At 68.4% G+C, this 55274-nt stretch carries 59 protein-coding genes and 1 riboswitch (1 of these 60 running past the window's edge); of the genes, 32 read left to right on the top strand and 27 right to left on the bottom strand.

Annotated features, from left to right (window positions below; all coding sequences use genetic code 11):
* The 6 genes from BR47_RS0117815 to BR47_RS0117790 all read right to left on the bottom strand — a co-directional run.
* Positions 1–315: the 5' portion of a MarR family winged helix-turn-helix transcriptional regulator gene (locus BR47_RS0117815; protein ID WP_029120344.1), read on the bottom strand. 285 nt of this gene lie to the left of the window's left edge; 315 of the gene's 600 nt are visible here — the first part of the coding sequence; it begins with the start codon at positions 313–315; the stop codon falls past the left edge of the window.
* 195 nt (positions 316–510) lie between these two features.
* A complete protein-coding gene (locus BR47_RS0117810) occupies positions 511–948 on the bottom strand; it encodes a TIGR03618 family F420-dependent PPOX class oxidoreductase (protein WP_029120343.1) in 438 nt (145 codons plus the stop codon).
* 7 nt (positions 949–955) lie between these two features.
* Entirely contained in the window at positions 956–1378 is a 423-nt protein-coding gene (locus BR47_RS0117805; RefSeq protein WP_029120342.1) for a PPOX class F420-dependent oxidoreductase, read from the bottom strand.
* A 147-nt stretch (positions 1379–1525) separates the two neighbouring features.
* Positions 1526–2137, bottom strand: coding sequence for a class I SAM-dependent methyltransferase (locus BR47_RS0117800; RefSeq protein WP_029120341.1), 612 nt, complete (start codon positions 2135–2137; stop codon positions 1526–1528).
* A gap of 4 nt (positions 2138–2141) precedes the next feature.
* Complete coding sequence (locus BR47_RS0117795; protein WP_029120340.1) at positions 2142–2567, bottom strand: pyridoxamine 5'-phosphate oxidase family protein; 426 nt, start codon at positions 2565–2567, stop codon at positions 2142–2144.
* A 58-nt stretch (positions 2568–2625) separates the two neighbouring features.
* Complete coding sequence (locus tag BR47_RS0117790; RefSeq protein WP_029120339.1) at positions 2626–3813, bottom strand: FAD-dependent monooxygenase; 1188 nt, start codon at positions 3811–3813, stop codon at positions 2626–2628.
* Between the two features lie 81 nt (positions 3814–3894).
* Here BR47_RS0117790 and BR47_RS0117785 point away from each other — a divergent pair, with 81 nt between their 5' ends.
* Both BR47_RS0117785 and BR47_RS0117780 read left to right on the top strand, forming a co-directional pair.
* Positions 3895–4446, top strand: a complete 552-nt coding sequence (locus BR47_RS0117785; RefSeq protein ID WP_020098870.1) for a TetR/AcrR family transcriptional regulator — start codon at positions 3895–3897, stop codon at positions 4444–4446.
* A 121-nt stretch (positions 4447–4567) separates the two neighbouring features.
* The gene (locus tag BR47_RS0117780; RefSeq protein WP_020098871.1) at positions 4568–5584 is read left to right on the top strand and encodes a VWA domain-containing protein; all 1017 of its coding nucleotides are present in this window, start codon (positions 4568–4570) and stop codon (positions 5582–5584) included.
* On the opposite strand, the gene BR47_RS0117775 is transcribed toward BR47_RS0117780, so the two are convergent.
* Positions 5585–5890, bottom strand: a complete 306-nt coding sequence (locus BR47_RS0117775; protein ID WP_029120338.1) for a type VII secretion target — start codon at positions 5888–5890, stop codon at positions 5585–5587.
* 92 nt (positions 5891–5982) lie between these two features.
* On the opposite strand from BR47_RS0117775, the gene BR47_RS0117770 reads away from it, so the two are divergent.
* The 4 genes from BR47_RS0117770 (at position 5983) to BR47_RS0117755 (ending at position 8559) form a co-directional block, all read left to right on the top strand.
* The gene (locus tag BR47_RS0117770) at positions 5983–6975 is read left to right on the top strand and encodes an LLM class F420-dependent oxidoreductase (protein WP_029120337.1); all 993 of its coding nucleotides are present in this window, start codon (positions 5983–5985) and stop codon (positions 6973–6975) included.
* 5 nt (positions 6976–6980) lie between these two features.
* Positions 6981–7703, top strand: coding sequence for a YqjF family protein (locus tag BR47_RS0117765; RefSeq protein ID WP_029120336.1), 723 nt, complete (start codon positions 6981–6983; stop codon positions 7701–7703).
* An 83-nt stretch (positions 7704–7786) separates the two neighbouring features.
* Positions 7787–8173 (top strand): hypothetical protein, encoded by a 387-nt coding sequence (locus tag BR47_RS0117760; RefSeq protein WP_029120335.1) that lies wholly within the window; start codon positions 7787–7789, stop codon positions 8171–8173.
* Between the two features lie 47 nt (positions 8174–8220).
* Positions 8221–8559, top strand: coding sequence for a cupin domain-containing protein (locus BR47_RS0117755; RefSeq protein ID WP_020098876.1), 339 nt, complete (start codon positions 8221–8223; stop codon positions 8557–8559).
* On the opposite strand, the gene BR47_RS0117750 is transcribed toward BR47_RS0117755, so the two are convergent.
* The 3 genes from BR47_RS0117750 to BR47_RS0117740 form a co-directional block, all read right to left on the bottom strand.
* Positions 8540–10135 (bottom strand): GMC family oxidoreductase, encoded by a 1596-nt coding sequence (locus BR47_RS0117750; protein WP_029120334.1) that lies wholly within the window; start codon positions 10133–10135, stop codon positions 8540–8542. The genes BR47_RS0117755 and BR47_RS0117750 overlap by 20 nt on opposite strands.
* 79 nt (positions 10136–10214) lie before the next feature.
* The gene (locus tag BR47_RS0117745; protein ID WP_020098878.1) at positions 10215–11864 is read right to left on the bottom strand and encodes a DNA repair helicase XPB; all 1650 of its coding nucleotides are present in this window, start codon (positions 11862–11864) and stop codon (positions 10215–10217) included.
* 156 nt (positions 11865–12020) lie between these two features.
* The gene (locus BR47_RS0117740) at positions 12021–14258 is read right to left on the bottom strand and encodes a helicase-associated domain-containing protein (protein WP_029120333.1); all 2238 of its coding nucleotides are present in this window, start codon (positions 14256–14258) and stop codon (positions 12021–12023) included.
* An 84-nt stretch (positions 14259–14342) separates the two neighbouring features.
* On the opposite strand from BR47_RS0117740, the gene BR47_RS0117735 reads away from it, so the two are divergent.
* Genes BR47_RS0117735 through BR47_RS0117720 form a run of 4 tightly spaced genes read left to right on the top strand, consistent with a single transcriptional unit; the run spans position 14343 to position 15908 of the window.
* Positions 14343–14537, top strand: a complete 195-nt coding sequence (locus BR47_RS0117735) for a hypothetical protein (protein ID WP_020098880.1) — start codon at positions 14343–14345, stop codon at positions 14535–14537.
* 41 nt (positions 14538–14578) lie between these two features.
* Complete coding sequence (gene moaC / locus BR47_RS0117730) at positions 14579–15013, top strand: cyclic pyranopterin monophosphate synthase MoaC (RefSeq protein ID WP_051128370.1); 435 nt, start codon at positions 14579–14581, stop codon at positions 15011–15013.
* A complete protein-coding gene (locus BR47_RS0117725; RefSeq protein WP_020098882.1) occupies positions 15010–15489 on the top strand; it encodes a MogA/MoaB family molybdenum cofactor biosynthesis protein in 480 nt (159 codons plus the stop codon). The genes moaC and BR47_RS0117725 overlap by 4 nt, the downstream gene beginning before the upstream one ends.
* Positions 15486–15908 (top strand): molybdenum cofactor biosynthesis protein MoaE, encoded by a 423-nt coding sequence (locus tag BR47_RS0117720; RefSeq protein ID WP_029120332.1) that lies wholly within the window; start codon positions 15486–15488, stop codon positions 15906–15908. Before BR47_RS0117725 ends, BR47_RS0117720 begins: the two co-directional genes overlap by 4 nt.
* 201 nt (positions 15909–16109) lie before the next feature.
* On the opposite strand, the gene BR47_RS0117715 is transcribed toward BR47_RS0117720, so the two are convergent.
* The 4 genes from BR47_RS0117715 to BR47_RS0117700 form a co-directional block, all read right to left on the bottom strand.
* Complete coding sequence (locus BR47_RS0117715) at positions 16110–17210, bottom strand: transglycosylase family protein (RefSeq protein WP_029120331.1); 1101 nt, start codon at positions 17208–17210, stop codon at positions 16110–16112.
* Positions 17211–17217: 7 nt separating this feature from the next.
* Positions 17218–17390: riboswitch (cyclic di-AMP (ydaO/yuaA leader) on the bottom strand.
* A gap of 234 nt (positions 17391–17624) precedes the next feature.
* Positions 17625–17882 (bottom strand): MoaD/ThiS family protein, encoded by a 258-nt coding sequence (locus BR47_RS0117710; protein WP_020098885.1) that lies wholly within the window; start codon positions 17880–17882, stop codon positions 17625–17627.
* Positions 17883–17884: 2 nt separating this feature from the next.
* Positions 17885–18946: a GTP 3',8-cyclase MoaA gene (gene moaA / locus BR47_RS0117705; protein ID WP_029120330.1), complete on the bottom strand. Its 1062-nt coding sequence runs from the start codon at positions 18944–18946 to the stop codon at positions 17885–17887.
* Positions 18943–19347 (bottom strand): YccF domain-containing protein, encoded by a 405-nt coding sequence (locus BR47_RS0117700; RefSeq protein WP_029120329.1) that lies wholly within the window; start codon positions 19345–19347, stop codon positions 18943–18945. Before BR47_RS0117700 ends, moaA begins: the two co-directional genes overlap by 4 nt.
* A gap of 149 nt (positions 19348–19496) precedes the next feature.
* Between BR47_RS0117700 and BR47_RS0117695 the strand changes: the two genes are divergently transcribed.
* Together BR47_RS0117695 and BR47_RS0117690 are read left to right on the top strand one after the other, a co-directional pair.
* Positions 19497–19907: a cold-shock protein gene (locus BR47_RS0117695; protein WP_020098888.1), complete on the top strand. Its 411-nt coding sequence runs from the start codon at positions 19497–19499 to the stop codon at positions 19905–19907.
* An 83-nt stretch (positions 19908–19990) separates the two neighbouring features.
* On the top strand, positions 19991–20995 hold the full coding sequence (locus BR47_RS0117690; protein ID WP_029120328.1) for a glutathione S-transferase family protein: 1005 nt from the start codon (positions 19991–19993) through the stop codon (positions 20993–20995).
* A gap of 9 nt (positions 20996–21004) precedes the next feature.
* On the opposite strand, the gene BR47_RS0117685 is transcribed toward BR47_RS0117690, so the two are convergent.
* A complete protein-coding gene (locus tag BR47_RS0117685) occupies positions 21005–21487 on the bottom strand; it encodes a DUF2771 domain-containing protein (protein WP_029104640.1) in 483 nt (160 codons plus the stop codon).
* Positions 21484–23202, bottom strand: coding sequence for an MFS transporter (locus BR47_RS0117680; RefSeq protein WP_029120327.1), 1719 nt, complete (start codon positions 23200–23202; stop codon positions 21484–21486). Before BR47_RS0117680 ends, BR47_RS0117685 begins: the two co-directional genes overlap by 4 nt.
* A 429-nt stretch (positions 23203–23631) precedes the next feature.
* On the opposite strand from BR47_RS0117680, the gene BR47_RS0117675 reads away from it, so the two are divergent.
* Positions 23632–24330, top strand: coding sequence for a DUF3027 domain-containing protein (locus tag BR47_RS0117675; RefSeq protein WP_051634883.1), 699 nt, complete (start codon positions 23632–23634; stop codon positions 24328–24330).
* Here the strand turns inward: BR47_RS0117675 and BR47_RS0117670 are convergent.
* Together BR47_RS0117670 and BR47_RS0117665 are read right to left on the bottom strand one after the other, a co-directional pair.
* Positions 24327–24785, bottom strand: coding sequence for an SRPBCC family protein (locus tag BR47_RS0117670; RefSeq protein ID WP_029120325.1), 459 nt, complete (start codon positions 24783–24785; stop codon positions 24327–24329). The two genes, BR47_RS0117675 and BR47_RS0117670, sit on opposite strands and share 4 nt — an antisense overlap.
* A gap of 28 nt (positions 24786–24813) precedes the next feature.
* Positions 24814–25080 (bottom strand): DUF2530 domain-containing protein, encoded by a 267-nt coding sequence (locus tag BR47_RS0117665; protein WP_020098894.1) that lies wholly within the window; start codon positions 25078–25080, stop codon positions 24814–24816.
* 41 nt (positions 25081–25121) lie between these two features.
* On the opposite strand from BR47_RS0117665, the gene BR47_RS0117660 reads away from it, so the two are divergent.
* From BR47_RS0117660 to BR47_RS0117650, 3 genes are read left to right on the top strand one after another with little or no spacing between them, the layout of a single operon-like run.
* Positions 25122–25553, top strand: coding sequence for an Rv0880 family HTH-type transcriptional regulator (locus BR47_RS0117660; protein WP_029120324.1), 432 nt, complete (start codon positions 25122–25124; stop codon positions 25551–25553).
* Between the two features lie 23 nt (positions 25554–25576).
* A complete protein-coding gene (locus BR47_RS0117655) occupies positions 25577–26398 on the top strand; it encodes a TrmH family RNA methyltransferase (protein ID WP_051634882.1) in 822 nt (273 codons plus the stop codon).
* 10 nt (positions 26399–26408) lie between these two features.
* Entirely contained in the window at positions 26409–26684 is a 276-nt protein-coding gene (locus tag BR47_RS0117650) for a DUF2537 domain-containing protein (RefSeq protein WP_029120322.1), read from the top strand.
* 81 nt (positions 26685–26765) lie between these two features.
* Here BR47_RS0117650 and sepH read toward each other — a convergent pair whose 3' ends face one another.
* On the bottom strand, positions 26766–27695 hold the full coding sequence (gene sepH, locus BR47_RS0117645; RefSeq protein WP_029120321.1) for a septation protein SepH: 930 nt from the start codon (positions 27693–27695) through the stop codon (positions 26766–26768).
* A gap of 125 nt (positions 27696–27820) precedes the next feature.
* Positions 27821–28927 carry a phosphoserine transaminase gene (gene serC / locus BR47_RS0117640; RefSeq protein ID WP_029120320.1) on the bottom strand — a complete coding sequence of 369 codons (1107 nt, stop codon included), beginning with the start codon at positions 28925–28927 and terminating at the stop codon, positions 27821–27823.
* Positions 28928–29132: 205 nt separating this feature from the next.
* Here serC and BR47_RS0117635 point away from each other — a divergent pair, with 205 nt between their 5' ends.
* A complete protein-coding gene (locus BR47_RS0117635; RefSeq protein WP_029120319.1) occupies positions 29133–30149 on the top strand; it encodes an AurF N-oxygenase family protein in 1017 nt (338 codons plus the stop codon).
* 15 nt (positions 30150–30164) lie between these two features.
* Complete coding sequence (locus tag BR47_RS0117630; protein ID WP_029120318.1) at positions 30165–31847, top strand: FAD-dependent oxidoreductase; 1683 nt, start codon at positions 30165–30167, stop codon at positions 31845–31847.
* A gap of 55 nt (positions 31848–31902) precedes the next feature.
* On the opposite strand, the gene BR47_RS0117625 is transcribed toward BR47_RS0117630, so the two are convergent.
* The 3 genes from BR47_RS0117625 to BR47_RS0117615 form a co-directional block, all read right to left on the bottom strand.
* Positions 31903–32355 carry a VOC family protein gene (locus BR47_RS0117625; protein ID WP_020098902.1) on the bottom strand — a complete coding sequence of 151 codons (453 nt, stop codon included), beginning with the start codon at positions 32353–32355 and terminating at the stop codon, positions 31903–31905.
* Positions 32356–32464: 109 nt separating this feature from the next.
* Positions 32465–33607 carry a citrate synthase 2 gene (locus BR47_RS0117620; protein WP_036427554.1) on the bottom strand — a complete coding sequence of 381 codons (1143 nt, stop codon included), beginning with the start codon at positions 33605–33607 and terminating at the stop codon, positions 32465–32467.
* Positions 33608–33662: 55 nt separating this feature from the next.
* Positions 33663–34283: a maleylpyruvate isomerase N-terminal domain-containing protein gene (locus BR47_RS0117615; protein ID WP_029120316.1), complete on the bottom strand. Its 621-nt coding sequence runs from the start codon at positions 34281–34283 to the stop codon at positions 33663–33665.
* A 40-nt stretch (positions 34284–34323) separates the two neighbouring features.
* Between BR47_RS0117615 and pdxH the strand changes: the two genes are divergently transcribed.
* The 7 genes from pdxH (at position 34324) to arfA (ending at position 41347) form a co-directional block, all read left to right on the top strand.
* Positions 34324–34998, top strand: a complete 675-nt coding sequence (pdxH, locus tag BR47_RS0117610; protein WP_036427574.1) for a pyridoxamine 5'-phosphate oxidase — start codon at positions 34324–34326, stop codon at positions 34996–34998.
* Positions 34995–36266, top strand: coding sequence for an MFS transporter (locus BR47_RS0117605; protein WP_029104646.1), 1272 nt, complete (start codon positions 34995–34997; stop codon positions 36264–36266). The genes pdxH and BR47_RS0117605 overlap by 4 nt, the downstream gene beginning before the upstream one ends.
* A gap of 118 nt (positions 36267–36384) precedes the next feature.
* Positions 36385–37680 (top strand): citrate synthase, encoded by a 1296-nt coding sequence (locus BR47_RS0117600; RefSeq protein WP_020098907.1) that lies wholly within the window; start codon positions 36385–36387, stop codon positions 37678–37680.
* Positions 37681–37944: 264 nt separating this feature from the next.
* On the top strand, positions 37945–39399 hold the full coding sequence (locus BR47_RS0117595) for an MFS transporter (RefSeq protein WP_029120314.1): 1455 nt from the start codon (positions 37945–37947) through the stop codon (positions 39397–39399).
* The gene (locus tag BR47_RS0117590) at positions 39389–39808 is read left to right on the top strand and encodes a MarR family winged helix-turn-helix transcriptional regulator (protein ID WP_029104647.1); all 420 of its coding nucleotides are present in this window, start codon (positions 39389–39391) and stop codon (positions 39806–39808) included. The genes BR47_RS0117595 and BR47_RS0117590 overlap by 11 nt, the downstream gene beginning before the upstream one ends.
* Before the next feature lie 49 nt (positions 39809–39857).
* Entirely contained in the window at positions 39858–40223 is a 366-nt protein-coding gene (locus tag BR47_RS0117585; protein ID WP_036427573.1) for an FKBP-type peptidyl-prolyl cis-trans isomerase, read from the top strand.
* A gap of 119 nt (positions 40224–40342) precedes the next feature.
* Complete coding sequence (gene arfA, locus BR47_RS0117580; protein ID WP_051634872.1) at positions 40343–41347, top strand: channel-forming protein ArfA/OmpATb; 1005 nt, start codon at positions 40343–40345, stop codon at positions 41345–41347.
* A gap of 164 nt (positions 41348–41511) precedes the next feature.
* Here the strand turns inward: arfA and BR47_RS0117575 are convergent, their stop codons facing one another.
* Together BR47_RS0117575 and BR47_RS0117570 are read right to left on the bottom strand one after the other, a co-directional pair.
* Complete coding sequence (locus tag BR47_RS0117575) at positions 41512–42852, bottom strand: sensor histidine kinase (RefSeq protein ID WP_029120311.1); 1341 nt, start codon at positions 42850–42852, stop codon at positions 41512–41514.
* Positions 42853–42919: 67 nt separating this feature from the next.
* Entirely contained in the window at positions 42920–43630 is a 711-nt protein-coding gene (locus tag BR47_RS0117570) for a response regulator transcription factor (protein WP_029104649.1), read from the bottom strand.
* A gap of 73 nt (positions 43631–43703) precedes the next feature.
* Between BR47_RS0117570 and BR47_RS0117565 the strand changes: the two genes are divergently transcribed.
* From BR47_RS0117565 to BR47_RS0117545, 5 genes are read left to right on the top strand one after another with little or no spacing between them, the layout of a single operon-like run.
* Complete coding sequence (locus BR47_RS0117565) at positions 43704–44693, top strand: phospholipase D-like domain-containing protein (protein WP_029120310.1); 990 nt, start codon at positions 43704–43706, stop codon at positions 44691–44693.
* The gene (locus BR47_RS0117560; protein ID WP_029120309.1) at positions 44686–45285 is read left to right on the top strand and encodes a chromate transporter; all 600 of its coding nucleotides are present in this window, start codon (positions 44686–44688) and stop codon (positions 45283–45285) included. Before BR47_RS0117565 ends, BR47_RS0117560 begins: the two co-directional genes overlap by 8 nt.
* A gap of 10 nt (positions 45286–45295) precedes the next feature.
* Positions 45296–45856, top strand: a complete 561-nt coding sequence (locus BR47_RS0117555) for a chromate transporter (protein ID WP_020098916.1) — start codon at positions 45296–45298, stop codon at positions 45854–45856.
* Positions 45857–45915: 59 nt separating this feature from the next.
* The gene (locus BR47_RS0117550; RefSeq protein WP_231506733.1) at positions 45916–47823 is read left to right on the top strand and encodes an ABC transporter ATP-binding protein; all 1908 of its coding nucleotides are present in this window, start codon (positions 45916–45918) and stop codon (positions 47821–47823) included.
* Entirely contained in the window at positions 47820–49637 is a 1818-nt protein-coding gene (locus BR47_RS0117545; protein WP_029120307.1) for an ABC transporter ATP-binding protein, read from the top strand. The genes BR47_RS0117550 and BR47_RS0117545 overlap by 4 nt, the downstream gene beginning before the upstream one ends.
* A gap of 4 nt (positions 49638–49641) precedes the next feature.
* On the opposite strand, the gene BR47_RS0117540 is transcribed toward BR47_RS0117545, so the two are convergent.
* Positions 49642–50481: a LuxR C-terminal-related transcriptional regulator gene (locus BR47_RS0117540; RefSeq protein ID WP_029120306.1), complete on the bottom strand. Its 840-nt coding sequence runs from the start codon at positions 50479–50481 to the stop codon at positions 49642–49644.
* A gap of 76 nt (positions 50482–50557) precedes the next feature.
* On the opposite strand from BR47_RS0117540, the gene BR47_RS0117535 reads away from it, so the two are divergent.
* Positions 50558–52258 (top strand): AMP-binding protein, encoded by a 1701-nt coding sequence (locus tag BR47_RS0117535; RefSeq protein WP_029120305.1) that lies wholly within the window; start codon positions 50558–50560, stop codon positions 52256–52258.
* Positions 52258–53907, top strand: a complete 1650-nt coding sequence (locus BR47_RS0117530; RefSeq protein WP_029120304.1) for an AMP-binding protein — start codon at positions 52258–52260, stop codon at positions 53905–53907. Before BR47_RS0117535 ends, BR47_RS0117530 begins: the two co-directional genes overlap by 1 nt.
* 54 nt (positions 53908–53961) lie before the next feature.
* On the opposite strand, the gene BR47_RS0117525 is transcribed toward BR47_RS0117530, so the two are convergent.
* On the bottom strand, positions 53962–55197 hold the full coding sequence (locus BR47_RS0117525) for an IS30 family transposase (protein WP_051634881.1): 1236 nt from the start codon (positions 55195–55197) through the stop codon (positions 53962–53964).
* Positions 55198–55274: the final 77 nt, after the last annotated feature.

The raw sequence follows: 55274 nt of genomic DNA, 5'->3' as shown, positions 1-55274 counted from the left end.
GGCGATCCCGCTGGGGGTCTGACGCACCGTCCATTCGTCTTCTGGTTGGGCGAGCTGTGCCGCGAAGATCATCAGGACATCGAGTTTGGCTTCCGAGATGTTGACGCGTTCGAGTTTCCGATTCACCGCGGCCATGACGTCGTCGGCCAACCACAGCAGGGACAACCCCAGCCGGGCCGCACTGACGTCCTTCGCCGGATCGGCACCCTTCCAGAGGTTGAGCACAGGCCGCATGGCCGCCGGCGCCGTGAGTTTGACCCGGGCGGCCGAGAGGCCGCGACGAACGGTAGCGGTGCTGATCTGTGGCCGGCCCATGCCGGCAGTTTAGAAACCTGACAGTAAGGCAACCGAACCGAGTCTTGTCGTGCCATCCCGACAGCGGGTCAGCGAAGTCTCCACCCAGGGCGGATGTCGCACGGGCACAACAAGTTTGGCTGGATACGGGAAACCTGTGCGTCTGTCGCCGGGCGGCCGTCGCCGACCGCTTCCGGTGCGCGGCGGGTTTCGAGGTCAGCGCGCGGGGTTCGAGTACACCCGCGTCGGTGAGATGAGCACCGCGGCACGGCCCTCGTCTCGCATGACGCGGTCGTAGGTGTCCCAGTCGTCATGGGTGCCGCCCGCGGCGGTAAAGACGTTGCGCAACAACACCCTCAGGGTCTCGGCGTCGGTGTCGTCAGGCCCGATGACCTCCGCCGTTCCCTCGACCGTCAGCCACTGCCACCCCGCGTGCGCGACGACCGAGGTGCGCGGATCGGCGCGCAGATTGCGCAGCTTGCGGGTGGACCCGATGGCGACGAGCGCGACGACCGGTGCCCCGGTCGTCGGATGCGGCAGCACGCCGGCATTGACCACCGAGGACTGGATGCTGCCGTCACCGCGCAGGGTGTTCAGCACCACCAGCCCGTGATCACGCGCGGACAGCTCGGCGAATTCAGTCAGGTCGGTCATGGTGTCCTCACTCCGCCACGTCAAATGCGGCAATGACTTTCGTCGGTTTGACCCGGACCACGAGTTCACCGGGGACGGCGTTGCGGCGGCCGTATTCCTCGGCGCGGTCGGCGCCCATATAGCGGGCGCCAGTACGGGTGGCGATGTCGAGAAGCTCGTCGGGCTCCTCGCTGATCGCCGCGACGCCCTGTATTTGGACGAACGCATAGGGCGGGGACGTGTCGTCGACGCACAGCACCACGCGCGGGTCGCGGGCCAGCGCCCGCCCCTTGGCGGTGTCCTTGCCGGTGTTGAACACCAGCTCGCCGCCATCCACCACGAACCACACGGGTGCGGCCAGCGGCCGGCCGTCAGCCGCCACCCAGCCGAGCACCGCGGTACGTGTGCCCTCGGACAGAAACGCGATCACATCGTCGGAAAGTTCGCCCATGTGGCCACGCTACGCCCGGCGGCGGAGCGCCGACCTTCTGACCGCGAGCAGACTTAAAACTGTCGTTTTCGCCCGGAAAACGACAGTTTTACGTCTGCTCGCGCGGGGGTGGTGACCACAGCCCACAAGGGGAACGCCGGCGAAACTTCAGGTGCGCCGCCGCTGGAACAGGTAGTAGCGCGCCGGGTTCTTGCCGTTGTGGTCCAAGCCGGGTTCGTCACCGCTGTCGAGCAGCGTCCACCCGAGCGCGAAGCGCCGCTCCACTTCGGCCGGATCGATTCCGGGCACCCCGAACGAGGCGCCCGGCACGAACGCGACGATCAGCAGGCGCGCGTCCGCCGCCGCGACCGCCGTCACCTCGCCGACGTAGGCGTCGCGGTCGTCGGCGCTCATGCCGTGCAGGCACCCGTTGTCGACGATCAGCGCGAAGTCGGCGCCGATGCCCTGGCCCGTCAGCCGGGTGGCGTCGGCCTGGTCGAACCGCACCGCGCCCGGCGCCGAGGTGTCCCGCTTCGCGGCTTTCGCGCGCGCCTTCTGGACTGCGGTCGCGACGTAGTCGATGCCGGTGACGTCCCAGCCGAGTCCGGCCAGATACAACGCGTTGTCGCCGGTGCCGCAACCGATGTCGAGCGCGGTGCCCGGCGTCAGGGCATTGTCACCCTCGACCAGCTCACGCAGGCTGTTGGCTAGTGGATGCCCGTCCCACGGGGTAAATCCGAGCCGGTAGAAGACCCGGAACAGACGCTGTCGGGACGACATGGCATCACAGCGCCCCGAGGTCGGCCGACAGCCAGTGCTTCGGGTCGACGGTGACGGTCACGCTGGGGCCGTGCTCGCGCCGGGCGATCTCGAGGTAGGCCGGGGCCTTCTCCTTGCCGAGGTACCGCTCGGCCATCTCGACCAGCTGCTCATCGGTGCCGGTCTCGATGCTGAGCACCGGGCCGTCGACCGCGACGTAGCGGACCGTCGGCTCGAGCCGCTCGGCCATCAGCGACACGTGCCCGGCCGCCTCGATCAGCTTGTGCTTGCGGGAGTCGAGACCGGTGAGCAGCCACAACTTGCCGCCGGGGCTGTACTGGTACCAGATCGGCACCGTCAGGGGACCGCGGTCCGGGCCGGCGTTGACCGACAGCGCCCCGATGTGTGGTTCGGCCAGAAATTCTTCGCGTTCATCCTTGGAAAGGGCCATGAACCCAACGTAGCGAAAAAGGGTGACACCGCAGCGGCTTCGGCCACACGCGTAGACGTCAGTCCGGCAGCGGCATGGTGTCGTACAGCCGGACGCCCTTCTCGTTGAGCCGCGCCAGCCGTTGCGCCAGGCCCCTGGGCAACACCGATATGGTCCGCGCGGCGCCGAGGAGTGCCCTTGCGCCCCAAGCAGATCCCGGCACGACGGTTCTGGCGTTGACCCGCGCCATGGTGCGGCTGCCGGCCACCGGCGCGGCCATGGTCCGTTCGTAGGCGGCGAACGCGGCAGTGTGATCGCCGCGGGCCGCAGCCAAGGCGTGCGCCAGGACGTACGCGCCGTACACCGCGAGGCTGGTGCTGCCGCCGACTCCCGGACCGGGGCAGTACCCCGCGTCCCCGACCAGCGTGACGCGTCCCCGCGACCAGGTACTCATCTCCAGTTGGGTGATGGCGTCGAAGTAGAACGCCGGCGTATGGTCCATCTCCCGCAGCCAGTGGTCGACTTCGGGGACCAGGCCGGCGAACGCCGCGTGCAAGTGGCGCTGCTGCGCGGCGACGTCTCGGTAGTGGTAGTCGAGCGGCGCATCGGTGCGGAACATGAACACCGCCCGGGCGTCCTCGAGATGGTCGGCGCTGTACACCATGGCGATCTTCCGCGGCGCCAGGTAGCCGCTCATCTCACCTTTGGGCGCAAGCATTTTCGGCACCGACACCACCGCCAGATAGCCGCCGAGAAACCGTTCTCTGGCCACATCACCGAAGGTCAGCTGCCGGACCCCCGAGTGCAGACCGTCGGCACCGATCACCAGGTCGAACCGCTCGGGTGCGCCATGCTCGAACGTCACCTCGCCGGCGTCGGTGATGGACGTGATCTGGTCCCCGAAGCGGAACTCGGCATCGTCGCGGACGGCGTCGTAGTACGCCTGGCTGAGGTCGTCGCGCATGATCTCGACGTGCCGGTCGGACATGGCCGCGATGAGTTTGACGTAGTCGATGCTGTTCCACCGGTTCTTGGGCGGACGGTTGAGCGAGAGGATCGTGGTCCCGGTGGCGCGGGCCTCGATCCGGTCCAGAACGCCCATGCGTTCGGAGATTTCCATGGCCGGCCGGAAGAGGTCGACGGCATGACCACCGGTCTTGCGCAGGGCCGGCGCGCGTTCGACCACCGTCACGTCGAATCCGTTGCGGGACAGCCAGTAGGCCAGGACCGGTCCGGCGATGCTGGCGCCAGAGATGAGCACCTTCATGGATTCCTCCGCATTTACTTAACGGTCGGTAAGTGGATGTCGGGTCAGCTTACCGCCCGTTAAGTAAGTTAGGGTGGCCACGTGGCGAGAACCCCGTCCGAGACCCGCACGCGCATCCAGGATGTGGCGCGCGAGCTATTCAGTCAGAAGGGCGTGCAGCGCACCAGCCTGCAGGACATCGCCGATCAGCTCGGCATCAGTAAACCCGCGCTCTACTACCACTTCAGCTCGCGTGAGGACCTCGTGCGCAGCATCCTGCAGCCGCTGGTCGACGAGGGCGAGGAATTCGTGGCCGCCCAGGAACGCCTGCGCGGTTCGGCCCGGGCCACCCCGCGCGAGCTGTTGCAGGGCTACTTCGACTTCCACTACCGACACCGGGCCGACCTCATGCTCATCGTCACCGAGCTGACGACGCTCGCCGACCTGGGGCTGATCGACAGCATGCTGGCGTGGCGCGAGCGGCTGGGCAAGCTGGTCTTCGGGCGGCGACCCACCCTCGAACAGGCCACGCGGGCCGTCATCGCGTTCGGCGGTCTGCAGGACTGCTGCCTGCAGTTCCCGGACGTGCCGGCCGACCAGCTGAGGCGGGCGACGGTTGACGGCGCGATGGCCGCGCTCGGGCTGCCGGACTGAGGGCATTCGCGCCGACCACACCTGGTCAGGATGTCGCGCGCAGTGCCCCACACGGCGGCGTCGGTACGATTGCCCCATATCGGTCTGAGCGATCGACGCCGAACGCAACGGAGAGTGCCTGTTGGAGATCCCCTTTATCGGGCCACTGACGCTGTCCGGGTTCTCGAGCGGTTGGTTCTTCCTGTACCTGATTGCCGTCGTCGGCGCCGTCGCGATCTATCTGCTGCTGCGCAAGGCCCGTCGCAAGCGGGTGCTGCGGTTCGCCAACACCGAGCTCCTGGAGCAGGTCGTCGCGGCACGGCCGAAGACCCGGTCGCGGTGGCGGCACCTACCGGCGGTCCTGCTCGTGGTCTCGCTGGTCTTTCTCACCACCGCCATGGCCGGACCGACGCACGACATCCGGATTCCGCGTAACCGCGCCGTCGTCATGCTCGTCATCGACGTCTCCGAATCGATGATCGCGACCGACGTCAAGCCCAGCCGCATCGAGGCGGCCAAGAGCGCCGGTAAGACGTTCGTCAAAGGCCTGACCAACGGGATCAGCGTCGGCCTCGTCCAATTCTCGTCCAGCGCAACGATGCTGGTGGCCCCGACCAGCGACCACGACGTCGTGGCGCGGACCATCGACACCCTGGAGCCGTCCCCGCGCACCGCGACCGGCGAAGGCATCTTCACGGCGCTGCAGGCCATCGCCACCCTCGACGCCGTCATGGGCGGCGGTGACGGTCCGCCGCCCGCGCACATCGTGCTGATGTCGGACGGTAAGGAAACCGTGCCGGCCGACCCGAACGACCCGCGCGGCGCACTGACGGCGGCGCGCGCGGCCAAAGACCAGGACGTCGTGATCTCGACCATCTCGTTCGGTACGCCGTCCGGTGTCATCACCTACGAGGGGCAGGAAGTGCCGGTCCCGACCGACGACCTGTCACTGCAGAAGATCGCGAAGGTGACCGGCGGTGAGTCATACCGCGCCGAGACCCTCGATCAGCTGACCCGCGTGTACGCCAACCTGCAGCAGCAGATCGGCTACCAGACCATCCGTGGCGACGCCAGCGGCAGCTGGACGCGCGTCGGATTCTTCGTGCTGGTCCTGGCGCTGTTCGCGGGCCTGAAGATCAACAACCGCCTGCCGGGCTGATCAGCGTCCCGGCATCGTCTTGCCGATGGCGGTGCCCGCCGCGGCGTCGGTGCTCTGGTACTTCGTGGCCGCCGTGCGCAGTGAGTCGGCGAAGCCGGTGACGGCCTTGCCCAGGTTCTGGCAGTCGGTGTTCAGCAGCGGGCCGACGCGCTGGCAGGCGCCGCCGGACGCGAGCCCGGACATGCCGGCCGCGGCCGCGTTGAGCGGTTCTCCCGGCTTGACCTCGCCGACGGCGGAGCCGCACGACGCCATGGTGCTCGCCGCGGCCGTCAGAACCTGCGGATCGACGCGCAAATCGGGTGCCATGGTTGTCAGCCTAAGCCTGCGACGTGGGGGTTCCCGACGCTGTTTCGTGGAGCGGAGCTGCCCGGGGGCGCAGACCGCCTAAAGTCGGGATCATGCGCTTCGGATTGTTCATCCCGCAAGGTTGGCGACTCGATCTGGTGGGGATCGCCCCGCAGGACCAATGGCAGGTGATGCGCGACCTCGCCGCGTACGCCGACGCCGGACCCTGGGATTCGCTGTGGGTCTACGACCATTTCCACACCGTGCCGATGCCGACCTCGGAGGCCACACACGAGGCGTGGACGCTGATGGCGGCATACGCCGCGACGACCTCGCGGATCAAGCTCGGCCAGATGTGTACCGCGATCAGCTATCGCAACCCGGCGTATCTGGCGAAGGTCGCGGCGACCACCGACATCATCTCCGGCGGCCGGGTGCAGATGGGCATCGGTGGCGGCTGGTACGAACACGAATGGCGCGCTTACGGTTACGGTTTCCCGTCGGCCGGTGTGCGGCTGGCCCGGCTCGATGAGGGCGTGCAGATCATGCGCACCGCCTGGCGTGACGGTGTGGTGAGCTTCGACGGCAAGCACTACCAGGTCGACGGCGCCATCGTGCAGCCCAAACCGTTGCAGGACAAAGGTATTCCGCTGTGGATCGCGGGCGGCGGTGAGAAGGTGACACTCAAGATCGCCGCAAAGTACGCGCAGTACACCAACTTCACCTCCGAGCCTGCCGGCTTCGCGCACAAATCCGAAGTGCTGCAACAGCATTGCCGCGAGGTTGGTACCGACTACGACGGCATCGTCCGCTCGGCCAACTTCAACGTGGTGATCGGGGAGTCCGAGGCGGACGTTGCCGCGCGCATCGCGCGCATCCGGGAGCGTCAGGTCGCCGTCGCGCACGAGGGTGCGGTCGACGCGATGGTCAAGAACCTGACATCACCCGATTCCGCTTGCGGCACAACCGAACAGGTCATCGAGACGTTGCGGAAGATCAAGGATCTCGGCAGCGAGTACGCGATCTTGTACTTCCCGGAGGCCGCCTACGACAGGTCGAGCATCGAGGCGTTCGAGCGGGACGTCATCCCCGCGCTCAGTGACTAGCCGCCATGGACGGGTTTCTGGTCGACGCACCGCCGCTGCGGCCGCCGGTGTGGGTCGAACAGTTCTGGGCTGACCTCACGTTCCTGCACTGGCCCGTCGACCCGGCGAGCGTCGCGCACCTGTATCCGCCCGGCACCGCGCCGGACGTCTTCTCCGACGGGCTGACGTACGTCGGCCTGGTGCCGTTCGTCATGCACCGCTCGGCGGTGGCCGGCCGTGTGCCGTTGCCCTACTTCGGGGCCTTCGCCGAAACCAACGTGCGACTGTATTCGGTGGACGCCGCGGGCCGGCACGGCGTGCTGTTCCGGTCGCTGGAGACGATGCGGCTGGCCGTCGTCGGGGCGACCCGCCTCGGCATGGGGGTGCCCTACACCTGGGCCAAACTGCGCGTCACCCGCACCGGTGACCGGATCACCTACGTGGGCACGCGCCGCTGGCCCGAGCGGGGTCTGCGGACCCTGGTGGAGCTCGCGATCGGTGCGCCTGTCGACCCCACACCCTTGGAGGTGTGGCTGACGGCCCGCTGGGGTGCGCACACCCGCAAGGCCGGCCGGACGTGGTGGGTGCCCAACGAGCACCCGACCTGGCCGCTGCGACGGGCCGAGGTGGTCGAGCTGACCGACGATCTGGTGCCCGCCAGTGGAGTGGTGCCGGTGGGGCCGCCGTTGCGCGCGTTGTTCTCGCCGGGGGTGCAGGCCCGCTTCGGGCGGCCCACCGCGCTCCGTTGAGCCTTTCCTCGAAGGTGTCCGGTTCTGGTCCGGAAGATGAACGGCTGGTAGCGCAAAGGTGCAGTCTCGGTGATCATTGCGCCATGTTGCCGACGATGCGCGAAACCGGACGCCGAGCCGTCCCGGTGCCGATCCCTTCCAATGCCACGGCCACCCGGCGCACGGTGCGCCCCGGTGCCGTGGGTGGGCGGTCGCGGTTCGAGGCCGAGTCCAGGCCCGCCCACCGCGCAGACCTGGCGCAATCGCGGCTGTTCGCGGCACTGCTGCTCGACGAGATCGCCGATCTGGAAGACCAGATGACGGTGTTGGAGCGGCGAACCCGGCGCGCTCAGGCCACCGCGCAGACGGGGGTGGAGTCCCCGACGGACGCTCTGCTCGCACTGCGCCGGAGGGTCCTGGAAGTGCAGCGGATGCTCGATGCACTGCGTCGTCGCTTCCCCGGCGAGGGGGATTCGCTGCGCGTGATTTAAACCGCCAAACGGTTCCGGCGGGCATTGCTGAAGCGGATATTTGAGGCATGGAGAAAATCTCGCTGACCGCGCTGGCCCGCCAGCATCTGGACATCGCGCGCGATGGAAACGGCGGGCGCAGCGCTCACACGGTCTTCGGCGGCCACGAGCATGCATTGCGGCAGACGCTGATCGCTCTCGCCGACGGCAACGAGTTGGGCGAGCATGAGAGCCCCGGCGAGGCCACGCTTCAGGTACTGCAGGGCCGGGTGCGCCTCGTCGCCGAACAGGCCAGCTGGGACGGTATGGCCGGCGACCATCTCATCATCCCGTCCACCCGGCACAGCCTGAAGGCGCTCGCCGACTCGGTGGTGCTGCTGACCGTCGTCAAACAGCCGGCGCGTTAGCCGGAATGAACGTCATCGCGCGCTCGGCGAGCGCGGTGATCGTCAGGCTCGGATTGGCGCCCACATTGGCCGGGACGGCCGCACCGTCGGTGACCAGAAGATTCTCGTAGCCGAAGACGTGGTTGCGGCTGTCGACGACACCGGTCTCGGGGGAGGCGCCGATCACCGCGCCGCCGAGGATGTGCGCCGTCGACGGGATCGCAAAAATGCCTTCTGTCACACCGGAATACGCGACGCCACCCATGCGGCGGGCGAACCATTTCGCCGCGTCGTAGGCGGCCGGTACGAAATCGGGATTGGGGTTGTTCGGATCCTGCTCGGTCGTGAGGGCGACGTTGCCGTTGGGGAGCCGCATCTTCACCTTCAGACGCATCGCGTTGTCGATGGACTGCATGACCAGCAGGATGATGACGCGCCGCGAGGTGTCCTTGATCTTCCAGGCCGCCAGCGCCGCCTTCGGGTTTTTCGCGGCCGCGGCCAGGAAATGCAGCGGCCGGGTGCCCCGCTTGCCCGCCTCGATCATCAGGTTGAACAGCAGCGACTGGCTGTCGCCGCCCTTGCCGTAGGTGACGACCTCGATGTGCGTGGACGGGTCGGTGTAGATGCTCGAGGTGATGGCGATCGAGTGCGTGAAGTCGTCGGGGTAGTCCTTGGGTGCCATCACCGCCATGATCGACTCGCTGTTGGTGCGCACCACATAGCCGAGCCGGTCGGAGATGTTGGGCAGTGAACCGCTGAGCTTGCAGCGCTGCAGGAGGCGGTTGGTGCCGAGCGCGCCGGCCGCGACGACGACGCCACGGGCCCGCAGCTTCTCGGTGGTGCGCTTGCCCCACGCGCCGCTCTTCTGGTGTGTCACTTCGTATCCCGCGGAACCGTCGGCGTCGAGCGGCTTGATGTCGGTGGCCGCGCGCTCGCTGAAAATCTGCACGCCGAGCTTCTCGGCGAACCACAGGTAGTTCTTGCGCAACGTGTTCTTGGCGCCGTGGCGACAGCCGACCATGCACGAACCGCACTTGATGCAGCCGGTCCGGTCCGGGCCGTCGCCGCCGAAGTACGGGTCCGGCACGGTCCGGCCCGGCTTGCCGAGGAACACGCCCACGCGTGTGCGTCGGTAGGTGTCGCCCACGCCGATCGATTCGCCGTACTCCTTCAACAGCAGGTCCGCCGGTCCGTCGTCGTCATATTCGGTGACGCCGAGCATCCGCTCCGCCTCGTCGTAGTGCGGCGCGAGTTCGGTTTCCCAGTCGGCCAGGCCCTTCCACTGCGGGCTCTCGTAGAAATTCGGGAATGCCCGGTAGAGCGTGTTCGCGTAACCCAGGCTGCCGCCGCCGACGCCGCAGCCCGAGCCGATGAAGATGTCCTTGAACAGCGTCAGCCGCAGGATGCCGCGCATGCCGACCTGCGGGGCCCAGTAGTAGTTCTTGGCGTCCTTGGTCTCGTCCGCGAAGTCGGCATCCTCGAATCGGCGGCCGCATTCGAGAATCGCTACGCGATAACCCTTTTCGGCCAGCCGCAGCGCCGAGACGCTACCGCCGAAACCGGATCCGATGACCAGCCAGTCGTAGTCGTACGTCATCCGTGACCTCCGCGGGTGGGGCGAACTGCGACGAGCGTAGTCCCCGGCGGTCACGGCCGCACCTGATTGCTGGGACTCGCTAGATAGCGGGTCCCAGCAGGTCGTCGGCGTCCTTGATGACGTAGCCGTAGCCCTGTTCGGCGAGGAAGCGCTGGCGGTGCGCGGCGTACTCGGCATCGAGGCTGTCACGCGAGACCACCGAGTAGAACACCGCGCCGCCGCCGTCGGCCTTGGGGCGCAGCAGCCGGCCCAGGCGCTGGGCCTCTTCCTGGCGTGACCCGAACGTGCCCGAAACCTGAACGGCGACAGAGGCTTCCGGCAGGTCGATGGAGAAGTTGGCGACCTTCGACACCACCAGGGTGCGAATCTCGCCCGACCGGAACTGGTCGAACAGGGCCTCGCGCTCGGCGTTCTTGGTCGAACCCTGGATCACCGGGGCGTCCAGCTCCTGGCCGAGTTCCTCCAACTGGTCCAGATAGGCGCCGATCACCAGGGTCGGTTCGTCGGGATGCCGGGCCAGGATCGACTTCACCACCGCGATCTTGGTGTGCGCCGTCGAGCACAGCTTGTAGCGCTCCTCGGGCTCGGCCGTCGCATACGTCATGCGTTCGTTCTCGGTCATGGTGACCCGGACCTCGACGCACTCGGCGGGCGCGATCCAGCCCTGCGCCTCGATGTCCTTCCACGGCGCGTCGTACCGCTTCGGCCCGATCAGCGAGAACACGTCGCCCTCGCGGCCGTCCTCGCGAATCAGCGTGGCGGTCAAGCCGAGTCGACGGCGGGACTGCAGATCGGCCGTCATCCGGAACACCGGCGCGGGCAGCAGGTGCACCTCGTCGTAGATGATCAGGCCCCAGTCGCGGCTGTCGAACAATTCGAGGTGCTTGTACTCGCCCTTGGTGCGGCGCGTGATGACCTGGTACGTCGCGATGGTGACGGGCCGAATCTCCTTGCGCTCGCCGGAGTATTCGCCGATCTCCTCCTCGGTCAGCGACGTGCGCGCGATCAGCTCGCGCTTCCACTGCCGGCCGGCGACGGTGTTGGTGACCAGGATCAGCGTCGTCGCGCCGGCCTTGGCCATGGCCGCCGCACCGACCATCGTCTTGCCCGCGCCACACGGCAGGACCACGACGCCGGAGCCGCCCGACCAGAACGAATCCGCGGCCAGCTCCTGGTAGTCACGCAGTTTCCAGCCGTCCTGCTCCAGCGCGATCGGGTGTGCCTCGCCGTTGACGTAACCCGCCAAATCCTCTGCGGGCCAGCCGATCTTGAGCAGCATCTGCTTGACGCGGCCGCGCTCGGACGGGTGGACGATGACGGTGTCGTCGTCGATCTGGGCCCCGAGCATCGGGGTGATCTTCTTGTTCCGCAGCACCTCGGCGAGCACCGCGCGGTCCAGGCTGACCAGCGTCAGCCCGTGCGCCGGGTGCTTGACCAGCTGCAGCCGCCCGTAGCGGCCCATGGTGTCGACGATGTCGACCAGCAGCGGCTGCGGCACTGCGTAGCGGGAGAAGCTGACCAGCGCGTCGACGACCTGCTCGGCATCGTGACCCGCGGCGCGCGCGTTCCACAGTGCCAGCGGCGTGATCCGGTAGGTGTGCACGTGCTCGGGCGCACGCTCCAGCTCGGCGAACGGCGCGATCGCCGCCCGCGCCGCCCCGGCCTGCTCGTGGTCGACCTCGAGCAGCACGGTCTTGTCCGACTGGACGATGAGCGGGCCGTCAGTCATCCGCGATCCACTTCGTTGCTCGCTGCCCAGTCATGCGCCATCCACTCCATTACTCGCTCGCAGGCCATCCGATCCATTATCCAGACGCGCGCGAGTTGTCCATTTTCCCGCGTGCCGGGCCTCCCACCCGCGAGGGGAACGGGACCACGGCACGCGTTATTCCGGGGCAACCACCGAGGTCACCCGGTGGATCGCGAATTCGCGGACCCGCCCGGCGGCCGGGTCGTAGGCGGTCAGCTGGCCGCCACGGACGTTGACGGGCGCCACCACGCGCTGCGTGGCCACCCCGGCGGCGTCGACGTACCCGATGACCACCGACGATTGCGTCAGTGCGGCGTCGGTCAGCAGTGAGATAGCGGCCGCCGGGTCGAGCCGTTCCCCGTTGCCGCCGCGGCCGGTCTGCCGCAGGACGGCGACGATGGCGCCGAGCGTCTTCTCGTTCGGCGCCTGCGGGTGCCGGAAGGTGCGACGGTGGATGGGCGTGGAGACGCGCGCGCCGAGCGGGCGCAGGTCGACGATGGTGCCCGACCAATCCTCGGCGGCCGGCGCGAAGCCCGCGGTGCGCAGGCCGGCCAGCACGTCGGCGATCGGTGCCGGTGACACCGCGACGGTGGGGGCCAGGGCTCGCAGGCTCAACTGCTCGAGCGTGGGGGAGGCCAGCGCCTGCGCCAGCAGTGCCGGGTCCTCGCACCGGATGAACGACGATGCCATGCCGACCCGCAGCTGCCCGTGTCGTCGGGCCACGTCGTCGATGAGGTAGGTGAGGCCCTGCGGCACCGGCGTTTTGGAGTGCCGGGCGAACAGGGTGTGGATTTCGCTGGCGGTCCGGCCGGTGTCGAGGGCGCGGCGGATGGACTGCTCGCTGATGCGGTAAACGGTTGCCGCACCGGCAGATTCGATGTCGGCGACGGTCGCCAGCTGGTCGGCGAGGTCGCGTTCCAGCGGCCCGGGGACGACGACCGTCAGGTCGGCCTGCAGCAGGAAATGGTCGATGGGGTCGGGCAGTGCCGCCGCCATCGCGGCGACGACCTCTTCCTCGGGTGCGCCGGCCAGCAGCAGCCGGATGGGTCCGGCGATGGCGCCACGGCCGACGATGCCCAAAGCGTGTGCCTCGGTGAGCAATTCGTCGGTGGGCTCGGGTTGCAGCCGGGCGGTCCAGCGCGGCCGGCGCCACAGCATCGCCGCCGAGGCGGTGGCGGTGTCCATGGTGCCGCCCGGCGGCAGCTCGGCGAGCACCGTCAGCAGCAGCCGGCGGTCCAGCGGCGCGGCCGACGAATACAGCGCATTGGTCAGGGCGGCATAGGGTTTGCCGTCGGGCCCACGCCTGCCCACCAGGCCGGGACGGCACGGCAGGTCCAGCCAGGTGGTGGCCAGCAGGTGCCAGCGCGTCGCGGCGCTCGATTCGATGAACCGGTCCGCGGCCACGGTCGGCGCCCAGTAGGGGCCGTCGTCGTAGTCGTCGGAGTCCGGGATGCCCGATGCGATCAGCGTCGCCGCCGCGCAGAGCTCCAGGATCAATGACAGCCGGCCTTCTTCGATGCCGGTGACCTTGGTCAGCCGCTTGGCGTCGCGGACCCCGAGGCCGCCGCTGCGCAGCTCGGGAACCGGTGTCGCCGAAAGGGTTTCGAGGATCAGCTCGACTTCGCGCAGCAGGTCGATCGCCGAACCGGCCGCGGCCGCGTCGACGTCCTGCTCCGCGAGTACGGGTGTCGACGGTGCCGGTGGTGTCAGCGTCGTCGGCCCCGGTGCCTGGCCCCGCAGCACCTGGCCGACGAGTCGCGGCAGGATCACCGTCTCGTCGTCGATCGGGCGCAGCAGTCCGGCCGCGATCAGCTGCGGCACCGGACGGTCGGGTGCGGTTCCGGGAGCCGCGTCTTTCGTCCGGCCGATCGGGGATCCGTCTGCCAGCCGCTCCAGCAGCTCCCGCTGCGGCGTGTCGATGGCGGCCAGTTTCGCGGCGATGCCGTCGGCGTCGGGGTTCTCGACGGTGACCTGTCCGGGATACCAGGGCAGCACCGACGCCGCCTCCGAGACCACCCGCACCGTGTCGCCGCCCCACACCAGCCCGCGGGTGCGCAGCTCGTCGAGCGCCGACGTGACGACCTTCTTGTTGGCGCGCCCGGCCAGCAGTTTGAACAGCGCCCCGGTCGGCACCGCGATGGTCGTGGCCTGCAGCGTCAGCAGCGCATCCAGCACAGCCAGCTGCAGAAAATCGAGATCGTCGGTCGCGGCCTTGACCGACTGCCGCGACTGGGCGCGGGCCGCCAGCGCCGACAGGGTTGCCGGCGGCGGTTGGGTGAGGTCGGGCCGGACGCTGAGCAGCTGCACCAGCTGCGCGTCCGACATGTCGGCCAGCCAGGAGCCCAGCGGCACACCCGGGGATTCGTCGATCATTGCTGACCAGCGTAAAGCAGGTGACTTCGTCGTCCGCGCGTCCTCCGGCGCCCGGCCTCGCCAGCGGGCGCAGCGCCTGCCACAATGTCATCCGTGGCTGACAAGAAGAAGAACCAGTACGTCGACAATGGCTGGCCCGAGGTTTCCGGTGACGACCACGCCGTGAGCGAGCTGGCAACCGACCGTACCGGCGCACTCTCGCCTTTCGGCGACCTGGAGTTCCCGCTGCCGGCCGAGAAGCTGCCGTACATGCACCCGGTCACCGTCGTCAACAAGTAGCCGTGGAGCTCTCGCACCTGGACGAAACGGGTGCGGCCCACATGGTCGACGTGTCCGCCAAGGACGCCACCCGGCGTACCGCCGTCGCGGCGGGCGTCCTGCACACCCGCGCTGACGTCGTCGACCTCATCACCAGCGGTGGACTGCCCAAAGGTGACGCGCTCGCGACCGCCCGCGTCGCAGGCATCATGGCGGCCAAGCGCACCAGCGACCTGATCCCGCTGTGCCACCAGCTGGCGCTCACCAAGGTCGAGGTGGCGTTCGAGACGAGCGCGAGCGGCGACGCCGTCGGCATCACCGCCACCGTGCGCACCACCGACCGCACGGGCGTCGAGATGGAAGCCCTCACCGCCGTCAGCGTCGCGGCGCTGACGCTCTACGACATGATCAAGGCCGTCGACCCGGCCGCGCGCATCGACGACATCCGGGTGCTGCGCAAGGAGGGCGGCAAGACCGGCCTCTGGGAACGAGCATGAGGCGCACCGCCCGCGTCGTCATCGCCTCCACCCGCGCCGCCGCCGGCGTCTACGAGGACCGCACCGGCCCGCTCATCGTCGCCTGGCTCGCTGAGCGCGGGTTCGACGTGCCCGCGCCCGTCGTCGTCACCGACGGCGCCCCGGTGGGCGCCGAACTGCGCCGCGCGATCGCCGACGACGTGGACGTCGTCCTCACCTCCGGCGGCACGGGAATCTCCCCGACCGACGCCACCCCGCAGGCCACCGTCGAGGTCCTCGACTACCAGATTCCCGGGCTGGCCGACGCGATCCGGCAGTCCGGGCTGCCTCACGTCCCGACCTCGGTGCTGTCCCGTGGTGTGTGCGGCGTCGCCGGCCGGACGCTGATCGTGAACCTGCCGGGTTCGTCCGGGGGAGTGAAGGACGGGCTGGGCGTGCTGGCCGGGGTGCTCGACCACGCGCTCGACCAGCTCAGTGGAAAGGACCATGCCGGGTGATCGTGCTGCGCGCCGACCTCAGTGAATCGCCGATCGATGTCGCGTCCCACGAGGCGCTGGTCGACCACAGCGCCGCCGGAGCCGTCGTGAGCTTCGCCGGTGTCGTACGCAACCACGACGGAGGCCGCGGGGTGACACGGCTGGAGTACTCGGCGCACCCGTCGGCCGCGGAGGTCCTGGCCGAGGTCGCCGCCGACGTCGCCGCCGCTTCCGAAGGTGTGCGGGCCATCGCGGTCAGCCACCGGATCGGGGTGCTGCAGATCGGCGACGCGGCGTTGGTGGCTGCGGTATCGGCCGACCACCGCGCCGCGGCATTCCGCACGTGTGCGCTGCTGGTCGACACCGTCAAGGAGCGGCTGCCGGTCTGGAAGCACCAGTTCTTCACCGACGGCACCGACGAATGGGTCGGCTCGGCCTGAGCGTCTCCGTCGAGCCTGCGCTGAGGGCGCAAGCTATTCGAGCTTCTGCACCGTGAATACAGAGTCAACGGCAGTGGAGGTCTGCGTTGTGTTGATCCTGCACTGAGGGCGCAAGCTGCTCGAGCTGCTGCGCCCTGAATACAGAGTCAACGGAAAGAGAATCGCCCCGGTCGATGACCGGGGCGATTCTCTTTGTATGTATTACGGAGCCGGAGGGGCGTCGACGATCGGAGCCGGGCCGGGCGCCGGGGCGTTCGGCGGGGCCGGGATGCTGCCGCCGGGGGCGCCGGTGCGCGTCGAGGCAACCGCGAGCAGAGCGTCACGACCGGAGATGTCGTTGTTCTGGACCGCGTGCCACAGCTGCTTGAGGTAGCTCATGTTGGCGCTGTCGCCCGTGTCGGGTGCCTCCATGGTCGAACCCGGGGGCAGGTTGGTCGGGCTGGCGAGGTGCGGCGTGCCGTTCGGCGGGGTCTGGAGCGCGACCGGGGCGGCCGGCGCGGGAGCGGCGGCGTCGGCAACAGGGGCCGGAGCCGGGGCCGGGGCGTCGACGACTGGGGCCGGCTCGACTGGCAGGTCCTGCTTGGCGTGCAGGGCCCAGACGCCGGGCTCGGCGGGCGCGTCGGTGGTGTCCCAGTTGGCGGCCTGGATCACGGGCGCCGGGGCCTCGACCGGGGCTTCCGGGGCGGGCGCTTCGACGACGGGCGCCTCGGGGGCGGGAGCGGGAGCCTCGGGCACGTCCAGGACGGGGGCCTCAGGGGCGGGGATCTCATTCGCGACGTTGACGATCGCGGGGCCCTCGGGGGCCTCAGGGGCGGGCGCGTCCAGCGGAGCGGCGGCCTCGTGCGCCGGGGCCGGGTCGGCCGCGGCATTGAGCTCGGGGTTGTCCAGCGGGGCGGCCGGGGCCGGCGCCGGGTTGTTCTTCACGACGTTGCGCGGGGTGGAACCGGAGAGGCCCGTGCCGCAGACCGGCCACGCGCCGCGGCCCTGGCTGGCCAGGACGCGCTCGGCGACGGCGATCTGCTGGTCCTTGCTGGCCATGTTCGCGGCGGGCGCGTACTCGCCACCGCCGTGGGCGCTCCAGGTGCTGGGCGAGAACTGCAGCCCGCCCTGGTAGCCGTTGCCGGTGTTGATGGCCCAGTTCCCGCCGGATTCGCAGCGGGCTACCTTGTCCCATTCGCCGTCGGTCGCGGCGGAAGCCTGCGCGGCGAGGGCGATGGTGCCGCCACCAAGAACCGCGCCGGTAAAGGCGATCTTGGCGACAGAGACGCTGGACGTGGTCGGTTTGCGGTGGCGTCCACTCATGAAAAAGCAGTCCTCTCGTCAACGCCTGCGAGGTCAGCTGTCGGGTTCGGGCTGGAGAGGTTGCCCGGCCTGCAGAGCAGGCTTCACCCCAAGGAGCCGAGGCTCCTGGTCCTGATTTCCTCGGTGGACCGGTTGGGTCCCCCGCCTCCATCCACGGGTTGTCGTCGGCCGCACCTGATGGATGGAGCTAGGCGTTTCAGGTGCGGGTGCCAAAGGGTCGCTCTGGCTTGAGAGACGACGGTATCGGGTCAGGTGGGTTCCGTCACCTCGACGGATTTTGGGCGTTTCGGGCCCGAGCAAATTATGAGAGGACTTTAAAGCCGCTGGCTGATTCGGCGTTTTCGCAGGTGTTGTTGCGGGTCAGGGGCGCCACAGCCAGGTCGTTACCGATTCGTTATGTGAGGCATTTCACAATTAGCCGCCGGCGAAGGGGGGTAGGACATCGAGCGTCTCGGCCGTCGCGAGCGCGGTGTCCAGATCGCGGACGGCGACGCCGTCGCGCAGAAATGAGCAGCGTGAGAGCACTTTTGCCACATCTGCCCCACGGGTACCAATGGAGTTCACCAGATCGCGGACGGTTACACCCTCATTGAGCTGCAACGTTTCGGTCTCGATTCCGGTTGCGGCCTTCGCGGCGGCGAAATAGCGCACCGTCACCACCAGTTCAGCCACCGTCAGCCGCCGATCGCGCTCATCGGGCGGTCCGGCTGGACGAAACCCGGATCGTTTATTCCATGACCCGCCGGCTTGGCCCACATCGCGGCCCGCCAGGCCGCCTCGAGCGCATCGTCGTCGGCGCCGCCTCGCAGCAACGCCCGCAGATCCGTCTCCTGCTGCGAGAACAGGCAGCTGCGCACCTGGCCGTCGGCCGTCAGCCTGGTGCGGTCACACGTGCCGCAGAACGCGGCGGAGACGGACGCGATGACGCCGACGGTGCCCAGCACCGCGCCGTCCTCGTGGACCTGCCAGAGCTCGGCGGGTGCGGAACCCCGCGGCGCCGGGTCCGGGCGCAAGCTGAATTCGCGCCGCAGCGCCGCGAGAATCTGGTCGGCCTGCAGGACCGAACCGCGCTGCCAGTGGTGCCCGGCATCCAGCGGCATCTGCTCGATGATCCGCAACTGGTATCCGTGCTCGAGACAGAAGCGCAACAGCGCCGGGGCGTCTTCCAGCCCAGTCACCGGGTCGAGCACCGCATTGACTTTGACGGGACTCAGCCCCGCGGCCTTGGCGGCAGCCAGGCCGTCGAGGACATCGGGGAGCCGCCGGCGCCGGGTGATGGCGGCGAACCGGTCCGGGTCCAGGGTGTCGAGCGAGACGTTGACGCGGTTGAGGCCGGCCTCCTTGAGCGCGGCCGCGCGCTTGGCCAATCCGATGCCGTTGGTGGTCACGGCGATGGCCGGACGTGGTTGCAACGCGGCCGCCGCCGCGACGACGTCCTCCAGATGCGGAACCAGCAGCGGCTCGCCGCCGGTGAACCGCACGCCCGTGATACCCAGCCGCGTCACGGCCACCCGGATCAGCCGGGTGAGCTCTTCGAGAGTGAGAAGGTCGGCGCCGGGCAGCCAGTCCAGGCCCTCGGCCGGCATGCAATAGGTACAGCGCAGATTGCAGCGGTCGGTGAGTGACACCCGCAGATCGGCGGCGACACGGCCGTACGTGTCGATCAGCGGCCCCGTCGCCGGGGCCGGACCGACAGGCCGCGCGATGGTCGGGAGGCCGAGTGGCGTGAGCGTCATTGCTGCCAGGCTGGTGCGGGGTGGGTCTGGTCAACCGGGACGATCTGCTTGCCGAGGGGCAGCAGCGACACCGGGATCAGTTTGAGGTTGGCCAGCGCGAGCGGGATACCCACGATGGTCAGCGCCTGGGCGATGGCGGTGGCGATGTGGCCGAGCACCAGCCACCAGCCGCACAGCACCAGCCAGATCACATTGCCGACCAGGGCACCCGGACGCGGGCCGGGCTTGTCGACGACCGTCTGGCCGAACGGCCACAGCGCGTACACGCCGATGCGGGCCGCGGCGACGCCGAACGGAATGGTGACGATCAGAATGAAGCAGATCAGTGCGGCGAGGAAGTAGCCGAGCGCCAGCCAGAGGCCACCGAAAACCAGCCAGATGACGTTCAGGATCAGGCGCATGTCACCTCCTATAAATAGAGGCTTCAGCCTACCGAGTAATGGGGATGCTGCGATCGGAGGTGGCCGAGTAGAATCAACGCCAACGCGTCCTGCGGAGGTGGGGCGCTTTCGTTATGTAACCGTATGTTGAGAACGAGCAGGTGAGACCAGTGCCAAGCGGCCGGGTTAAGTGGTACGACACGGAGAAGGGCTTCGGCTTCCTCTCTCAGGAAGAGGGCGAGGACGTCTACGTCCGCTCTTCGGCGCTGCCCGCCGGGGTTGAAGGTCTCAAGGCCGGTCAGCGCGTCGAGTTCGGCGTCGCTGCCGGACGCCGCGGTCCGCAGGCGCTGAGCCTCAAGCTGATCGACCCGCCGCCGAGCCTGTCGCGCACCCGTCGTGAGGCGGCTGCGCCCGAGCACAAGCACACGCCCGACGAGCTGCACGGCATGGTGTCGGACATGATCACCCTCCTCGAGGACGCCGTGCAGTCCGAGTTGCGCCGGGGCCGTTACCCCGACCGCAAGACCGCCCGCAAGGTGTCCGAGGTGGTCAAGGCCGTCGCGCGCGAACTCGACGCCTGATCTATCCGCGGAACGTTGGCTTGTGTCCGAGAGTCGGCTGATTTCTCGCACACAAGCCAACTGTTCGCGGGCAGACTGGGGACGTGTCCTACGTCAACCCAGGTTCTGAATACACCCGCGACACCAACTACATCAGCACCCGGATCACGGCCGACGGTCGTGACGGGTACCCCGTGGAACCCGGCCGGTACCGGCTGATCGTCGCCAGGGCCTGTCCCTGGGCCAACCGCGCCATCATCGTCCGCCGGCTGCTGGGCCTGGAAGATGTTCTCTCCATTGGCTTTTGCGGTCCGACGCACGATCAGCGCAGCTGGACGTTCGACCTGGACCCCGGTGGCGTCGACCCGGTGCTGAAAATCCCGCGGCTGCAGGACGCGTACTTCAAGCGCGTCCCGAACTACCCGAAGGGCATCACGGTGCCGGCGATCGTCGACGTGCCCACCGGCGCGGTCGCGACCAACGACTTCGCGCAGCTGACGCTCGACCTGTCCACCGAATGGACGGCGTATCACCGCGACGGCGCGCCGCAGTTGTACCCGGAGCACCTGCGCGACGAGATCGACACCGTCGCCAAGCGCGTCTACACCGAGGTCAACAACGGCGTCTACCGCTGCGGGTTCTCGGGGTCACAGGAGTCGTACGACGCCGCCTATGACCGGCTGTTCACCGCGCTGGACTGGCTGACCGAAAGGCTCAGCAGCCAAAGGTATTTGGTGGGGGACACCATCACCGAGGCCGACGTGCGCCTGTTCACCACGCTGGCCCGGTTCGACCCGGTCTATCACGGGCACTTCAAGTGCAACCGGTCCAAGCTCACCGAGATGCCGGTGCTGTGGGCGTACGCCCGGGACCTGTTCCAGACACCCGGCTTCGGCGACACCGTCGATTTCGTGCAGATCAAGCAGCACTATTACATCGTGCACGCCGACATCAATCCGACGCAGATCGTGCCGAAGGGTCCCGAGTTGGCCAACTGGCTGACGCCGCACGGCCGGGAAGCGTTGGGCGGCAGGCCTTTCGGTGATGGGACACCGCCCGGCCCGGTCCGCGACGGTGAGCAGGTGCGCGCCGGTCACGGGGCTGTGTAGGCCTGGCGGCTACGGCCAGACGGTCCGCACGGCCCATTCGGCGTGCGGCAGCGGGAACTCGTTGCCGTCGGAATCCCTTGCCAGAGTGGGCAACTGGACGGCGAGCCCGAGCAGCTTGCCGTGATGCGGGTCGACGGTCGGGATGGTCACGGCCAGCCGCTGGTTCGGCCGGAACTCGCTGACGGTGGAACCGCCGTCCTCGTACGCGCGCAGCAGCACCCACGGTGCGCGCGCGACCGGCTGCGGCACCGACAGCTGAATGGGGTGCCGCGCCGTGACGTGCAGTTCGCCCGTCGTGGCGGGTACGTCGCACGCTTTCAGGTGCACATCGCAGTAGCGGTACGGCCCGACGCGGGTCAGCTGGCCGTCGGTGAAGGCGCTGATCTCGGGGAAGCCCGGGCCCTGGTGCCGCGTCAACCGCCAGACCAGGACGCCCGTGGCCGTCGCCGACAGCACCGCGACCACTGCCAACAGCGCGAGAACTCGTTTCATATCCATCCTTGGCGCGCCCCGGGCATTGCCGCGGGATCGGGCCGTGGTCCTTCCTGCTCGGCTAGTACGGGCCGGTTGCCGCCGAAGCCCGGGATCAGTGAGCCACCGTTGTAGCTCACGAGGGTCTGGGCCAGCCCGGGGATCAGCAGGGCACTGACCGCGGTGAACCCGACCCAGAGGTCGGTATAGATCAGCACACCGACGGCACCGCCGATCACCCAGGCCAACTGCAGCACCGACTCGGACCGGCCGAAGGCCGATGCCCGCGACGCCTCCGGCAGGTCGTGCTGCAGCGAGGCGTCGAGCGATGCCTTGGAGATCGCCGTGGCGGCCGAGGTGATCAGCGCGGCGGCCGCGGCCACCATCAGATTGCCGGCCACCGCGGCGGCGATCGCCGCCGCGGTGACGATGACCGTTGCGCGTACCACCACCTGCGCGGGGTGTCCCAGTTTGAGCCGGGCGCTGGCGATGTTGCCGGCGAAGTTTCCGATACCCGCGGCGGCGCCGATGAGCCCGAGGATCTTCAGCTGCTCCCACGCACCGGCGTCATGCGACTTGGCGACGAACGCGGGGTACAGGAACAGGAACCCGACTAGCACCTTGATGGTGCAGTTGCCCCACAGCGACGTGATGATGTTGCGGCCCAACGGCTGTCGCGGGGACTTGTCGTGATGCGGATGCCGCAATTGCTCGGTCGGCGCGTGATACGACAGCGTCGCCGGCACCTCACCCTCGGTGACCTCGACCCACTTGGGGATGCGCATCGTCAGCACGGCACCCGCGACAGCGACGACGGCGACGACGTAGAGCGCGCCCGGCAGGTGTATCAGGCCGAAGGTGTACTCGAACGCCGCGGCAAGACCGCCGCCCAGCCCGGTGCCGCCCAGCAACCCGAACATGGTGAGCCGGGAATTGACCCGGACGAGGTCGATCGTCGGTGGCAGCACCCGCGGCGTCACGGCGCTGCGCAGCACGCTGAACGACTTGGACAGCACCATCATGCCCAGCGCGCACGGGTACAGCACCCACGGTGGATAACTGCCCGTGGCGCCGTCGTAGTTGCCGATCAACACCAGCGCGAGCACGACACGCAGCGCGAACGACACGGCCAGCGCGACCCGCCGGCCGTGCTGCACGCGGTCCAGCGCCGGCCCGATCAGCGGGGCGATCACCGCGAACGGCGCGATGGTGATGAGCAGGTACAGGGCCACCTTGCTCTTGGACTCGCCCGAGGCCGCCGCGAAGAACAGGGTGTTGGCCAGCGCGATGCCCATCGCCGCGTCGAGAGCGTTGTTCGCGACGACGGGCCAGGTCAGGGCCGTCAGGCCGGATTTGTCGGCGCCGTCGGCGGTCGCGGCGCGGTGCACCAGCCCGTACACCTTGGTGCCCATCTCGCGGCTGCGCTGGGCGGCGGCACGGGTGACGGTGATCTTCTCGCCGCCCGCGGGACCGCGGCGCCGGTCGTCGTCACCGCGGCGCCGGTCGTCGTAGTCGTCGTCGTACCCGTGACCGTTGTGGTGATCGTCGTCGAGCGGCGGCAACCAGCGGTTGTCGCTGTGCGACGACGACCCCCGCGGCGGCGGCCGGCGGCGGGAATGACCAGGATCGCTCGGGTAGTTGGCCATGCCCGGATGCTCTTCGTCATCGCGGCGCGGTGGGCGCGGCGGGTAGTAGCGGGGATCCCCCGACCTCCCGGCATCCCGCGGTCCACTCATGAGCACGATTGTTCCCCATGCAGCCGACGGCGGCGCGCAGGCAGGCGGTGTGGCCTTGTCCTGGGTGGTCAGGCAGTATTGATCACGATGGACATGCCCAATGACACCGAATCGGCAGCCGTGACGCCGGACGAGTCGACGCCGACCGAGGCGCCGGTCGAGGTGCCGACGCCTGAAGCCGCCGCGGAATCCGCCGACGCCGGCGAAGCTCCTGCCGACGCACCGGACGCCGCCGAGGCGCCCGAGACCGTGGACGAGCCGCAGCCGCAGGCCGCCGACGAGTCCCCGGCTGCCGAGGCCGCCGTCGATGAGGTCCCGGCCGTCGCGACCGACGACGCGCCCGCAACCGAGGCGACCCCTGAGGAAGCCCCGGAAGCCGAGGCGGTTGTCGAAGAAGAAGCCGACCTACCCGACCTGACCCCGATCCTGATGGGCGCGGTCGACCAGGCCCGCGCCGCGATCGTCGAGTTCAGTGGCGAGGGCGTCGTCGGCGAGTACCTGGGCGCCAGCTTCGACGACCCGGCGTCGGTGACGCATCGTTTCCTCGCTTCGATGTCCGGTTACCACGGCTGGCAGTGGGCCGTGGTGCTGGCGACCTACCCGGGCGCCGACCACACGACCGTCAGCGAAGTGGTCCTGGTGCCGGGACCGGACGCGCTGCTGGCCCCGCAGTGGGTGCCGTGGCACGAGCGCGTGCAGCCGGGTGATCTGAGCCCGGGTGATCTGCTGGCGCCGCCGCCCGACGATCCCCGGCTGGTGCCCGGTTATCTGGCCTCCGGTGATCCCGAGTGGGACGAGGTGGCTGCCGAGGTCGGGTTCGGCCGCAAGCAGGTGCTCAGCGACTGGGGCCGCACGGATGCCGCACAGCGCTGGCAGGACGGCGACTTCGGCCCGAATGCCGCCATGGCCCGCGCCACCCGCCGGACCTGTCGTGGCTGTGGCTTCTACGTGCCGCTGTCCGGGTCGCTCGGCCTGGTGTTCGGCGTGTGCGCCAACGAGTTGTCCGCCGACGGCCGTGTGGTGTCGGCGGAGTACGGCTGTGGCGCCCACTCGGACACGCCGCCGCCGGAGCCCATCGGCTCACCGGCCTTCGAGCCTTTCGACGACGGCGTACTCGACCTCGGCTAAGCGCCTTCGGCCGCGGCCTTGATCCGGCTGAGCGAGGTGTTCATGCCCTCGACCAGCTCCACCTCGAAGCTCGGCACTCCGCCCATGAAGCGGTTGATCAGCGTGCTGGAGATCGGCTTCACGGCTTCCGCGCGCCGGCTCACGGTCAGCTTGGTGCCGGTGCCTGAGGGCTCGAGGTCGTAGGTCCACTGGGTGTTGTTGGTGTTGACCCGGAACGACAGCTTCTTCTGCGGGTCGACCGCGGTGATCGTCGAGGTCGTCGGCCAGAAGAGCGCGCCACGACGGTTGAGGTTGACGGTCTTGGTGCCGACCTTGACGGCGCCGACCGCCTTCATCACCCGACACTGCGGGCTCCACTTGGGCATGTTGTCGAGATCGGAGACCAACGCCCAGACCTTGGCCACCGGCGCGTTGATGGTGATGTCTGCCTGCAGCAGAGGTGTTTCTCCAGCCATCGGACTCTCCCTATCGAGATGTGAATGGTCAGCGCAGGCCGCGTTGGGCACCTCGTGCGCCGCGCCGGGCCGCGCTGCGTTGCCACAGAAATATAGAGGTGCCCAGGACACCGACTCCGAGGCCCGCGACGGTCACCGGCCGCCAGCCGTGCAGGGCCGCGACGGTGAAGGCCAGCACCACTGCCACCAGCCAGCCGACCGCTATCACCACGATCACCGGAACCGGGTCGAGGAGGCGGTCGGGGAGGGCCGGCGGAACGGGTGCCGCCGGATGTTCGTGCGCGGGCGTGGCCATCTCCTCTAACGCTAGTCGATCGATCGGTACGCTATCTGCTCGTGACGGACGCCGATGACCGCTTGGCCAATGACCTGTCGCTGGCCGTCGTGCGGCTGGCGCGGCAGTTGCGATTCCGTCGTCCCGATTCCCCGGTGTCCCTGACGCAGTTGTCGGCCCTGGCCACGCTCGCGAAGGACGGCCCGATGACGCCGGGCGCACTGGCCACCCGGGAGCGGGTGCGGCCGCCGTCGATGACGCGCGTCATCGCGTCGCTCGTCGAGCTGGGGCTGGTGGAGCGCAGTTCGCATCCGGATGACCGGCGCCAGGTGCTGGTGGTGGTGTCCAAGGCCGGCGAGGAGCTGTTCGAGGCCGAGCGCCGGGCCGGCATGGAGTGGCTGCAGGGCCGGCTCGAGAAGCTCAAGCAGGAGGACCGCGCGACCTTGCTGGCCGCGGCGGACCTGATGTTCGCGATCATCGACGAAGCCCGGTGAGTGCCGCGACGGACCTCGACGCGATGGACGACGTCATCGTCATCGACGTCACCGATCCCGCCGACCCGCGGCTCGACGATTTTCGCGATCTCAACAGCGTCGACCGTCGGCCTGACCTGCCGTCGGGCAAGGGACTGGTGATCGCCGAAGGCGTGTTGGTCGCGCAGCGGATGCTGGCCTCGCGGTTCAGTCCGCGCGCGTTCCTCGGTACCGATCGCCGGCTGCGCGAATTGTCCGACGACCTGGCCGGCTGCGGCGTGCCCTATTACCGCGCCAGCGCCGAGGTGATGGCCGAGGTCGTCGGCTTCCACCTCAACCGCGGCGTACTCGCCGCGGCGCCCCGGCCCGTCGAACTGACGGTGCCCGAGGTGCTGCAGGGCGCGCGGACCGTCGCGGTGCTCGAAGGTGTGAACGACCACGAGAACCTGGGCTCGATCTTCCGCAACGCCGCCGGCCTCGACGTCGACGCGGTGGTGTTCGGCGCCGGGTGCGCCGATCCGCTCTACCGCCGCGCGGTCCGGGTGTCGATGGGCCACGCCCTGCTGGTGCCCTATGCGCGTGCGGAGTCCTGGCCAGGTGATCTGAAGTTGATGCAGGACAACGGCTTTCACCTGATTGCCATGACGCCGGGGGAGGGGTCGGTGCCGCTGGCCGAGGCCATCGCGCCACTGGCCGGCGAGAAGGTCGGGGTGCTCGTCGGAGCCGAAGGCCCGGGTCTGACCGAACACACCATGCGGGCCTGCGAGGTGCGGGCGCGCATTCCGATGTCGCGCGGCACCGATTCGCTGAACGTCGCCACGGCCGCCGCGCTGGCGTTCTACGAACGCGCCCGATCGGCGGGCTAGATTGGCTCAGATGACGACACCGTCGCAGACGCCCTGGGGCACCGGACTGACGGTGTCGGCGTTCGTCGCTGCCGTGACGGCCGCCGCCATCATCGTCCTGTCCCTCGGGCTGCTGCGCGTGCATCCGCTGCTGGCGGTCGGGTTGAACGCCGTCGCGGTCGGTGGTCTGGCCCCGACGGTGTGGGCCTGGCGGGTGCGCCCGGTGTGGCGCTGGTTCGTCTGGGGCGCCGGTGTCGGTGTGGCGCTGGGCTGGATCGCGACGCTCGCGATTGCCCTGGGCCGCTAGCCCCGTCTGCCGTTGACTCTGTAGCTATGGCGCAGAAGTGCGAGTAGGTCAGACCCTCAGTACAGGGTCAACGCAACAAGATCAGCGCTGGCCGTTGGCCCGCACGCCGAGCAGGACGTCTTCCCACGCCGGAATCTCGGGCTTCTTCTTGCGCGGACGCGGTGCGGGAGCGGCCGGCTCGGGGGTCTCGACGACTGCTGCCGGCTCCGGCACCGGGATGGGCTCGGGTGCCGGCGGGGCCACCGGCGCGGCGGGCACCGGGGGAGCGGCCGGGGCCGGCGTCATGACGACGACCGGGGCAGGCGCGGGCTCCGGAGCGGGGGCGGGTTCCGGCTGGCGGACGGGCATCGGGATCTCAGCGACCGATTCCTCGAAGTGCAGCTGCGCGAGCGGCGCGACCGACCGCAGTGCCGGGCGGGTGTAGTTCGGGTCGATCAGCTCGGTCGCGGCGTCGTCGAACGCCGTGGTGGTGCCGCCGTGGGCGCCGGGGCTGAACCGGAAGTGCGCGACGTTGTCCGAACGTCCGGCCTTCCAGCCGAACTGCACGGTCCAGCGGCTGTCCTCGTTGCGCCAGGCGTCCCACTTGGTGGCTTCGGGGTCGAGGCCACGGGAGATCAGGGCGCCGGTCACGGTCTCGAGCAGGGTCAGCACCGAAGGGCCGTCGGGCAGGATCGGGTGCGACGCGCTGGCGAGTTCGGCGGCGCGGGAGCGCTCCAGCAGCACCGGGTGGGCGAAGCGCATGATGCGCTCCGGGGTCACGCCCGCGGCTGCGGCGAGCTGCTCGACGGAAGCGCCGGCCCGGATGCGGGATTGGATGTCACGGGGACGCAGGGAGTTCGGCACCTCGACCTCGACTTCGATCTCCGTCTGGTTGATGGCGGCCCGGTCGCCGCGGACGGCGGCCTTCAGTCGATTGTCGACGCGCACCACGAATTTTTCGGCGGTGTCGGCGGTTTCGCAGATGATGCGCTTGCCGTCGGCGTCGAGTCCGACGACCTTGAGTTCCCTCATTGGTGACCTCCTAGGACGCGGCTTAACGGCTCACCCTAGCGCGTTATCGACTCGTAACCGTGCTGACACACCGAGGCGCGCAGCCCTTCATGGACTGCGCGCCTCGGTTAGGTGTCAAGTGGCGCTCAGAGGCGTTCCACGACCCAGTCGACGCACGCCGTCAGCGCGCTGATGTCGTCGGGGTCGACGGCCGGGAACATGGCCACGCGCAGCTGGTTGCGGCCCAGCTTGCGGTACGGCTCGGTGTCGACGATCCCGTTGGCGCGCAACACCTTTGCGACCGCGGCGGCGTCGACGTCGTCGTTGAAGTCGATGGTGCCGACGACCTGCGACCGCAGCGCCGGATCGGCGACGAACGGCGTGGTGAACGGACGCGATTCGGCCCACGAGTACAGCCGCTGCGACGAGTCGGCGGTGCGCTTCACGGCCCAGTCCAGGCCGCCGTTGCCGTTGAGCCAATCCAGTTGCTCGGCGAGCAGGATCAGCGTCGCGATCGCCGGGGTGTTGTAGGTCTGGTTCTTGAGGCTGTTCTCCACCGCGATGGGCAGCGACAGGAAGTCGGGCACCCAGCGGTCGGTGGCGGCGATCTGCTCGACGCGGGCCAGCGCGGCCGGGCTCATCACGGCGATCCAGAGGCCACCGTCGGAGGCGAAGTTCTTCTGCGGCGCGAAGTAGTAGGCGTCGGTGTCGGCGATGTTGACCGGCAGGCCGCCGGCGGCCGAGGTGGCGTCGATCGCGACGAGGGCGTCACCGGCGGGACGCTGGATCGGCACCGCGACACCCGTGGAGGTCTCGTTGTGGGCCCAGGCCACGACGTCGACGTCGGGGTCCGACTGCACGGCGGGCGCGCTGCCGGCGTCGGCTTTGATGATGATCGGGTCGCCGACGAACGGATTCTTGGCGACGCACGACGCGAACTTACTGCTGAACTCGCCGTAGGTGAGGTGCAGCGACTGCTTGTCGATGAGGCCGAACGCGGCGGCATCCCAGAACGCGGTCGAACCGCCGTTGCCGAGGATGACCTCGTAGCCGTCGGGAGTGGAGAACAGTTGCTTGATGCCGTCGCGCACGCGCCCGACCAGGTTCTTGACCGGGGCCTGACGGTGCGAGGTGCCGAACAGGTCGCCGGCGGCGGCCAGCGCGGTCAGCTGCTCGGGGCGAACCTTGGACGGGCCGCAGCCGAAGCGTCCGTCGGCGGGCTTGATGTCGGCGGGGATGGTGAGCTCAGCCATGGCCCTCAGCGTAGTTGCAGGTCGACGGCCGGTGACGTGGGGATCCGGCTGCTTGCCCGACGGTTCAGCACGCAGGTGTGATGACCGTCACATTAGGTGTCCAGATGTGTGACGGCGGGCACTAGTTTTTAGGTGGTACCTCCGGTACCGTTCGACACAAGACAGCCGATTGTAAAGCTGACACAACAGCCTTGGGAGGCTCGAAATGGCTCGTACCCGGATGATCCGTCGTTGGCGCCGGAACATGGACGTGCTGGATGACACTGTCTACGTGGAGAAGCTTGCCACGCTGTCCGAGGGGTCGGTGCGGCGCAACTTCAACCCGTACCAGGACATCGCCTGGGACTCTCCCGAGTTTGCCGTCGTGCCCAACGACCCGCGCTGGATCCTCCCGGACACCGACCCGCTCGGTGGCCACCCGTGGTACCAGTCGCAGTCGCAGGAACGCCAGATCGAGATCGGCATGTGGCGCCAGGCCAACGTCGCCAAGGTCGGCCTGCACTTCGAGAACATCCTCATCCGCGGCCTGATGGAGTACGCGTTCTGGGTTCCCAACGGGTCGCCGGAGTTCCGCTACTGCACCCACGAGGCCATCGAAGAGGGCAACCACACCCTGATGTTCCAGGAGATGGTCAACCACATGGGGGTTGACGTCCCGGGCATGCCCAAGCTGCTCAAGTGGATTCAGCCGCTGATCCCGCTGGCCGCCGGCCCGGCGCCCATCCCGTTCTTCTTCGGCGTGCTCGCCGGCGAGGAGCCCATCGACCACACCCAGAAGAACATCCTGCGTGAGGGCACCGAGCTGCACCCGATCATGGAGCGGGTCATGGCCATCCACGTGGCCGAGGAGGCCCGGCACATCTCGTTCGCGCACGAGTACCTGCACAAGCGCGTGCCGGAGCTGACCCGCTGGAAGAAGTTCTGGCTGTCGCTGTTCGTCCCGGTCACCATGCGCATCCTGTGCTCGGCGATCGTCGTGCCGCCGCGCGCCTTCTGGAAGAAGTTCGACATCCCGAAGTCGGTCCGCAGCGAGCTGTTCTTCGACGCCCCCGAGTCGCGCATGTTCCTGCGCAACATGTTCTCCGACGTCCGCATGCTGTCGTACGACACCGGCCTGATGAACCCGCTGGCCAAGCTCATGTGGAAGATCTGCAAGATCGACGGCCCGCCGAGCCGGTACCGCAGCGAGCCGCAGCGTCAGCACGTCGTGGTCGCCGCCTGAGCATTTAGATAACTCATGCCGCACGTCATTACCCAGTCGTGCTGTAGCGATGGTTCATGCGTCTTCGCATGCCCGGTGAACTGTATTCACCCGTCCCCGGACGAGCCGGGTTTCGCTACCGCCGAAATGCTGTTCATCGATCCCGCCGCCTGCGTGGACTGTGGTGCCTGCATCACGGCCTGCCCGGTCGGCGCGATCAAGCCGGACACCAAGCTGACCGAAGCTCAGCTGCCGTTCATCGAGCTCAACGCGTCCTTCTACCCGAAGTACGAGGGCAAGCTGCCGCCGACGTCCAAGCTGGCGCCGGTGCCCGACGCCCCGGCGGTCGACCAGCGGCCGCACGGCCCGCTGCGCGTCGCGATCGTCGGCTCCGGGCCGGCCGCCATGTACGCCGCTGACGAGTTGCTGACCCAGCGCGGGGTCCGGGTCAACATCTTCGAGAAGCTGCCGACGCCCTACGGACTGGTGCGCGCCGGGGTCGCCCCCGACCACCAGAGCACCAAGGGCGTGACGCGGTTGTTCGACCAGATCACGAAGCGCCGCGGGCTCGACTTCTACCTCAATGTCGAGGTGGGGCGGGACATCACGCATGCCGAGCTGCTGGAGCACCACCACGCCGTGCTGTACGCGGTCGGTGCGCCGAACGACAAACGCCTCGACATCGAGGGCATGGGGCTGCCCGGAACCGGAACCGCCACCGAGGTGGTGGCCTGGTACAACGGGCACCCCGAGTTCTCGCATCTGCCGGTCGACCTGAGTCACGAGCGGGCGGTGATCATCGGAAACGGCAACGTCGCGTTCGACGTCGCCCGCATCCTGACCACCGATCCGGATGCGTTGGCGCGCACCGACATTTCCGATCACGCTCTCGCCGCGCTGCGGGACTCGAAGGTGCGTGAGGTGGTCATCGTGGCCCGGCGCGGCCCCATCCACTCGGCGTTCACCCTGCCCGAGCTGATCGGCCTGACGTCGACGTGTGACGTGGTGCTCGACGCCGCCGACCACGAGCTGGTTCGCCGGGATCTGGAAGCCGAGACGGACGCACTGACGCGTCACAAGCTCGAGATCCTCACCAAGCTGCCCGAGAATTCGGAACCGGCGCGTTTGCAGAATTCGAAGCCGCGGATCCGGTTGGCCTATGAGCTGACGCCCGCCCGCGTGCTCGGCTCGGACAAGGTCACCGGCATCGAGTTCACCGTCACCGGCACCGATGAGGTCCGTCAGCTCGACGCGGGCCTGGTGCTGACGTCAATCGGTTACCACGGCAAGGCAATTCGCAGCCTGCCGTTCGACGATGCCGCCGGTGTGGTCCCCAATGACGAGGGCCGTGTCATCGATCCGGCCACCGGTGAGCCCGTTCGTGGCAGCTATGTCGCGGGCTGGATCAAGCGTGGTCCGACGGGCTTCATCGGCACCAACAAGTCGTGCGCGGCGCACACCGTCGACCGGCTGGTCGCCGACTACAACGCCAGCCGCCTCAGTGAGCCGACTGCGAAAAGTGGTGCGCTGCAACAGCTCATCCGCAACCGGCGGCCCGATGTGGTCGACATGGCCGGGTGGCGGGCCATCGACGCGGCCGAGATCGCGCGCGGCGGTGCCGACCGGCCGAGGGACAAGTTCATCGACGTGTCCGACATGGTGGCCGCGGCCGCCGGCGCGCCGAAGCCGACGCTGCGTCAGCGGCTCTTTTCCTGGTGATTTGTGCACGATTTTCCGCGGTCACCGCGGAAAATCGTGCACAAATCGCTGATCGCTAGCCCTGCTGGGCTGCCATCGCCTCGGCGATCTCCTCCGGGCTGACCACGCGCACGGTCTGCGCCAGCGACCAGTGGTGCCCGAACGGGTCCTCCACCTGGCTGTAGCGGTCACCCCAGAACATGTCCTGCGGGGCCATCAGTTCGCGTGCGCCGGCGTCGATGGCGCGCTGGTAGGCCGCGTCGACGTCGGGCACCTGCAGGTGGATGGTGACGGGCGTGCCACCGAAGGCCGTCGGGGTCTGCGACTTGCCGCCACACATCTCCGGGAAGTCGTCGTTGAGGTAGACGTTCGACCCGTTGATGGTCAGTGCGGCGTGCATGAGCTTGCCGTCGGGCCCGGGCACCCGGCCGAGCTCGGTGGCGCCAAAAGCCTTGACGTAGAAGTCGATTGCAGCGGCGCCGTCGCCGACGACGAGGTGCGGGGCGAGGAAGGTCTGGGACTCGGTCATCGTGTTCTCCTCAGAGCGGTACTGCGCGGATTGGGGTCATTTGTTATGACCATCTCCAACGCTACTTCTCATCGGTGACAAGAAATCGAGCCCGAAATGCCTCGCGGTGTCAGCTGTGCGCGATGCTGTCCCAGCCGGCCACCGAGTCCGCGGGACGGGGCTGTGGGCCGACGTAGATGGCCGCCGGGCGGACCAGCTTGCCGAGGCGTTTCTGCTCCAGGATGTGCGCGCACCAGCCCGCGGTGCGGCCGCAGGTGAACATGGCGGGCATCATCGCGCTGGGCACCTGGGCGAAGTCCAGGATCACCGCGGCCCAGAACTCGACGTTGGTCTCGATGGCCCGGTCGGGACGGCGCTCGCGCAGCTCGGCGAGGGCGGCCTGCTCCAGCGCGGCGGCGGCCTCGAAGCGCGGGGCGTCCAGGCGCTTGGCCGTGGCGCGCAGCACGCGGGCCCGCGGGTCCTCGGCGCGGTACACGCGGTGCCCGAAGCCCATCAGCTTTTCCTTGCGGTCCAGGATGCCCTTGACCACGGCCCGGGCATCGCCGGTGCGCTCGGTCTCCTCGATCATCGGCAGCACACGGGCGGGGGCACCGCCGTGCAGCGGGCCGCTCATGGCGCCGATCGCGCCGGACAGTGACGCGGGCACGTCGGCCCCGGTGGACGCGATGACGCGCGCGGTGAAGGTGGACGCATTCATGCCGTGCTCGGCGGCGCTGACCCAGTAGGCGTCGATGGCCTCGATGTGCCGCGGGTCCGGCTCACCCTGCCAGCGAGTCATGAAACGTGCTGTCACAGTGGGGCATTCGTCGACGATGCGCTGCGGCACGGCGGGCCGGTAGATGCCGCGGGCCGACTGGGCGACGAACGACAGCGCCGTCACCGACGTCTGGGCCAGCTGATCGCGCGCGGTGTCGTCGTCGATATCCAGCAGCGGCTTGAAGCCCCACAGCGGGGCGAGGGTGGGCAGTGCGGCCTGGACGTCGACGCGGACGTCGCCCGAGTGCACGTGCAGCGGGAAGGGTTCGGCGGCCGGTAGGCCCCGGCCGAACTCGCCGTCCACCAGCAGCGCCCAGACGTCGCCGAACGTGACGCGGTGGCTCACCAGGTCCTCGATGTCGACGCCGCGGTAGCGCAGGGCGCCGCCGTCCTTGTCCGGTTCGGCGATCTCGGTCGTGAAGGCCACGACGCCTTCCAAGCCGGCGACGAAGTTCTCGGGGATCTGCGGCGTCGACACTGACGTTGCCTCTGTCATGCCGAAATTGTTCCACTAGCGGGTGGGCCGAGGGCTACCGGCCGGTAACAAACGGTCAGACGACGGAGAAACCAGCAGGTAGACCACCGCGTCCGGTGAGCGCCGGCAGCACTTCCGCGGCCTGACCCGTCAGCGCCGCGATCTGCGCTGCCAGCACGGTGGCGTCGTGCAGCGCCGCGTCGGGCAACCCGGCGTCCATTCCGGTGGCCCGCGCGATGTCGAGGCTGTGCACCGTCAGCTCGAACACCCGCGTCGGCAGGTAGTTGCTCAGCCGGATGCCCAGACCGCCGATCACGGTGATCAGGGGGTCGCCAGCCCCGTCCAGGTCGGTCCGGACCTGGCGCAGCAGGTCGGTGACCTTGGCGGCGGGGTCGGTCCCCAGGTTGCGCCCGGCCTCCCGGCCGCGTTCGACGATGTCGGGGCTGCCGGTGGCGTAGCCGCGCATCAGCGCGTAGTAGTGCGCCGGTCCGGTCACGTCCTCCCGGTCGGCGGGCGTGCGCAGGTAGGCGCTGACGGTGATCAGCGACCGCGAGGTGTGCCCCACCAACGCCCGCAGATCCCAGTCGCCCAGTCCGGGACCGTCCCAGGCCGTGGCCGGAATTCGTGCCACCAGGTCCGCGAAAGCTGTTGCCGCCGAGACGAATACTGAATGGTCCCGGGGTGCGTCTGACGCCATGTCTGCATTGTGTCACCGCATGGGCGTACCGTCGCCGATCATGGCATCCGATCACGTGGAGCAGTCGGCGGATCATCTGGCCCGGATGCGGGTCGAATACGGGTCGACAGAGAAGGACGGCAGCGTCGACCTCGACGCCGACTGGCTGGACCGGGGCTGGTTGGCGTTGTTCCGCGACTGGATGGCCGACGCCGTGCAGGCCGGGGTCTCCGAACCCAACGCGATGGTGCTGGGCACCGTCGATGCGCAGGGCCACCCCGTCACCCGGTCGGTGCTGTGCAAGTCGATCGAGGAGACGGGCATCTCCTTCTACACCAACTACGACTCCGACAAGGGCGACCAGCTGGCGGCGGTGCCCTACGCGTCGGCGACGTTCCCCTGGTACCTGCTGGGCCGTCAGATCCACATCCGTGGTCCGGTGACGAAGGTCGACGCGGCGCACACCGCCGAGTACTGGTCGAAGCGGCCGCGTGGTTCGCAGCTGGGGGCGTGGGCGTCACACCAGTCAAAATCGATTGCCTCGCGGGCGGCGCTGCTGGAACAGTTGCGTGACGTGACCGAGCGATTCGCCGACGTGCCGGACGTGCCGGTGCCGCCGAACTGGGGCGGCTACCTCATCGCCCCGGAAGTGATCGAGTTCTGGCAGGGCCGAGAGAACCGGGTACACAACAGGATTCGCATCACCGGCGACCGCATCGAACGGCTCCAGCCCTGAGAGGTCTGATCGCCGACACCACACCGCTGCGCAACCCCGACTACCGCCGCCTGTGGGGGTCCAGCGTCGTCACGGTGATCGGCGCCAACCTGACGATCTTCGCGGTGCCCGTCCAGCTGTACGCGCTGACGCAGAACTCGGCGTACGTCGGGCTGGCGGGCGTGTTCAGCGTGGTGCCGCTCATCGTGTTCGGCCTGTGGGGCGGCGCCTGGGCCGACGCGATGGACCGTCGGCGGCTGCTGATCATCGCGTCGTGCGGGCTGGCGGTCGCGTCGGTGCTGCTGTGGGTGCAGGCCGCCGCCGGGCTGAACAACGTCTGGCTGGTGCTGTGTCTGCTGTCGGTGCAGCAGGCGTTCTACGCGATCAACTCACCGACCCGCTCGGCTGCCATCCCACGGATGCTGCCGGCCGAGCAGTTGCCTGCCGCCAACTCGCTCAACATGACGGTGTTCCAGGCCGGCGCGATCATCGGCCCACTGCTGGCCGGCGTCCTGCTGCGGTGGGTGGATCTGTCGACGCTGTATTTCATCGACGCCCTCACCACGATCGCGCCGATCTGGGCCACGTTCCGGCTCACCCCGATGCCACCCGAGCACTCGCCCGACGACGACACCTCACGCTGGGGCTTCGCGGCCGTGCTGGACGGTTTCCGCTACCTGTCGGGCAACCGCGTCGTCCTCATGTCTTTCGTGGTCGACCTCATCGCGATGATCCTCGGCATGCCGCGGGCGCTGTTCCCGCAGATGGCCCACGAGAACTTCGGCGGGCCGGTCGCGGGCGGGACGGCGATGGCGCTGTTGTCGGCGGCGATGGCCGTCGGCGCGGTCGCGGGCGGGGTGTTCTCGGGATGGCTGCCCCGGGTTCGCAGACAGGGTCTGGCGGTCGTGGTCTCGATTGTCGTGTGGGGCGCGGCCATGGCCGGTTTCGGGCTGGCGGTTGGCCACGCCACCGGCCGGCCCGACGGATTCCTCTGGATCGCCCTGGTGCTCTTGGCTGTCGGCGGCGCCGCCGACATGGTCTCGGCGGTGTTCCGGAGCACGATCCTGCAGGAAGCCGCATCCGACGAGCTGCGGGGCCGTTTGCAAGGCGTGTTCACCGTGGTGGTCGCGGGCGGTCCGCGGATTGCTGACGCGGCGCACGGCGCGGCGGCCGCGGTGGTGGGGACCACGGTGGCCGCGACGGGCGGTGGCGTCCTGGTGGTGGTCGGCGTCGTCGTCTCGGTCCTGGTGGTACCCGCGTTCGTGCGCTATCGGGTGGCTCGCAACTGATGCTTGACAGCGGGGTTATGGCGACCCGAGCAAGCACATAGTTCTCTTAACGACTACCGTCTAGTCCCGGACGTTTCACCTGCCGACACTGCAAGTCGACACCGCAAAAGGGGTTCAAGTGGCCGACACCTCCAGCTCTGACGACGTAGCCAACCTCCGGTATCCCGGGGGCGAGGTCGATCTCAAGATCGTGCGCGCCACCGAGGGATCGGACGGCATCGAGCTCGGCTCGCTGCTGGCCAAGACTGGTTACACCACGTACGACGGTGGTTTCGTCAATACCTCGGCCACCAAGAGCGCCATCACCTACATCGACGGTGACGCCGGCATCCTGCGCTACCGCGGGTACCCGATCGAGCAGCTCGCCGAGAAGTCGAACTTCATCGAGGTCAGCTACCTGCTGATCTACGGGGAGCTGCCGACGGCCGCCGAACTCGAGGCGTTCACCACCAAGATTCAGCGGCACACCCTGCTGCACGAGGACCTCAAGCGGTTCTTCGACGGCTTCCCGCGCAACGCGCACCCGATGCCGGTGCTGTCGTCGGCGGCCAACGCGCTGAGCGCCTACTACCAGGACTCGCTCGATCCGAAGGATCCCGAGCAGGTCGAGCTGTCGACCATCCGCCTGCTGGCCAAGCTGCCCACCATCGCGGCCTACGCCTACAAGAAGTCGGTCGGTCAGCCGTTCCTGTACCCGGACAACTCGCTGAACCTGGTCGAGAACTTCCTGCGCATGACGTTCGGCCTGCCGGCCGAGCCGTACCAGGTGGACCCGGAGCTGGTCCGCGCCCTGGACATGCTGTTCATCCTGCACGCCGACCACGAGCAGAACTGCTCGACGTCGACGGTGCGTCTGGTCGGCTCGTCGCAGGCCAACCTGTTCACCTCGATCTCCGGCGGCATCAACGCGCTGTGGGGCCCGCTGCACGGCGGCGCCAACCAGGCCGTGCTGGAGATGCTGGAGAAGATCCGCACCGAGCACAGCGATGTCCGCGACTTCGTCAAGAAGGTCAAGAACCGCGAAGACGGCGTGAAGCTCATGGGCTTCGGCCACCGGGTCTACAAGAACTACGACCCGCGGGCGCGCATCGTCAAGGAGCAGGCCGACAAGATCCTCGGCAAGCTGGGCGGCGACGACGAGCTGCTGGACATCGCCAAGTCGCTGGAGGAGATCGCCCTCACCGACGACTTCTTCGTCGAGCGCAAGCTGTACCCGAACGTCGACTACTACACCGGCGTGATCTACCGGGCCATGGGCTTCCCGACCCGCATGTTCACGGTGCTGTTCGCCCTCGGCCGCCTGCCGGGCTGGATCGCGCACTGGCGCGAGATGAGCGCCGACCCGAGCACCAAGATCGGCCGTCCGCGCCAGATCTACACCGGCTACACCGAGCGGGATTACCCCAACCACTGAGTTTCACCGAGACGGCCCCTTGCGCACTGTGCGTGAGGGGCTTTCTCTTTTCCCATTTCCCGCGAGCTTGCCGCGTTCTCTTTTCCCCCGAGCTTGCCGCGTTTTCTTTTCCCGCGAGCGGCCGTGTTTGTACGGCAACATGCCGCCTTTTGCGTTCCATTCGAGGCCGCTCGCGGGCGCCGAGCGCGCGCGTCCTGCCCGTGTCGCCAATGTCACGCCGAAACTCCGTTGCCTCAGCAACGGTTGTAGTTTCACAATGGTTGTGTGAATACAACTATCGACGCGCTCACCTCACGGCGCAAGACGATCATCCTGATCTCCTGCTGCCTGAGTCTGCTGATCGTGTCGATGGACTCCACCATCGTGAACGTCGCCATCCCGTCGATCCGCCGCGACCTCGGCGCGAGCGCCGCCGAGATGCAGTGGGTCGTCGACGTCTACACGCTGGTGCTGGCGTCGCTGCTGATGCTCTCGGGCGCCGCCGGTGACCGGTTCGGCCGTCGGCGGGTATTCCAGATCGGCCTGACGATCTTCGCGTTCGGTTCCCTGCTGTGCAGCCTCGCGCCGACCGCGGACGCGTTGATCGCCGCCCGCCTGGTTCAGGGCATCGGCGGCTCGATGCTCAATCCTGTTGCCCTGTCGATCATTTCGCAGGTCTTCACCGGTCGGGTGGAGCGGGCCCGGGCACTCGGTTTCTGGGGCGCGGTCGTCGGTATCTCGATGGCGCTGGGCCCGACCGTCGGTGGCCTGCTGATCCACGCCGTCGGCTGGCGGTCGGTGTTCTGGATCAACCTGCCGATCTGTCTGGCCGCCATCGTGCTGACCGCGATCTTCGTCCCCGAGAACAAGTCGGGCACCATGCGCGACGTCGACCCGATCGGCCAGGGGCTCGCGGTGGTGTTCCTGTTCAGCCTGGTCTTCACCCTCATCGAGGGGCCGGGGATGGGCTGGAGCCACCCCCGCACCGTGGCCATCGCGGTGCTGGCGGCCGTCGCCCTCGTCGGCTTCCTGCGCTACGAGCGCCGGCGCCACGACCCGTTCATCGATCTGCGCTTCTTCCGCAGCATCCCGTTCGCCGGCGCCACCGTGACGGCTGTGTTGGCACTGACCGGCTGGGGCGCGTTCCTGTTCATGATGTCGTTCTACCTGCAGAACGAGCGGCACTACTCGGCGATGCACACCGGCATCATCTATCTGCCCATCGCCATTGGTGCCCTGGTCTTTTCACCGTTGTCCGGACGGATCGTCGGCCGCTACGGTGCCCGGCCGTCACTGATGGTCGCCGGTGTCCTGATGGCCTCGGCCGCCCTCATGCTGACGACGCTGACCGCGACGACGCCCATGTGGCGAGTGGTCGTCATTTTCGCGGTGTACGGCATAGGGTTCGCGATGATGAATGCGCCAGTGACCAACGCCGCCGTGAGCGGCATGCCGGTGGAGCGCGCCGGCGCCGCGGCGGCGGTGACGTCTACCAGCCGCCAGGTGGGCGTGAGTATCGGTGTGGCACTGTGCGGTTCTATCGCCGGCTCGGCCCTGGCCGGCAGCGGCGTCGACTTCGCGACGCAGGCCCGGCCGCTGTGGTGGATGTGCGTCGCGATCGGCGTCGCGGTCGCCGTCCTCGGCTTCGCCTCGACCTCGCCGCGTGCACTGCGCTCCGCGGAGCGGCTGGCGCCACTGATCGAGGGATCGCGTGAGCCGGAGCCGGCCGGTGTCCACTGATCCGCTGGCCGACGAGGTCTGGCAGACCATGGCCGCCGTCGTGGTCGAGAACCGCGACAGCTGGAAACGTGCGGTGGTCGAGCAGACCGGATTGCCCTTCAGTCGGGCCCGGATTCTGCGCCGGCTGGATGCCAAGGCCATGACGGCCAAAGAGATCGCCGCCGCGACCGGCATGGACGCGCCGGCCACCACCGTCGCGATCAACGACCTCGAAGAACGCGGACTGGTTGTGCGCCAACCGGATCCGGAGAACCGGCGCTGCAAACTGGTGTCACTGACGGACGCCGGGGGCGCGGTGCTGCGCGGCATCGGCCAGATCGATGACCCGGCCCCGCCGGTGTTCGCCACGCTGGACGCCGACGAGCTCACCACACTCCGCGACCTGCTGAGCCGGCTGCGCCGCCACTAGGGGTGCGGTTCCCGTCCACCCGCGGCAGGTGCCCGACTACGGTGGTCCCGTGGCAAACACCAAACCTGAGATCGAATTCCCGGACGGCCCGGCACCTGACACGCTGGTGATCGAGGACGTCATCGTCGGCGACGGTGCCGAGGCGGTGCCCGGCGGCAACGTCACGGTCCACTACGTGGGCGTCGAGTACGACACCGGTGAGGAGTTCGACAGCTCCTGGAACCGCGGCGAGACCATCGAATTCCCCCTGCGCGGCCTGATCCAGGGCTGGCAGGACGGCATCCCCGGGATGCGCGTGGGCGGCCGGCGCAAGCTGACCATCCCGCCCGCACAGGCCTACGGTCCCGCCGGTGGCGGGCACCGCCTGTCCGGCAAGACGCTGATCTTCGTCATCGACCTCGTCGGCGTCCGCTGACCTGATCGACTTTCTGTCGGGCTTAGAGCCCGGCGGTTGTGGCGTGTCATGGCGGCAACGCGCCGTCTCCACAGCTGCCGGGCTCTAGGCTCGATCTTGTTTCAGGGAGGGTTGTCGCGATGCCGGACACAGCTGACGTCATCGAGCCGTCCGGCAGCGTTCGTCGCCTCGGCACGCGCGGCAGGGTGGCGGTGCTGGCGGTCGTGGTGGCCGTCGTCGCCGCCGTCGGCTGGGTGGTGTTCGGCACCTCGGACGAACACCGGGCCCCGAGTTCCATCGCGGCCTCGGCGGTACCGACATCGGCACAGCCCGAGCTCACCTCCGCGCCGTTCGCGCTGGCCCGCGACGGCAACACCATCACGCTGACGGGCAGCCTCGCCAACACCCGGTCGAAGTCCGAACTGGCCGCCGCGGTGAAGGCGCAGTGGCTCAACGCCAGCCTCGACGACAAGACCACCGTCGTCGACGGTGCCGGGACCCCGGACATGGCGGCCATCGGCAACGTCCTGTCCGCCGCCGATGCCATCACCGACTTCGGGCTGTCCATCGACGGCGCCACCATCACGCTGATGGGGACGGCGCCCAACCTCGACGTCGCCGGTGAGGTGCAGAGCGCCGCGGCGCTGTCGTTCCCCGGGGCGAAGCTGGCCAACAACATTCAGATTCCGGCGCCAGGTGGTCCGGTGGCGCCGCCTGCGCAGGCGCCCTCGTCGGCTCCCGCGCCTGCACCCGCGCCCGCTCCGTCACCGGCCGGCGGCCGCTGTGCGAAGGTGCAGGCCGAGGTCACCGAACTGCTGCGCACCCCGATCAGTTTCGTCACCGGCGGCTCGCAGATGACGGGGGAGTCCCGCCGGCTGCTGGGGCAGGTCGCCGACAAGATCCGGGCCGGCTGCCCGAACGGTGCGGTCACCGTGATCGGCTACACCGACAACCAGGGCAGTGACGCCGTCAACCTGAAGCTCAGCGACACCCGGGCCAAAGCCGTTGCCGCCGCGCTGGTTTCGAACGGTGTGCTGGCGGCGAACATGACGGCCCGCGGGGCCGGCTCCGCCAACCCCATCGCCGACAACGGCACCGAAGAAGGCCGCGCGAAGAACCGGCGGGTCGAGATCACCGTCGGCTGAGCGGGCCGGCGGTTGAGTGTGCGTCCTCGCTGAGCCCTACTCGCACATCTGCACCCAGGATGCAGGGTCAACTCGACTTCAGAGCCGAGGACGGTTGACCCTGAACTGACGGCGCACCGCACTCGAACAAATGCGCCCTGGATACAGGGTCAATGTGGAAGTCCTCAGTGATGCCCGGGCAGTCGCAGCAGCAGCCGCGTCCCGCCGAGCGGACTGGTCTCCAATGTCGCGGTGCCGCCGTGCAATTCGGCCTGCTGGGCCACCAGCGCCAGGCCCAGCCCGGAGCCCGAGTGCGACGCGGTGGAACCGCGATTGAACCGTCCGAAGACCCTCAGGCGCTCCTCTTCGGGTACGCCGCAGCCGTCGTCGTCGACGGCGATCTCGACCCCGGCGCGCGAAGTGACCGCCGACAGCTGAACTTTCGACGCACCGCCGTGCTTGACGGCGTTGGCGATCGCGTTGTCGACCGAAAGCCGCAGTCCGGCAGGCAGTCCCACGATGATGATGGTCGGCGCCGGCACCAGCGACACCTCCAGGTCGGGGTACACGCGCATGGCATCGTGCGCGGCGCGGTCCAGGAGTTCGGTGATGTCCACGGGCACATGGTCATCGACGGTGGACAGCTCGCCCTGTGCCAGCCGCTCCAGCGCCCACAGCGTGGTCTCGATGCGCGACTGCGTGCGCACGACGTCGCCCAGCACTTCCTTGCGCTGCTCGTCGGGAAGGTCGAGCGTGCTGAGGATTTCGACGTTGGTGCGCATCGCGGTGAGCGGGGTGCGCAGCTCGTGCGCCGACACCGCCGCGAAGTCACGGGCCGACGCCAGCGCGGCCTTGGTCCGGCCCTTCTCTTCCCACACGCGGTCCACCAGACCCTTGACCGCGTCGGCGATCTCGACGGCCTCGGTGGCGCCGCGGACGTCGATGTGCGGGGCGTCGCCTTCCGGATCGATGTCGCGCGTCTGCTGCGCCAGCCGTTTGAGCGGACGTACCGCGAACGCGGCCAGCGCCCAGCCCGCGACGGCGGCCGCACCAATAGCGAACGCGCACAACGCGATCACCCGGCGATGCAGATTGTTGGTGTCGACGATCGTGGCGTCATACGTGGCGCCGACCGCCACCAGCATCGGGTCCGGCATGTGGATCTGCACCGTGCGCACCCGGTAGCGGATGCCGTTGACGTCGGTGTCGGCGTAGCCGACCGGTAGCTCGGGCAGCACGACATTCGAGTTCGAGCTGACCTGGCCGTTCCGGCGTGCCGTGATGACGACGTTCTCGTCGTGCGGTGGCCGCGGAATCTCGTCGAGCCCGCGCGGCAGGAACGGGATCGCGAAGCCGGCGGCCTCGTCGAGGCGGCGGTCCAGGCGTTCCTTGCGGTCGTTGGTGATGCCGATCCACACGATGGTGCCGACGATCCCGACCACGATGGCCGCGGCGATACCGGTGGCGAACGCGACGCGCGACTGCAGCGACGGAGTGCGACGGAAGACGCGCGCCAGGATGTTCACGGGCTACTGCTGCCGGTTCTTCGCGCAGGCGCTCATCAAGGCACTCTGTTCTTCGCGCAGGCGCTCATCACTGCTGCCTGAGCACGAACCCCACACCGCGGACCGTGTGCAACAGTCGCGGCGCACCGTTGGCCTCCAGCTTGCGGCGCAGGTAGCCGATGAACACGTCGACGACGTTGGTGTCGGCGGCGAAGTCATAGCCCCACACCAGCTCCAGCAGCTGGGCGCGGGACAGCACGGCGGTCTTGTGCTCGGCCAGCACGGCCAGCAGGTCGAACTCGCGCTTGGTCAGGTCGACGTCGGCGCCGTTGACGCGGGCCCGCCGGCCCGGGATGTCGACCTCGAGCGGCCCGACCGAGATGGTCTCCGACGAGAACGTCGCCGTCGCGCCGCGGCGGCGCAGCAGCGCCTTGACGCGCGCGACCAGCTCTGCCAGCACGAACGGCTTGACCAGGTAGTCGTCGGCGCCGGCTTCCAGCCCCGCGACCCGGTCGTCGACCGAGCTGCGGGCCGACAGCACACACACCGGTACGTCGTTGTCCATGGCGCGCAGCGCGGTGACGACGCTGACGCCGTCGAGCACCGGCATGTTGATGTCCAGAATGATGGCATCCGGCCGGAATTCGGTGGCACTGCGCAGGGCCTCGGCGCCGTCGACGGCGGTCGACACCTCGAAGCCGGACAGCCGCAGGCCACGCTCCAATGAGGCCAGCACGTCCGGGTCGTCGTCGACTACGAGCAGGCGGGGGGAGGCGCTTCCGCTATCCATATGCCTCATCTTGCCCGATGGCCCACTGTTATTGACGGAGGCACGTCTGGCAGCCGCTATTCGGTGCTAGCATCCGGCGCTTATGGGGCCTGTGTCGCCGCGAGTCATCGTCCAACCCGATGATGGCGTGCAGCCGGTGCGGGATTTCATCGCATCGGCGCAGAAGTCGTTGCTCATCAAGCAATTCACGTTCACCGAACCGTCGCTCGTGGCGGCGGTCATCGAGCGCCACCAGGCGGGTGTCGACGTGCGCGTCATGCTGAACCCGGCCCGCTCGGGCGGCGACCGCGCCAATGACGAGACGTTCGAACAGTTCTCGGATGCCGGCGTCAACGTCCAGTGGTCCAACCCGACGTTCTACGTGACGCACGAGAAGTCGATCGTCGTCGACGGGGCGGCGGCGCTCGTGGCCACGTTCAACCTGTGCGAGAAGTACTTCACCCTCACGCGTGACTACGGCTTCATCACCACCGAGCCGGACCACGTCGCGCAGATTGTCGAGGTGTTCGACGCCGACTGGTCCCACACCGATTGGGAGCCGTCGCAGTATCACGGGCTGCTGTGGAGCAACTCGAATTCGCGGTACCACATGGCGAAATTCATCGACACCGCCGAACACCGGCTGCGCATCCAGCACCCCAAGTACGTCGACGCCGTCATCCTCGACCACATCGCGGCCGCGGTGGGCCGCGGCGTCAACGTCCATGTGCTGTGCGGTGGCAAGCACGGCATCAGCGACTGGGACATCCTCGACACGTTCGCCTCGCTGCGCACCCTGCGCCGGTTCGGCGCGAAGGTGCGCAAGCAGAAGAACCTGCGCGTGCACGCCAAGCTGGTCATCGTCGACGACCACGAAGCGCTCGTCGGCTCGATGAACATCGACCGCAGCGCCTTCGACCTGCGCCGCGAACTGGGCGTGATGGTCAAGGACCCGGACGCCGTCGCGCAGCTGTCGCAGGTGTTCGACGCCGACTGGGAGACCTCGCACCACTACGAGCCGCCGGATCCGCTGGACTCGTCGCAGCATCACGAAGACGACTTCCCGCACGACCCCGAGCTGGTCCATGAGTGAGCAGATCGACTCGACGGCCCAACGGGTTTCGTTGTTCGAGTTGGTCCTGACGTTCAACCACATCGCGCTGGCGTCGTTCGGCGGCGGGCTGTCGGCCTGGTCGCGCGAGGTGCTGGTGGTGGAGAAAGGCTGGCTCGGGGACGCCGAGTTCCTCTCGGCCACAACGATGTGCCGCATCCTGCCCGGCGCCAACCAGGTCAACATGGCGGTGTTCGCCGGCACCAAGATGCGTGGCTTCCCCGGTGCCGCCGCCGCGGTGTTCGGCTTGTGCGCCATGCCATTGGTCATCGTGCTGGCGTTGTCGTTCGTCTACTTCCGGTTCAAGGAAGTGCCCGCCGTCAAGGGCGTGCTGCACGGTGCATCGGCGGCCGCGGTCGCCCTGACCCTGACGATGGTGCTCAAGACGGGCCAGAAGTGCCTGACGGGCGTGGTGCCGGTCCTGCTGTTCGCAGGCGCCTTCGTGCTCAACGGCGTGCTGCGGTTCCCGCTGCTGGGGACGCTCGCGATCCTGGCGCCGCTGAGCCTGCTGTGGGCATGGCCGCGCGAGCGCGGCAACGGGCCAGGGCCGCGGGACCGCGCCGCAGCGGCATGAGCACCCCACGATGAGTACCGCGGCGCTTTCCACCTACATCCAGCTCATCGGGCTGTTCGGGATGCTGTCGCTGCTGTCCATCGGCGGCGGCAACGTCGTGCTGCCGGAAATGCACATCAACGCCGTCAACGGCAGGCACTGGCTGACCGACAACCAGTTCGCCGACCTGTTCTCCATCTCGCAGACCGCGCCGGGCCCGAGCATCCTGATCGTCTCGATGGTCGGCTACGGCGCCGGCCTGAAAGAGGGCGGGATTCCCGGCGCGATCATCGGCGGTGTCGTCTCGATGGTCGCGATGGTGGTGCCGGCCGCCGGTTTCGTCTACATCATCACGTTGATCTGGCAGAAGGCCGAACGCTCCAAACTGCGCCGCGCGGTCGAGAAGGGTTTCGCCCCGCTCACGGTCGGCCTCATCCTGGCGGCATCGCTGGTCATGAGCCGTGCCGCTGACCATGACTGGCGCGCCTACACCGTCACCGCGGTGTGCACCGTGATCTTCATGCGCACCAAGCTCAATCCGCTGATCGTGGTCGCTGCCGCCGGCTTCGTCGGGTACCTGGGTTTCATCTGACCTGGTCGTGCCGCCGCGCACCGGGTTTGTCGGTGGCACGTGCGAGCATTGAAGTTGTTGTGTCTGATGTAGCCCAGCCCCTGCAGTCGGCTCCGGCGATCGCTCCGGTGCCGCAGCGTCGGCGTGCGTCGGCGGACCTGCTGCGCCTGCTGCCGTATCTGCGGCCGTACCGCGGCCGCTGGGCCGCCATGCTGCTCACCGCGTTCGCCGGTCTGGGCGTGACGGTGTCCATCCCGCTGGTGACCAAGGCCGTGATCGACGGCCCGGTGCGGCACCAGGACCAGCCGGGCCTGTGGGTGCTCGGTTCGGCCGCGCTCGCGCTGGGGCTCGTCGAGGCGGTGCTGTGGTTCATCCGGCGCTGGCTCGGGGCCCGCGCGACCATGGGCGTCGAGGCAGACATCCGCAAGGAGCTCTACGCGCGGCTGCAGATCCTGCCCATGTCGTTCCACCGGCAGTGGCAGTCCGGGCAATTGCTGTCGCGGGTGATGAACGACCTTGGCACCATTCGCCAATTTCTCGGCTTCGGCCTGCTGTTCTTGGTGCTCAACACGATTCAGATCATCGTGGTGACCGGCATCCTGCTGACCATGTACTGGCCGCTGGGCGTGGTGGTGCTGGCGTCGGTGCTGCCGGTGTCCGTCACGATCTTCAGGTTCGAGCGGCAGTTCACCGTGCTGTCGCGGCAGGCGCAGGACCAATCCGGCCATGTCGCAACACATGTCGAGGAGTCGGCCCTGGGCTTGCGGGTGATCAAGTCGTTCGGCCGCGAGGACTACGTCTACCAGCGGTTCGACGAGCGGGCGACGGCCCTGTACGACGCCGAGGTCGGCAAGGTGGCGGTGTCGGCGCGCTTCTGGACGCTGCTCGAGGTCATCCCCAACCTGACGCTGATCTTCGTGCTCGGGTTCGGTGCGTACGCGGCCGGCCACGGTCAGGTCACCATGGGCACGCTGGTTGCGTTCATCACCATGATGCTGTCGCTGGTCTGGCCCATCGCGTCATTGGGCTTCCTGCTGTCGATGATGCAGGAGTCCATGACGGCCGCCAATCGGGTCGCCGAGATCTTCGACGCGCCAGTGGATATCAGCGACGGACCGGTCGACAGCGTGCCGCGCGGTGGGCATCTGGAGCTGCGTGACGTCGGCTTCCGTTTCCCCGACGCCGAACCCGACGACTGGGCGCTGCGCCACGTGTCGGTGACGGTCGAGCCGGGGCAGACGCTGGCGCTCGTCGGCGCCACCGGCTCCGGCAAATCGGTTCTCGCCGCGCTGTTCTCACGACTGTACGACGTCACCGAGGGCGCGATCCTGCTCGACGGACGAGACATCCGCGAGCTGTCGCTGCCCGCCCTGCGGACGGCCGTGGCCACCGCCTTCGAGGACCCGACACTGTTCTCGATGTCGGTCGTCGAGAACCTCACCCTCGGCCGCGGCGCCGACAACCCGGCCGCCGACGACGAGATTCGCGCGGCGATCGACATCGCCGCCGCCCAGTTCGTCTACGACCTGCCGTTCGGTCTCGACACCCGCATCGGCGAGCAGGGCATGAGCCTGTCCGGCGGTCAGCGGCAACGTCTTTCGCTGGCCCGCGCCATCCTCGCCGCGCCGTCGTTGCTGGTGCTCGACGACACGTTGTCGGCCCTGGACATGCACACCGAAGCGGAGGTCACCGTCGCGCTGCGGCGGGTGCTGACGGCGGTGACGGGCATCGTGGTGGCGCACCGCGCGTCCACCGTGCTGCTGGCCGACCGGGTCGCGCTGTTGCAGGACGGCACCATCACGCGCATCGGCACCCATGCCGAACTGCTCGAGCGGGCGCCCGAATACCGCTACCTGCTGTCCGCCGACGACGAGCTCGACGACGGCTGCGAGCGCAGCTGTGATTGGGAACAGGACGCCGAACGCGAGCGGCTCGAGCAGCTGTATCTGGAGCAGACCGATGAGTCCGAAGAGGTGCGGAGGCGATGAGCACCGAGAGCTGGCGCGGCCAGACCGTCGAGGCTGCCGAGGACCTGCCCATCGACGAGAACGTCTCGCGGCGTCGCGAGGCGCGGTCCCTGTTGGGTTCGTTGCTCAAGCCGTACCGGTTCGCGGTCCTGCTGCTGGCGCTGGTCGTCGTGGTGGAAAACGGTGCGCGCCTGTCGGTTCCGCTGCTCGTGCAGCGCGGCATCGACCACGGCATCCCGCCGATCCTGCAGGGCGGGCCGGCCCGTGAACTGCTGCAGATCGTCGCGGCCCTGTGCGGCGTCGTGGTGCTGCAGGCCACCTTCCGACTGTTCTTCCTCAACAGGTCGGGCCGCATCGGCCAGAAGGTGCTCCTGGAGCTGCGCCGCCGGGTGTACCGGCAGTTCCAGCGCCTCGACGTCGCCTTCCACGACCGCTACACCTCGGGCCGCGTGGTGAGCCGGTCCACCAACGACATCGAAGCCATTCAGACCATGCTGTCGACGGGTTTCGACAGCCTCATCACCGCGGTGCTCACCCTGGGCGGCACCGCGGTACTGCTCGTCACGCTCGACGTGCGGCTCGGGCTGATGTGCCTGGGCGCCTTCCCGCTCCTGGTGCTGCTGGTCGCCTGGTTCCGGCGCGAATCATCGAAGACGTACCGCACCGTCCGCGAACGCGCGGCCCTGGTGATCGTCCAGTTCGTCGAAACCATGACGGGCATCAAAGCGGTGCAGGCCTATCGGCGCGAGCCCCGCAACCAGGAGATCTTCGACGACGTCGTCGACGACTACCGCGTCATCAACGAACGCACCATGACCCTGCTCGCGGTGTTTATGCCCGCGGTCAAACTCATCGGCAACGTCACCACGTCGGTGGTACTGCTGTACGGCGGCTACCTGGTGCTGCACGGCCGCATGACGATCGGCACGCTGACGGCCTTCCTGCTGTACCTGCGCATGTTCTTCGAACCGATGCAGGAGATTTCGCAGTTCTTCAACACCTTCCAGTCGGCGGCGTCGGCGCTGGAGAAGCTGGCCGGGGTGCTCGGGCAGCAGCCGGGGATCATGGACCCCACTGACCCCGTCGCGCTCACGGCGGTCAAGGGCGACATCGCTTTTCGGGGCGTCAGCTTCGGCTACAGCCCGGAACGTCCGGTGCTGCCCGAACTGGATCTGACGGTGCCCGCGGGGCAGACGGTCGCCCTCGTCGGGGCCACCGGCGCGGGCAAGACGACCATCGCCAAGCTCATCGCGCGCTTCTACGATCCGGTGACCGGCACGGCCACCCTCGACGGCATCGACCTGCGGTCGATCGCCCAGGCCGAGCTGCGCCGACACGTCGTGATGGTGACGCAGGAGAACTTCATGTTCGCCGGCACCGTCGCCGACAACATCCGGTTCGGGCGCCCCGACGCCACCGACGCCGAGATCCGCGCGGCCGCGGAAGCCGTTGGCGCGGACCGGTTCATCGACAATCTGCCGGACGGTTACGACACCGACGTCGCCAATCGGGGCGGACGGCTGTCAGCGGGCCAACGCCAGTTGGTCGCGTTCGCCCGCGCGTTCCTGGCGGACCCCAAGGTGCTGATTCTCGACGAGGCGACGTCGTCGCTGGACATTCCGACCGAGCGCCTGGTGCAGCGCGCGCTGGCGACCGTGCTGGCCGGGCGGACCGCGCTCGTCATCGCGCACCGGCTCTCCACCGTGCAGTCCGCGGACCGGGTCCTGGTTCTCGACGGCGGCCGCATCGTCGAGGACGGTGCGCCCGACGATCTGGTCGCCCAGAACGGACGCTACGCGGCGCTGCACCGCGCGTGGATCGACTCGCTGGCCTGACCGGTCAGGGAATCAGCCGCAGCTGCCGCGCCTTCGACACCGCCTCGTGCCGGCTGTGGGTGCCGAGTTTCGTGGCAGCACTGCGCAGATAGCTCTTGACGGTCTCCGGCTTCAGGGAAAGCCGTTGGGCAGCTTCGGTATTGGTGCACCCCAGCGCAATCTGCGCCAGCACGTCGAGTTCGCGCGGGCTCAGCGGACCGGCCATTGCGGGCCCACCGGCCAGCGCCTCGGCCAGCCGGTCGGCGAGACCGCCGAGATCGTTCGGTTCGACGGGCGCGCCCCCGGCCGCCAGCCGTCGCAGTTCGGCGTGCACCTGGCGGATGTGTTCGGTGTTCACCGCCGTGTCGGCGGCCGGGGCCTGCTGCAGCCGCAGCCGGCGGTCCACTTCGTCGCGAATCGTCAGCTCGTCCGACAGGCGCTGCGCCGACGCCATGATCAGGTCGACGGCCCGGCCGCCGAACGGTGCACTGGACCGGTAGGCGCCGTAGAGCACCGCCCGGGCCCGGCCATCGACGACGACCGGCACCGCCAGCACCGACCGGATGCCCTCGGAGAGCACCGGCATGTCGTAGTCGTGCGTGATGGACGGCGCGTGCCGGTAGTCGGCTACCGCGAGCGGCTGGCCCGAGACCATGCTGGCACCGCCGAGTCCGCACGTCGAGCGCACCGTCAACCCCCGGAGACCACCGCCGCGCGTGCCGTAGAACTCCGTGATCAGCAGCGCGTCGTCGTGCACCTCGCCGCCGAACATCACCGGCACCGCGCCCTCTGAACCGAGACGCCGCAGCTCGGCGCGGACCGCGTCGGTATCGCGCGGGCGCAGCAGGGACGGGCCGGTCGTCACGGTCAGTACCCTCTTTCGGGGGTAGCGGGCGGATGGGTGTGACGTAGATCCTACGTTCATGGCGACAGAGGCTGTGATCACGACCAACACCGAGCAGTACCGAGCGGCCCGGGACCGGCTCGTGGCGTCGATCGGTGACTACTCGCAGGCCGTCGATTCGTTCAGCTGGCCGCGGCTGACCGGCACCTTCAACTGGGCCACCGACTGGTTCGACGTCATCGCCTGCAGCCCCGAGCGGGCCGGGCAGACGGCGCTCTGGATCACCGAAGAAGGCGGCGACGAGCAGCGCTACACCTTCGCGGAGATGGCCGACCGGTCCGACCGGGTCGCGACGTGGCTGCAGGCGCTGGGCGTGGGCCAGGGCGACCGCGTCATCGTCATGCTGGGCAACCAGGTCGAGTTGTGGGAGTCGATGCTGGCGGTGGCCAAGCTCGGCGCGGTGGTGATGCCGACGACCGGGGCCCTGGGCCCGGCCGATCTGGCCGACCGGATCACCCGCGGCGGGGCGGGCTTCGTGGTGACCAATGCCGCGGACGCGGACAAGTTCGCGTCCGTCGACGGGCAGTACGTCGGCATCGTCGTCGGGGATGCGGTGCCCGGCTGGCACCGGTATGCCGATGCGTATCAAGCGGTTTCGGCGGGGCCGTTCCGCGCCGTCACCGACGTCGACGACCCGCTGCTGGTCTACTTCACCTCGGGCACCACAAGCAAGCCCAAACTCGTTGAGCATTCGCAGATTTCGTATCCCGTCGGTCACCTGTCCACGATGGCCTGGATCGGGGTGACGCCCGGCGACGTCCACCTGGCGATCAGCTCACCGGGCTGGGCCAAGCACGCCTGGAGTTGTGTCTTCGCGCCGTGGATCGCCGAGGCGACGATATTCGTCTACAACTACAGCCGCTTCGACGCCGCCGCGCTCATGGGGCAACTGCGCCGCGCCGGCGTCAACACCTTCTGCGCACCACCGACGGTGTGGCGGATGCTGATCCAGGCCGACCTCGGCACCAAACCCGAAGGGCTGCGCGAGATTCTGGGCGCCGGCGAGCCGCTGAACCCCGACGTCATCGCCAAGGTGCAGGACGCCTGGGGCCTGACCATCCGGGACGGCTTCGGCCAGACCGAGACCACCCTGCTGGTGGGCAACACTCCGGGGCAGCCGGTCAAGGCCGGATCGATGGGCCGGCCGATGCCGGGTGTGCCCGTGGTGTTGGTCGATCCGCTGACCGGCGAGCCGGCCGACGAGGGCGAGATCTGCCTGGAGCTGGGCGCGCGGCCGCTCAACCTGATGACGGGTTATCTCGGTGACCCGCAACGCAATGCGGCCGTCATGGCCGGCGGTTACTACCACACCGGTGACGTGGCCTCCCGCGACAGTGACGGCTACATCACGTATATCGGCCGCACCGATGACGTGTTCAAGTCGTCGGATTACAAGGTGTCGCCGTTCGAGCTGGAGAGCGTGCTCATCGAGCATCCCGCGGTGGTGGAAGCCGCGGTGGTGCCGCAGCCCGACGACACCCGGCTCGCCGTGCCGAAGGCGTACGTCTGCCTGGCTGCCGGCTGGAGTGCCGATGCGGACACCGCGCGGTCGATCATGGAATTCGCCCGTGACCACCTGGCGCCGTACCTCAAGGTTCGGCGGGTGGAGTTCTTCGATCTGCCCAAGACGATTTCCGGCAAGATCCGGCGCGTTGACCTGCGCAAGCGCGAAGATCAAGCGCATGCGGCCGGCACCCCGATCGCATCGGAATACCGCTACGAGGATCTGGTGAACTGATGCTGAGCTACGACGCGGGCCCCACCGACACCCCGATCCTCGAAGAGACCATCGGGGCCAACTTCGAGCGCACCGTCGCGGCCCATCCGGACACTCTCGCGTTGGTCGACCGCGGGCAGGGACTGCGGTACGCGTATGCCGAACTCAACGCCGAGGTCGACTTGATCGCCCGCGGCCTGATGGCCCGCGGCATCGAGAAGGGCGACCGCGTCGGCATCTGGTCGCCGAACTGTGCGCAGTGGATCGTGACGCAGCTCGCGACGGCCAAGATCGGCGCCATCCTGGTCAACGTGAATCCGGCGTACCGGGTGCACGAACTTGCCTACGCGCTCAACCAATCCGGGATGCGTCTGCTGATCTCGGCGACGTCGTTCAAGACGTCGGACTACGCGGCGATGATCGACGAGGTGCGGCCGCAGGTCCCGGGCCTGGGTGACGTCGTCTTCCTGGACGGCGCGGACTGGGATCGGTTGCGTGCCGACAGCGCGACGGTCGGTGCCGACGCCTTGGCGGCCCGGCATGCCGCGCTGTCCAACACCGACCCGATCAACATCCAATACACTTCGGGCACAACCGGATTCCCGAAAGGTGCGACGCTGTCGCACCGCAACATCCTGAACAACGGCTACTTCACGACCGAAGGTATCAACCTGCGGGCGGGGGAGCGGTTGTGTGTCCCGGTGCCGTTCTATCACTGCTTCGGCATGGTGATGGGTGTGCTCGGCTGCATGAGTCATGGTGCGGCCGTGGTGATCCCGGCCCCCGGCTTCGACCCGGCCGCAACGCTCGATGCCATCGAGGCCGAGCAGTGTGCCGGCGTCTACGGCGTGCCGACAATGTTCATCGCGATGCAGAACCATCCGTCGTTCGCCGGGCGGGACCTGTCGAGCCTGCGCACCGGCATCATGGCCGGCTCGGTATGTCCCGTCGAGGTGATGAAGCACTGCGTCTCGGACATGCACATGGCCGAGGTGGCCATCGCGTACGGCATGACGGAGACCTCGCCGGTGTCGTGCCAGACGTTGATCGATGACGACCTGGACCGACGGACCGCGACCATCGGGCGGGCGCACCCGCACCTGGAGGTCAAGGTCGTCAACCCGGAAACCGGCGAGACGGTCGAGCGCGGCGAGCCGGGGGAGTTCTGCACCCGCGGCTACTCGGTGATGCTGGGCTACTGGAAGGGTGACGGGAAGGCCACTGCGCACGCGAGGAGCGAATACAACCGAGGGCCAATCGATTCCGAGGGCTGGATGCACACCGGCGATCTCGCGGTGATGCGGGCCGACGGCTACTGCGCCATTGTCGGACGCATCAAGGACATGGTGATCCGCGGCGGCGAGAACGTGTACCCGCGCGAGATCGAGGAGTTCTTGTACACCCACCCGGACATCGAGGACGCGCAGGTGATCGGCGTGCCCGACGCCCGCTATGGCGAGGAGATCTGCGCATGGCTGCGGATGCGGCCCGGTGCGGCGCCGCTGGACGCCGCCGCCATCCGGGAGTTCACCGCGGATCGGCTGGCGCACTTCAAGATTCCGCGCTACGTGCACATCGTCGATGAGTTCCCGATGACCATCACCGGCAAGGTCCGCAAGGTCGACATGCGCGCCGAGAGCATCCGCATCTTCGGTCTCGAGCAGCCTTAGCGCGAGGTTCTCCAGCCGCGAACGTGCAGCCAGGCCCTGTTCCCGACGGCGTATTCAAGGGATCGATGCAACAGTTGGCGGATTCAACAGTAGTTCGTCGAGGGCTTCGGCGGGTGTTCTCCAGTTCAGGGTTGCGCGGGGTCGGCCGTTGAGTTCGGCGGCGACGTTGTCCAAGATGCCCGGGCCGTGCAGCGACAGGTCGGTGCCTTTCGGAAAATACTGGCGCAGTAAGCCGTTAGTGTTCTCGTTGGTGCCACGCTGCCACGGTGAATGCGGATCGCAGAAGTAGATTCTTAGGCCGGTGGCCTTGGCGATCGTGGCATGGTTGGCCATCTCTTTGCCCTGATCCCAGGTCAACGCGCGGCGCAGATGCTCGGGCAGTTCAGCCATTTTGGCCACAATGGCCTCCTGCACCGCGAGTGCGCCGTGATTATCGGGCAGGTGCAGCAGCATCACGAAGCGAGTGCTGCGCTCGACCAGGGTGCCGATCGCCGACCCCGAAACGGTGCTGCCAATGATCAGATCACCCTCCCAGCTCCCCGGCACCGCGCGGTCGGAGAAGGCGGCGGGACGGTCGCTGATCATGACCATGTCCCGGATACGGCCGCGCCGTTCCCCAGAAACATTCTGGGAGCGGCGAACTGCCCGCCCGGTGCGCAAACACTGGTGCAGCTCGCGGCGCAGCGAGCCCCGTCCTTGCACGTAAATGGCCTGGTAGATGGCCTCGTGTGACACCCACATCTCCGGATCGTCGGGGAAATCCTCGCGCAGCCGGCGAGCGATCTGCTGCGGGCTGTGCCGCAGCTTCAACCGAGTCTGCACCTCGTTACGGAGCCTGTCATCGAGGGCCAACCGGCCCGCCTTGGGACGCCGGGCGCTCTCGGCGCTGCGATCGTGCGCACTCAGAGCCCGGTAGTGCACAGTGGCACTGCGGCCGCCTTGGCGGGCCCCGAACGCATGTTTACGCCGATACCCCGACTTGCGCCCCTCATAGCGGTTACGCAGCTCGCAGTTGTTGTCGACCTCACGCTTGATCGTCGAGGGTGCCCGCCCCAGACGCCGCGCGATCGACCGCAACGACTCTCCGGTACGCACACCGACCTGGATCTCGATGCGTTCTTCTAACGCCAGCCGCCGCCGAGGGCCCGACGAATGAGGCTGGTAATCACAAGGTTTCACCCCACCAGCGTCACGGAACCATCGCTGCCCGCAGCCCTCTGACACACCGACGGCTAGCCCGGCATCCCCCGGACTAAACCCCTGCCGGACAAGAACCCAAAACGTCCGCATCCGTGCCCGCAACACCAGATTGGAACCCACAACACTCCTCAATCAGACGGGTGTTGCATCGATCCCTTGAATACGCC

Origin of the sequence: Mycobacterium sp. UNC410CL29Cvi84, assembly GCF_000686745.1 — a bacterium.
GTDB classification, from domain to species: Bacteria; Actinomycetota; Actinomycetes; order Mycobacteriales; family Mycobacteriaceae; genus Mycobacterium; species Mycobacterium mucogenicum_B.
This window is presented reverse-complemented; position numbering and strand designations above follow the sequence as displayed.

Coding starts and splice junctions, on each gene's coding strand:
- BR47_RS0117810 (WP_029120343.1), bottom strand. CDS start 948: ATGACCGACCTGACTGAATTCGCCGAGCTGTCCGCGCGTGATCACGGG.
- BR47_RS0117805 (WP_029120342.1), bottom strand. CDS start 1,378: ATGGGCGAACTTTCCGACGATGTGATCGCGTTTCTGTCCGAGGGCACA.
- BR47_RS0117800 (WP_029120341.1), bottom strand. CDS start 2,137: ATGTCGTCCCGACAGCGTCTGTTCCGGGTCTTCTACCGGCTCGGATTT.
- BR47_RS0117795 (WP_029120340.1), bottom strand. CDS start 2,567: ATGGCCCTTTCCAAGGATGAACGCGAAGAATTTCTGGCCGAACCACAC.
- BR47_RS0117790 (WP_029120339.1), bottom strand. CDS start 3,813: ATGAAGGTGCTCATCTCTGGCGCCAGCATCGCCGGACCGGTCCTGGCC.
- BR47_RS0117775 (WP_029120338.1), bottom strand. CDS start 5,890: ATGGCACCCGATTTGCGCGTCGATCCGCAGGTTCTGACGGCCGCGGCG.
- BR47_RS0117770 (WP_029120337.1), top strand. CDS start 5,983: ATGCGCTTCGGATTGTTCATCCCGCAAGGTTGGCGACTCGATCTGGTG.
- BR47_RS0117765 (WP_029120336.1), top strand. CDS start 6,981: ATGGACGGGTTTCTGGTCGACGCACCGCCGCTGCGGCCGCCGGTGTGG.
- BR47_RS0117760 (WP_029120335.1), top strand. CDS start 7,787: ATGTTGCCGACGATGCGCGAAACCGGACGCCGAGCCGTCCCGGTGCCG.
- BR47_RS0117755 (WP_020098876.1), top strand. CDS start 8,221: ATGGAGAAAATCTCGCTGACCGCGCTGGCCCGCCAGCATCTGGACATC.
- BR47_RS0117750 (WP_029120334.1), bottom strand. CDS start 10,135: ATGACGTACGACTACGACTGGCTGGTCATCGGATCCGGTTTCGGCGGT.
- BR47_RS0117745 (WP_020098878.1), bottom strand. CDS start 11,864: ATGACTGACGGCCCGCTCATCGTCCAGTCGGACAAGACCGTGCTGCTC.
- BR47_RS0117740 (WP_029120333.1), bottom strand. CDS start 14,258: ATGATCGACGAATCCCCGGGTGTGCCGCTGGGCTCCTGGCTGGCCGAC.
- BR47_RS0117735 (WP_020098880.1), top strand. CDS start 14,343: ATGTCATCCGTGGCTGACAAGAAGAAGAACCAGTACGTCGACAATGGC.
- moaC (WP_051128370.1), top strand. CDS start 14,579: ATGGTCGACGTGTCCGCCAAGGACGCCACCCGGCGTACCGCCGTCGCG.
- BR47_RS0117725 (WP_020098882.1), top strand. CDS start 15,010: ATGAGGCGCACCGCCCGCGTCGTCATCGCCTCCACCCGCGCCGCCGCC.
- BR47_RS0117715 (WP_029120331.1), bottom strand. CDS start 17,210: ATGAGTGGACGCCACCGCAAACCGACCACGTCCAGCGTCTCTGTCGCC.
- moaA (WP_029120330.1), bottom strand. CDS start 18,946: ATGACGCTCACGCCACTCGGCCTCCCGACCATCGCGCGGCCTGTCGGT.
- BR47_RS0117700 (WP_029120329.1), bottom strand. CDS start 19,347: ATGCGCCTGATCCTGAACGTCATCTGGCTGGTTTTCGGTGGCCTCTGG.
- BR47_RS0117685 (WP_029104640.1), bottom strand. CDS start 21,487: ATGAAACGAGTTCTCGCGCTGTTGGCAGTGGTCGCGGTGCTGTCGGCG.
- BR47_RS0117680 (WP_029120327.1), bottom strand. CDS start 23,202: ATGAGTGGACCGCGGGATGCCGGGAGGTCGGGGGATCCCCGCTACTAC.
- BR47_RS0117675 (WP_051634883.1), top strand. CDS start 23,632: ATGGGCGCGGTCGACCAGGCCCGCGCCGCGATCGTCGAGTTCAGTGGC.
- BR47_RS0117670 (WP_029120325.1), bottom strand. CDS start 24,785: ATGGCTGGAGAAACACCTCTGCTGCAGGCAGACATCACCATCAACGCG.
- BR47_RS0117665 (WP_020098894.1), bottom strand. CDS start 25,080: ATGGCCACGCCCGCGCACGAACATCCGGCGGCACCCGTTCCGCCGGCC.
- BR47_RS0117655 (WP_051634882.1), top strand. CDS start 25,577: ATGGACGACGTCATCGTCATCGACGTCACCGATCCCGCCGACCCGCGG.
- BR47_RS0117650 (WP_029120322.1), top strand. CDS start 26,409: ATGACGACACCGTCGCAGACGCCCTGGGGCACCGGACTGACGGTGTCG.
- sepH (WP_029120321.1), bottom strand. CDS start 27,695: ATGAGGGAACTCAAGGTCGTCGGACTCGACGCCGACGGCAAGCGCATC.
- serC (WP_029120320.1), bottom strand. CDS start 28,927: ATGGCTGAGCTCACCATCCCCGCCGACATCAAGCCCGCCGACGGACGC.
- BR47_RS0117635 (WP_029120319.1), top strand. CDS start 29,133: ATGGCTCGTACCCGGATGATCCGTCGTTGGCGCCGGAACATGGACGTG.
- BR47_RS0117630 (WP_029120318.1), top strand. CDS start 30,165: ATGCCGCACGTCATTACCCAGTCGTGCTGTAGCGATGGTTCATGCGTC.
- BR47_RS0117625 (WP_020098902.1), bottom strand. CDS start 32,355: ATGACCGAGTCCCAGACCTTCCTCGCCCCGCACCTCGTCGTCGGCGAC.
- BR47_RS0117620 (WP_036427554.1), bottom strand. CDS start 33,607: ATGACAGAGGCAACGTCAGTGTCGACGCCGCAGATCCCCGAGAACTTC.
- BR47_RS0117615 (WP_029120316.1), bottom strand. CDS start 34,283: ATGGCGTCAGACGCACCCCGGGACCATTCAGTATTCGTCTCGGCGGCA.
- pdxH (WP_036427574.1), top strand. CDS start 34,324: ATGGCATCCGATCACGTGGAGCAGTCGGCGGATCATCTGGCCCGGATG.
- arfA (WP_051634872.1), top strand. CDS start 40,343: ATGCCGGACACAGCTGACGTCATCGAGCCGTCCGGCAGCGTTCGTCGC.
- BR47_RS0117570 (WP_029104649.1), bottom strand. CDS start 43,630: ATGAGGCATATGGATAGCGGAAGCGCCTCCCCCCGCCTGCTCGTAGTC.
- BR47_RS0117565 (WP_029120310.1), top strand. CDS start 43,704: ATGGGGCCTGTGTCGCCGCGAGTCATCGTCCAACCCGATGATGGCGTG.
- BR47_RS0117560 (WP_029120309.1), top strand. CDS start 44,686: ATGAGTGAGCAGATCGACTCGACGGCCCAACGGGTTTCGTTGTTCGAG.
- BR47_RS0117555 (WP_020098916.1), top strand. CDS start 45,296: ATGAGTACCGCGGCGCTTTCCACCTACATCCAGCTCATCGGGCTGTTC.
- BR47_RS0117545 (WP_029120307.1), top strand. CDS start 47,820: ATGAGCACCGAGAGCTGGCGCGGCCAGACCGTCGAGGCTGCCGAGGAC.
- BR47_RS0117530 (WP_029120304.1), top strand. CDS start 52,258: ATGCTGAGCTACGACGCGGGCCCCACCGACACCCCGATCCTCGAAGAG.
- BR47_RS0117525 (WP_051634881.1), bottom strand. CDS start 55,197: ATGCGGACGTTTTGGGTTCTTGTCCGGCAGGGGTTTAGTCCGGGGGAT.